At 65.8% G+C, this 57671-nt stretch carries 49 protein-coding genes and 1 pseudogene (2 of these 50 only partly in view); 24 read left to right on the forward strand and 26 right to left on the reverse strand.

Annotated elements, in window-relative coordinates; genetic code table 11:
- Nucleotides 1-2206: the 3' portion of an efflux RND transporter permease subunit gene (locus ACXYMN_RS02850; RefSeq protein WP_459011900.1), read on the forward strand. It extends 917 nt beyond the left edge of the window; the window shows 2206 of its 3123 coding nt (coding positions 918-3123); the start codon falls outside the window, past its left edge; it ends in the stop codon at nt 2204-2206.
- A 391-nt stretch (nt 2207-2597) separates the two neighbouring features.
- Entirely contained in the window at nt 2598-4724 is a 2127-nt protein-coding gene (locus ACXYMN_RS02855; protein WP_459011901.1) for a Hint domain-containing protein, read from the forward strand.
- Nucleotides 4725-4811: 87 nt separating this feature from the next.
- Here ACXYMN_RS02855 and ACXYMN_RS02860 read toward each other — a convergent pair whose 3' ends face one another.
- A complete protein-coding gene (locus ACXYMN_RS02860; protein WP_459011903.1) occupies nt 4812-5540 on the reverse strand; it encodes a GntR family transcriptional regulator in 729 nt (242 codons plus the stop codon).
- Nucleotides 5541-5715: 175 nt separating this feature from the next.
- Between ACXYMN_RS02860 and ACXYMN_RS02865 the strand changes: the two are divergent.
- Both ACXYMN_RS02865 and ACXYMN_RS02870 read left to right on the forward strand, forming a co-directional pair.
- Nucleotides 5716-7145, forward strand: a pseudogene (locus ACXYMN_RS02865) (NCS1 family nucleobase:cation symporter-1).
- A 305-nt stretch (nt 7146-7450) separates the two neighbouring features.
- Nucleotides 7451-7642 carry a hypothetical protein gene (locus ACXYMN_RS02870; RefSeq protein ID WP_459011904.1) on the forward strand — a complete coding sequence of 64 codons (192 nt, stop codon included), beginning with the start codon at nt 7451-7453 and terminating at the stop codon, nt 7640-7642.
- A gap of 82 nt (nt 7643-7724) precedes the next feature.
- Here the strand turns inward: ACXYMN_RS02870 and ACXYMN_RS02875 are convergent, their stop codons facing one another.
- Nucleotides 7725-8369, reverse strand: a complete 645-nt coding sequence (locus ACXYMN_RS02875) for a L,D-transpeptidase (RefSeq protein ID WP_459011905.1) — start codon at nt 8367-8369, stop codon at nt 7725-7727.
- A 335-nt stretch (nt 8370-8704) separates the two neighbouring features.
- Between ACXYMN_RS02875 and ACXYMN_RS02880 the strand changes: the two genes are divergently transcribed.
- Both ACXYMN_RS02880 and ACXYMN_RS02885 read left to right on the forward strand, forming a co-directional pair.
- Entirely contained in the window at nt 8705-9511 is an 807-nt protein-coding gene (locus ACXYMN_RS02880; RefSeq protein ID WP_459011906.1) for an alpha/beta fold hydrolase, read from the forward strand.
- Between the two features lie 56 nt (nt 9512-9567).
- A complete protein-coding gene (locus ACXYMN_RS02885; RefSeq protein ID WP_459011907.1) occupies nt 9568-10863 on the forward strand; it encodes a PAS domain S-box protein in 1296 nt (431 codons plus the stop codon).
- Between the two features lie 55 nt (nt 10864-10918).
- Here ACXYMN_RS02885 and ACXYMN_RS02890 read toward each other — a convergent pair whose 3' ends face one another.
- The 5 genes from ACXYMN_RS02890 to ACXYMN_RS02910 all read right to left on the reverse strand — a co-directional run bounded on the left by ACXYMN_RS02890 (nt 10919) and on the right by ACXYMN_RS02910 (nt 16000).
- Nucleotides 10919-11317: a VOC family protein gene (locus ACXYMN_RS02890; RefSeq protein WP_459011908.1), complete on the reverse strand. Its 399-nt coding sequence runs from the start codon at nt 11315-11317 to the stop codon at nt 10919-10921.
- A 252-nt stretch (nt 11318-11569) separates the two neighbouring features.
- Nucleotides 11570-12364, reverse strand: coding sequence for an FAD binding domain-containing protein (locus ACXYMN_RS02895; protein ID WP_459011909.1), 795 nt, complete (start codon nt 12362-12364; stop codon nt 11570-11572).
- Nucleotides 12365-12456: 92 nt separating this feature from the next.
- Entirely contained in the window at nt 12457-14829 is a 2373-nt protein-coding gene (locus tag ACXYMN_RS02900) for a xanthine dehydrogenase family protein molybdopterin-binding subunit (protein ID WP_459011911.1), read from the reverse strand.
- A gap of 91 nt (nt 14830-14920) precedes the next feature.
- The gene (locus ACXYMN_RS02905) at nt 14921-15406 is read right to left on the reverse strand and encodes a (2Fe-2S)-binding protein (protein ID WP_459011912.1); all 486 of its coding nucleotides are present in this window, start codon (nt 15404-15406) and stop codon (nt 14921-14923) included.
- A 72-nt stretch (nt 15407-15478) separates the two neighbouring features.
- A complete protein-coding gene (locus tag ACXYMN_RS02910; RefSeq protein WP_459011913.1) occupies nt 15479-16000 on the reverse strand; it encodes a CoxG family protein in 522 nt (173 codons plus the stop codon).
- 165 nt (nt 16001-16165) lie between these two features.
- Between ACXYMN_RS02910 and ACXYMN_RS02915 the strand changes: the two genes are divergently transcribed.
- Nucleotides 16166-16906, forward strand: coding sequence for an ABC transporter ATP-binding protein (locus ACXYMN_RS02915; RefSeq protein WP_459011915.1), 741 nt, complete (start codon nt 16166-16168; stop codon nt 16904-16906).
- The gene (locus ACXYMN_RS02920) at nt 16903-17694 is read left to right on the forward strand and encodes an ABC transporter permease (RefSeq protein ID WP_459011916.1); all 792 of its coding nucleotides are present in this window, start codon (nt 16903-16905) and stop codon (nt 17692-17694) included. The genes ACXYMN_RS02915 and ACXYMN_RS02920 overlap by 4 nt, the downstream gene beginning before the upstream one ends.
- 93 nt (nt 17695-17787) lie before the next feature.
- On the opposite strand, the gene ACXYMN_RS02925 is transcribed toward ACXYMN_RS02920, so the two are convergent.
- From ACXYMN_RS02925 to ACXYMN_RS02935, 3 genes are all read right to left on the reverse strand, one after another.
- Complete coding sequence (locus ACXYMN_RS02925; protein WP_459011917.1) at nt 17788-18912, reverse strand: aminotransferase class V-fold PLP-dependent enzyme; 1125 nt, start codon at nt 18910-18912, stop codon at nt 17788-17790.
- A 78-nt stretch (nt 18913-18990) separates the two neighbouring features.
- Nucleotides 18991-19449 (reverse strand): Lrp/AsnC family transcriptional regulator, encoded by a 459-nt coding sequence (locus ACXYMN_RS02930; protein ID WP_459011918.1) that lies wholly within the window; start codon nt 19447-19449, stop codon nt 18991-18993.
- Between the two features lie 31 nt (nt 19450-19480).
- Nucleotides 19481-19936 carry an Lrp/AsnC family transcriptional regulator gene (locus ACXYMN_RS02935; RefSeq protein ID WP_459011919.1) on the reverse strand — a complete coding sequence of 152 codons (456 nt, stop codon included), beginning with the start codon at nt 19934-19936 and terminating at the stop codon, nt 19481-19483.
- Nucleotides 19937-20067: 131 nt separating this feature from the next.
- On the opposite strand from ACXYMN_RS02935, the gene ilvC reads away from it, so the two are divergent.
- Nucleotides 20068-21090 carry a ketol-acid reductoisomerase gene (gene ilvC / locus ACXYMN_RS02940; protein ID WP_459011920.1) on the forward strand — a complete coding sequence of 341 codons (1023 nt, stop codon included), beginning with the start codon at nt 20068-20070 and terminating at the stop codon, nt 21088-21090.
- 302 nt (nt 21091-21392) lie between these two features.
- Here the strand turns inward: ilvC and ACXYMN_RS02945 are convergent, their stop codons facing one another.
- Nucleotides 21393-23138 (reverse strand): serine protease, encoded by a 1746-nt coding sequence (locus tag ACXYMN_RS02945; RefSeq protein ID WP_459011921.1) that lies wholly within the window; start codon nt 23136-23138, stop codon nt 21393-21395.
- A gap of 200 nt (nt 23139-23338) precedes the next feature.
- Here ACXYMN_RS02945 and ACXYMN_RS02950 point away from each other — a divergent pair, with 200 nt between their 5' ends.
- The 9 genes from ACXYMN_RS02950 to glmM all read left to right on the forward strand — a co-directional run bounded on the left by ACXYMN_RS02950 (nt 23339) and on the right by glmM (nt 34796).
- The gene (locus tag ACXYMN_RS02950; RefSeq protein WP_459011922.1) at nt 23339-24265 is read left to right on the forward strand and encodes a glycine--tRNA ligase subunit alpha; all 927 of its coding nucleotides are present in this window, start codon (nt 23339-23341) and stop codon (nt 24263-24265) included.
- Nucleotides 24266-24320: 55 nt separating this feature from the next.
- Nucleotides 24321-24824, forward strand: a complete 504-nt coding sequence (locus tag ACXYMN_RS02955; protein WP_459011923.1) for a DUF6446 family protein — start codon at nt 24321-24323, stop codon at nt 24822-24824.
- Between the two features lie 67 nt (nt 24825-24891).
- A complete protein-coding gene (locus tag ACXYMN_RS02960; protein ID WP_459011924.1) occupies nt 24892-25746 on the forward strand; it encodes a DUF1206 domain-containing protein in 855 nt (284 codons plus the stop codon).
- A 71-nt stretch (nt 25747-25817) separates the two neighbouring features.
- Entirely contained in the window at nt 25818-27905 is a 2088-nt protein-coding gene (gene glyS / locus ACXYMN_RS02965; RefSeq protein WP_459011925.1) for a glycine--tRNA ligase subunit beta, read from the forward strand.
- Between the two features lie 47 nt (nt 27906-27952).
- Nucleotides 27953-30562: a putative PEP-binding protein gene (locus ACXYMN_RS02970; protein ID WP_459011927.1), complete on the forward strand. Its 2610-nt coding sequence runs from the start codon at nt 27953-27955 to the stop codon at nt 30560-30562.
- A gap of 188 nt (nt 30563-30750) precedes the next feature.
- Nucleotides 30751-31365, forward strand: a complete 615-nt coding sequence (locus ACXYMN_RS02975; protein ID WP_459012351.1) for a cell wall hydrolase — start codon at nt 30751-30753, stop codon at nt 31363-31365.
- A 110-nt stretch (nt 31366-31475) separates the two neighbouring features.
- Nucleotides 31476-32402: a dihydroneopterin aldolase gene (locus ACXYMN_RS02980; protein WP_459011928.1), complete on the forward strand. Its 927-nt coding sequence runs from the start codon at nt 31476-31478 to the stop codon at nt 32400-32402.
- 25 nt (nt 32403-32427) lie between these two features.
- Nucleotides 32428-33456 carry a dihydropteroate synthase gene (gene folP, locus ACXYMN_RS02985; RefSeq protein WP_459011929.1) on the forward strand — a complete coding sequence of 343 codons (1029 nt, stop codon included), beginning with the start codon at nt 32428-32430 and terminating at the stop codon, nt 33454-33456.
- Entirely contained in the window at nt 33453-34796 is a 1344-nt protein-coding gene (gene glmM / locus ACXYMN_RS02990; RefSeq protein WP_459011930.1) for a phosphoglucosamine mutase, read from the forward strand. Before folP ends, glmM begins: the two co-directional genes overlap by 4 nt.
- 316 nt (nt 34797-35112) lie before the next feature.
- Here the strand turns inward: glmM and proS are convergent, their stop codons facing one another.
- On the reverse strand, nt 35113-36453 hold the full coding sequence (gene proS / locus ACXYMN_RS02995; protein ID WP_459011931.1) for a proline--tRNA ligase: 1341 nt from the start codon (nt 36451-36453) through the stop codon (nt 35113-35115).
- A 300-nt stretch (nt 36454-36753) separates the two neighbouring features.
- On the opposite strand from proS, the gene ACXYMN_RS03000 reads away from it, so the two are divergent.
- The 5 genes from ACXYMN_RS03000 to ACXYMN_RS03020 all read left to right on the forward strand — a co-directional run bounded on the left by ACXYMN_RS03000 (nt 36754) and on the right by ACXYMN_RS03020 (nt 43291).
- Nucleotides 36754-37830: an AI-2E family transporter gene (locus tag ACXYMN_RS03000; protein WP_459011932.1), complete on the forward strand. Its 1077-nt coding sequence runs from the start codon at nt 36754-36756 to the stop codon at nt 37828-37830.
- A 3-nt stretch (nt 37831-37833) separates the two neighbouring features.
- Nucleotides 37834-38574: a P-loop NTPase family protein gene (locus tag ACXYMN_RS03005; RefSeq protein WP_459011933.1), complete on the forward strand. Its 741-nt coding sequence runs from the start codon at nt 37834-37836 to the stop codon at nt 38572-38574.
- Nucleotides 38571-40739, forward strand: coding sequence for an RNA degradosome polyphosphate kinase (locus tag ACXYMN_RS03010; RefSeq protein WP_459011934.1), 2169 nt, complete (start codon nt 38571-38573; stop codon nt 40737-40739). The genes ACXYMN_RS03005 and ACXYMN_RS03010 overlap by 4 nt, the downstream gene beginning before the upstream one ends.
- A 217-nt stretch (nt 40740-40956) precedes the next feature.
- On the forward strand, nt 40957-41292 hold the full coding sequence (locus ACXYMN_RS03015) for a carboxymuconolactone decarboxylase family protein (RefSeq protein WP_459011935.1): 336 nt from the start codon (nt 40957-40959) through the stop codon (nt 41290-41292).
- Between the two features lie 445 nt (nt 41293-41737).
- Nucleotides 41738-43291 carry a Ppx/GppA family phosphatase gene (locus tag ACXYMN_RS03020; protein ID WP_459011936.1) on the forward strand — a complete coding sequence of 518 codons (1554 nt, stop codon included), beginning with the start codon at nt 41738-41740 and terminating at the stop codon, nt 43289-43291.
- Nucleotides 43292-43375: 84 nt separating this feature from the next.
- Here ACXYMN_RS03020 and ACXYMN_RS03025 read toward each other — a convergent pair whose 3' ends face one another.
- The 5 genes from ACXYMN_RS03025 to ACXYMN_RS03045 all read right to left on the reverse strand — a co-directional run bounded on the left by ACXYMN_RS03025 (nt 43376) and on the right by ACXYMN_RS03045 (nt 47767).
- Entirely contained in the window at nt 43376-43741 is a 366-nt protein-coding gene (locus tag ACXYMN_RS03025) for a hypothetical protein (protein ID WP_459011937.1), read from the reverse strand.
- A 37-nt stretch (nt 43742-43778) separates the two neighbouring features.
- Nucleotides 43779-44780, reverse strand: coding sequence for an endonuclease/exonuclease/phosphatase family protein (locus ACXYMN_RS03030; protein ID WP_459011938.1), 1002 nt, complete (start codon nt 44778-44780; stop codon nt 43779-43781).
- Nucleotides 44781-44800: 20 nt separating this feature from the next.
- Entirely contained in the window at nt 44801-45484 is a 684-nt protein-coding gene (locus ACXYMN_RS03035) for a TerB family tellurite resistance protein (protein WP_459011939.1), read from the reverse strand.
- A 118-nt stretch (nt 45485-45602) separates the two neighbouring features.
- Nucleotides 45603-46214, reverse strand: a complete 612-nt coding sequence (locus tag ACXYMN_RS03040; protein WP_459011940.1) for a VOC family protein — start codon at nt 46212-46214, stop codon at nt 45603-45605.
- The gene (locus ACXYMN_RS03045) at nt 46214-47767 is read right to left on the reverse strand and encodes a helicase HerA-like domain-containing protein (RefSeq protein WP_459011941.1); all 1554 of its coding nucleotides are present in this window, start codon (nt 47765-47767) and stop codon (nt 46214-46216) included. The genes ACXYMN_RS03040 and ACXYMN_RS03045 overlap by 1 nt, the downstream gene beginning before the upstream one ends.
- A 447-nt stretch (nt 47768-48214) precedes the next feature.
- Here ACXYMN_RS03045 and ACXYMN_RS03050 point away from each other — a divergent pair, with 447 nt between their 5' ends.
- Nucleotides 48215-48895, forward strand: a complete 681-nt coding sequence (locus ACXYMN_RS03050) for an invasion associated locus B family protein (protein ID WP_459011942.1) — start codon at nt 48215-48217, stop codon at nt 48893-48895.
- A 66-nt stretch (nt 48896-48961) separates the two neighbouring features.
- Here ACXYMN_RS03050 and lpxB read toward each other — a convergent pair whose 3' ends face one another.
- The 9 genes from lpxB to dxr form a co-directional block, all read right to left on the reverse strand.
- Nucleotides 48962-50131 carry a lipid-A-disaccharide synthase gene (gene lpxB / locus ACXYMN_RS03055; RefSeq protein ID WP_459011943.1) on the reverse strand — a complete coding sequence of 390 codons (1170 nt, stop codon included), beginning with the start codon at nt 50129-50131 and terminating at the stop codon, nt 48962-48964.
- Entirely contained in the window at nt 50131-51000 is an 870-nt protein-coding gene (locus ACXYMN_RS03060; protein ID WP_459011944.1) for an LpxI family protein, read from the reverse strand. Before ACXYMN_RS03060 ends, lpxB begins: the two co-directional genes overlap by 1 nt.
- 6 nt (nt 51001-51006) lie before the next feature.
- On the reverse strand, nt 51007-51801 hold the full coding sequence (gene lpxA, locus ACXYMN_RS03065) for an acyl-ACP--UDP-N-acetylglucosamine O-acyltransferase (protein WP_459011945.1): 795 nt from the start codon (nt 51799-51801) through the stop codon (nt 51007-51009).
- Nucleotides 51798-52259 (reverse strand): 3-hydroxyacyl-ACP dehydratase FabZ, encoded by a 462-nt coding sequence (gene fabZ / locus ACXYMN_RS03070; RefSeq protein WP_459011946.1) that lies wholly within the window; start codon nt 52257-52259, stop codon nt 51798-51800. The genes lpxA and fabZ overlap by 4 nt, the downstream gene beginning before the upstream one ends.
- 74 nt (nt 52260-52333) lie before the next feature.
- Nucleotides 52334-53038 carry an OmpH/Skp family outer membrane protein gene (locus tag ACXYMN_RS03075; protein ID WP_459011947.1) on the reverse strand — a complete coding sequence of 235 codons (705 nt, stop codon included), beginning with the start codon at nt 53036-53038 and terminating at the stop codon, nt 52334-52336.
- Complete coding sequence (bamA, locus tag ACXYMN_RS03080; RefSeq protein ID WP_459011948.1) at nt 53038-55392, reverse strand: outer membrane protein assembly factor BamA; 2355 nt, start codon at nt 55390-55392, stop codon at nt 53038-53040. Before bamA ends, ACXYMN_RS03075 begins: the two co-directional genes overlap by 1 nt.
- Nucleotides 55393-55483: 91 nt before the next feature.
- Nucleotides 55484-55609: a hypothetical protein gene (locus tag ACXYMN_RS03085; protein ID WP_459011949.1), complete on the reverse strand. Its 126-nt coding sequence runs from the start codon at nt 55607-55609 to the stop codon at nt 55484-55486.
- A gap of 203 nt (nt 55610-55812) precedes the next feature.
- A complete protein-coding gene (gene rseP, locus ACXYMN_RS03090) occupies nt 55813-57156 on the reverse strand; it encodes an RIP metalloprotease RseP (RefSeq protein ID WP_459011950.1) in 1344 nt (447 codons plus the stop codon).
- A gap of 12 nt (nt 57157-57168) precedes the next feature.
- A protein-coding gene (gene dxr, locus ACXYMN_RS03095) for a 1-deoxy-D-xylulose-5-phosphate reductoisomerase (RefSeq protein WP_459011951.1) crosses the window boundary here: on the reverse strand, nt 57169-57671 show its final stretch. The gene runs 670 nt beyond the window's last position; the window shows 503 of its 1173 coding nt (coding positions 671-1173); its start codon lies off the right edge, out of view — the gene reads right to left on this strand; it ends in the stop codon at nt 57169-57171.

Below are 57671 nucleotides of genomic sequence, written 5' to 3' on the forward strand. Positions count from 1 at the left end.
GGCCGCGGTCGACGACTTGCGCGCCGATCTGCCCGACGGGGTGGACCTGATCATCGCCTCCGACGACGGCATCTTCATCGAGGGGTCCATCGACGAGGTGGTCAAGTCCATCGGTCTGGCCGCGATGATCGTGATCGCGGTGATCTTCATCTTCCTGCGCTCGCCCCGCGCGACGATCATCCCCGCCGTCACCATCCCCGTGGCGCTGGTCGGCACCGTCGCGGCCATCTGGCTGACCGGCTTTTCGGTCAACACCATCAGCCTTCTGGCGCTCGTCCTGGCCACGGGCATGGTCGTCGACGACGCGATCGTGGTGATCGAGAACATCATGCGCAAGCGCAGGCAGGGGCTGGGTGCCTTCGCCGCAGCCGCCGCGGGCACGAACGAGGTGTTCTTCGCTGTCATCTCGACCACGGCAACGCTGGCTGCCGTGTTCATCCCGATCTCGTTCCTGCCCGGTCAGGCGGGCGGTGTCTTCGCGGAATTCGGCTTCGTGCTGGCCTTCGCGGTGATGATCTCGTCGGTCACGGCGTTGACGCTGGTGCCGGTCATGGCGGCTTTCCTCGATCCGGGCAAACCCAGCGGGCAAGACGCCGCGCCGGTCGCACCCGGGCGCGTTGCACGGGCCTTCGACACCGTCATGGACCGCGCGATCCGCGCCCCGCTGATCGTGATCGCCATCGCGGGCGGGTTCGCCATCGTCGCCGCCGGAGCGGCAGGCACCCTGTCGTCAAGCATCACGCCGGAAGAGGACCGCGGCTTTTTCATGATCCAGGCGCGCGGCGCATCTGACACCACAATCGACTACCTCGACAGCCAGGTCGCGATGATCGAGGACATCCTGACGCCCTACCGCGAAGGGGGCGACATCACCGTGGTGCAAAGCATCATCGGCGTCGGCGGCGGCACCAGCGCCTTCATCGTGGTGCAGCTGCGCGACTGGACCGAACGCGACCGCTCTCAGGCCGAGATCATCGCGGGCATCCGCGGCCAGCTTGCCACGGTACCTGGTGTCCAGGTCAGCGCGCGGTCCAGCAACAGCCTGAACATCCGCGGCGCGGGCAACGGGTTGAGCTTTGCCGTGACCGGCACCGACATTTCCGCGATGACCGCCGCCGCCGAGGCGCTGGTGGCCGAAATGGCGACCGACGCCAGCTTCGCCAACCCGCAGCTGTCGGGCGATGCGGTGCAGGTCCAGCTCGATGTGCGTGTCGATCCCGACATGGCCAGCGTGTTCGGCCTGACCCAGGCCGAGATCACGCGCACCATCAGCGCAATGGTGCAAGGCACAACCGCCGTCACGGTGTTCGAGAACGACAGCGAAACGGACGTGAACGTCGTGCCGGGCGGCCCGCCCATCGACGACCCGTCCGACCTTGAATCGATCTATCTGCGGCTGCCCGGTGGCGGCATGGTTCCGCTGTCCTCTGCCGCGACGCTGGAGCAGGTCGTGAGCCAGTCCGAGATCGAACGCCAGGGCGGATCGCTGGCCGTCTCGGTGCAGGCCAACCTGGGCGACGGCGTCAGTCTGGGCGCGGCCATGGACCGGCTGTCGATCATCGCGGCGGACACGCTGCCGGACGGCATGGGCATCGCCTTCACCGGAGAGGCGGCCAGCCTGTCGGAAAGCCAGCTTGGCATGATCATCGTGTTCGGCGTGGCCTTTGCCGTCGTGCTTCTGGTGCTTGCCGCCCAGTTCGAGAGTTTTGCCAGCGCCGTGGTCATCATGCTGACCGTGCCGTTCGGACTGGCCGCGGCACTCATGGCGATTTCCCTGACCGGCGGTTCGCTGAACTACTACAGCGAAATCGGGCTGGTGATGCTGATCGGCATCATGGCCAAGAACGGCATCCTCATCGTGGAGTTTGCCAATCAGCTGCGCGCGGCGGGCCAGGACATCGACAGCGCCATCCGCAACGCGCTGCGTCTGCGGATCAGGCCCGTGATGATGACGATGGTCTCGACGGTCTTCGGCGGGCTGCCGCTGGTCCTGACTTTCGGCGCGGGCGCGGAGGCACGCATCGCCGTGGGCTGGGTCATTGTCGGCGGGCTTGGCTTTGCCACCGTTTTCACGCTGTTCCTGACGCCGGTCTTTTATCGCTGGATCGCGGTCTGGGGGGCGGAACCCGGTCTCGCGTCCAGGCGGCTGACCCGGGAAAACGCGGCGGTCGACACCGCGGCGGCGGCCAGCACCGAGCCCGTCTAGACCGTCATGCGGCGTGACGCAGACCCCCCGCCCTTGCGCGGCAAGCCACGGCATCGGCGACCGGGACGCGTCGAGGGGTCGCCCCCTGACCCTGACCCTGCCCCTACCCCCGCCCTGCGCGAAGGCCCGATCCGCAGCCTGTCATCGGTCGTTAACCACATTTGCGTCGCATTGTTTCCCGATGGTCAACAAGGTTGGCCGTCATCCTGTCGGTCGACCAGATTTGTCCGAAGGCAGGATCGAGGCGGCGTCGATGACAATTCCGAGCAAGGCCCATATGGCTGCGGACCCGCGCGCCGCGTCTGCGCGGGTCATGACGCGCCGGGTTGCCTTCCGCGCGGGCTTCGCGGGTGCCCCGGGCGCGCGCGCATCCCGAATGCGGAGACGCTAGATGGCCACGCGGTCCTTTTATGCCATCGACAGCGAATCGCTGACGGTCACGTTTTCGACGACGCAGACCGTCGGCGACTCGATCATCAACAACTCGGATTCGCCGAACGGGACGCAGTATGTCTTCGGCGCGGGGTATTCGACCGCCCAGATCACCGTCGACGATACCGGCGGCAGCGTCGATACGCTGGAAGACGACGCCCAGGCCACGCATGTCATCACCGACGGTGCCGGTCTGGTGGCGAACGGCAACGGGGTCGAGGCGGAATCGATCATCCAGTTGCAGGAGCTGGACGCGTTCGGGGCGCCGACCGGACCGGTGATCACGCTTGTCGTCTTCTCGCAGAACGGCACCACGGGCGATGTCTGGGGCTATGCCTCGGACACCCCGCTGGTTCCCGGCGTCGAATATGAAAAGGTCGGCGGCGGCAATATCGGCGCGGCGGACTATGCCGACTATGCGACATCCTGGATGACCTCTGTCGACGGGACGGCGGGCGCGGATTCCATGGGGTCGGGCTACGCGGATGCCCAGGGCGACCTGATCGACGGCGCCGATGGCGACGACGAATATATCTTCGGCAATGGCGGCGCCGACTCGATCGATGGCGGTGTCGGCGACGACGTCATCGATGGTGGCGCGGACGCGGACACCTTCTTTCAGAGTGACAATTTCGGCTCTGACACGATCATCGGTGGCGAAACCGGCACCGACAACGACGTCGTGGACTTCTCGAATGTCTCGGGGGCGGTCAGCGTCCTTCTGTCGTCCACCGAAGACGGCACCGCGACGATGGGCGCGAACAGCCTCGACTTCTCGCAGATCGAAGGGTTCGTCCTGTCCAACCAGAACGACATCTTCGACGGTCGGGCGGCGACGGCGGGTCTGAGCGTCGATGCCGGCGACGGTGCCGACCGGGTCATCGGCGGCACCGGCGCGGATACCCTGACCGGCGGTGCGGGCAACGACCGGCTTGTCGGCGGGACCGGTGCCGATGTTCTCGATGGTGGCACCGGCGCGGATACGCTGAACGGCAATGGCGGCACCGACTCGATCACCGGCGGCGATGGGGCCGACGTGCTGAATGGCGGCGGCGGGAGCGACACGCTCGACGGTGGCGCGGGTGCGGATGCGCTGAATGGCGGCGGCGGCAGTGACGTCCTTGTCGGTGGCGCCGGGTCGGATACGCTGAATGGCGGCAACGGCAACGACTCCCTGACCGGCGGAGACGGAGATGACGTCTTCACCATCTCGGCCGGGAACGACACCATAAGCGACTTCAACGTCGGTAATACCGGCACGTCCGGCGACGGCGATGCCAGCAACAACGACTTCATCGACCTCGGCGGCTATTACGACAGCCTCGACGAATTGCGCGCCGACCATGCCGATGACGGCATCCTCAACCAGTCGAACCTTCTCGATGATGAAGGCAACGCGGTCGATTATTCGGACAACACCTTGTTCGGCGCAAATTCGATCACGCTGCAATCGGTCACCGCGGACAGCTTTTTCTACGACAACACCGGCATCGTCTGCTTCACGCAGGGAACGCTGATCCAGACCCCGCGCGGCAGCCTGCCGATCGAAAGCCTCAGGCCCGGCGATCTCGTTTCGACGCTGGACAACGGGCCGCAGCCGATTGCCTGGATCGGTGCGCGGCGCGTGGACACCGATGAACTCGTCGCGGACAGATCGCTGCGCCCGGTGCTGATCCCCGGGGGCGTTCTCGGCGCGGAGCGCGATCTGTGCGTCTCGCGGCAGCACGGAATGATGGTGGGCCCCGATCATCTGGTCCGGGCGATCCATCTGGCCAGAGACATGCCGGGCGTGCGGATTGCCCATGGCAAGCGGCGCGTGTGCTACATCCACCTGCTGTTCGACGCGCATCAGATCGTCCTCGCCGAGGGCATCCCGAGCGAAAGCTTCTACCCGGGGCCCAACGCGCTGCAGATGCTGACCCCGCAAGCGCGCGAATCCCTGCTCGGCGTGCTGCCAGGTCTTGCCACGCGCGACGCGTTTACGGACCGGGCCGTCGTCGAAGCGGTCTATGGCCCCCCCGCGCGCCCCTTCGCCGCCCTGAAGGATCTGCCTGCCGACCCATTGCCAGTCCTGCGCGCCGCGTGACCCCGCGGCGATCGGGTGCGGCTGTCTTGCGCGTCCGCCCCGACAGGACGGCCCTTGGGGTCCCGGTCACCCGGGGCGCGCCGCGTGTCAGACGCCGACCCCCCACCATCGCAACGTGCAGGCCAGATGATCGCGTATCGCCGCCAGGGTCGCGTCCGTGTCGCGCGCCTGCATCGCGGCGATGATCGTCAGGTGTTCGCCCATGGCCGAGGCGATACGTTCCGCAAGAAACGGACGTGTGTTCTGGATGATGGCGATCCGGTCGCGGTTTTCCGCGTATAGCCGCATCGCAAGCTGCGACCCCAGCCCCGCCGACAGCGCATCGTGCAACGACAGATCGGTCTCGATGGCGCGGCGTGGCAAGTCCGGGTTCGTCCTGTCCTGCGCCGCCGCCAACATGGCCTCATGCGCGTGCTTCAACGTCTCCAGCGGAATGCCTTGCCCGCTTTCGATCAGACGTCGCGCGCCTTCGCAGTCGAAGATGGCCCGCAATTCGAGGCAGGCGCGTGTGGTTTCGGGACCGGCATCCATGACCTTGACGCCCCGCTTCGGCAACACCGTGACCAGCCCGGTTGCCTCGGCGCGCTTGACCGCATCGCGCACGGCTGAAATCGGCACCGCGAGCCGCTCGACCAGCATCGGCATCGACAGGAACTCGCCGCTTGCAAGGTGACCGTCGCGGAATTGTCTGATCAGCGACCTGTAGGCGTGCTCGGCCAGAAGCTCTGGCCCGGTCCCGGCGGCGTCAGCCCCCGCGCCCGCCCCAGCCCCTGCCCCTGCCCCGGATGCCCCGGTCATCGGCTTACAGGCCGCCACGACGGGCCGCCATTATCTTGCTTATCAGGAAGGTCCATTCCAATTCCCCGGCATATCCCGAACTAAGATAGCTGCTAATATGTTAGTTGCAATAGCAGAAGAATCATCCGCGTCGAAATCGGGGTTCGTCGCAGGGCCCAGCAGGGACGCCGGGCCGATCACAGGGAGGAACACCATGCAATGCACAACACTCCAAGGAGATTTCGCACAGGAGGACGGCGACACGCTGAACCCCGTCACCAAGGACGAAAAGACATGGGGATGGTTCGCCATCTTCAACGTCTGGGCCAATGACATCCAGTCGCTGTTCGGCTATTCGCTGGTCGCCTCGCTGTTCATATCCTACGGGGTCAGCGGCTGGACCGCCTTCGCGGCGCTTATCGTGGCGGCGCTGATGGTGATGTTCCTCGTCATCCTGTCCGGCGCCGCGGGCGAGCGCTACGGCATCCCCTACCCGGTCTTCGCCCGCGCAAGCATGGGCACCACCGGCGCCAAGCTGCCTGCAGTCCTGCGCGCGACGGTGGCGGTGTTCTGGTACGGCGTGCAGGTCTACTTTGCCTCGACGGCTTTGGCGTTGCTCATCCATTCGTTGTTCGGCGCGGCCGAGGGCGCGGAGTTCCTGGGGCTGAACGCGGTCGACTGGCTGTCCTTCGTCATCGTATGGGCTTTCCACATCCTGATCTTCTGGCACGGCATGGACTGGGTCGAGACCTTCCTGACATCGCCGGACCGTTCGTTTACGCGGTGATGATCGGCCTGGTGATCGTGCTCTGGGTGAAGTCGGACGGGCAGCTGCTGTCGCAGGCGCAGACGATTTTCGCCAGCCCCGACGCGACCTGGGGAACCGAGATCAAGGGCTTCATCGCGATCATCGGCACCATGGTGGCCTACTTCGCCGCCGTGATGATCAATTTCAGCGACTTCTCACGCTATGCCAAGGACAAGAAGGCGATGGTGCAAGGCAATCTTGCCGGTCTGCCCTTCAACATGATCCTGTTCTCGGCACTGGCGCTGCTGACCACGGCGGGTGCGGCGGTTGTCTATGGCGACAAGATCATCAACCCGACCGAGATTATCGAACGCACCGACAGTGTCATCCTGAGCGTCGTCGCCGCCATCACCTTTTTCGCGGCGACCGTCGGCATCAACCTCGTGGCGAACTTCATTCCGGCGGTAAACGGCATCGCCAACCTGGCACCGTCCAGGATCAGTTTCCGGAAGGCCGGGCTGATCACCTCCCTGTTCGCGCTGGTGATCGGCGGGCTGTGGACAAGCTTCATCAGCGAGTTCGGGATCGGCGGCTTCGTCAATACGCTCGGTGCGACGCTGGCACCGCTCTACGGTATCATGATGGTCGACTACTACGTGCTGCGGAAGCAGGCGCTGAAGCGCGACGACCTCTACAACATGCAAGGCGGCACCTACCACTACAGGAACGGCTGGAACGACAACGCGTTGTTCGCCTTCGGCATCGCGGCGGTCTTCTCTGTCGCGACGGTGTGGGTTCCGTTCCTGGCGCAGCTTGCGGGCTATGCATGGATCATCGGCGCGATCCTTGGCGGGTCGATCTTCTACGTCCGCTGCAAGTCGTCGCACGTTGTCTAGGCAACCCACCGCCCCAGCCCGATCACCTCGACGGATCGGGCCGGATGCGGTTTGAACCCTGCGTCGCATGGCGTGTATCGACGGGTTTCGCGGCACGGTAAGGCCGGCGGACCTTGGCAGAGCCGCCGCATCAGCGCGATCCCGGCCCCAGGGCTTGCGGCCCCGGGCTTGGGATGCGACCGTGTCGACCGCAAATCAGATCGTGCTGGAGCGCCAAATTGATCAATTCCAAGTCTCTCGTCGCAGTTGTCCTGATCCCGCTTGGCCTTTCAGCCTGTGCGCCGTTGCCCGCCGGAGACGGGCCAATGCCCGGCGGCACAGTCACGGTGCCGGAATCGGTGTCCTCGATCGCGGCATCGTATCAGGATCTGACAACGGCCCGGATTCGCGCCAGCGACGGCTGTTACTGGTACACCCATCGCGGACCGGTCGAGACCACGGAACTGCCGCTGCGCACCGACAACGGCAACCCGATCTGCACCGCGCAGGCAAGCTAGCCACGGGCCAGAGGTACGCGGGCCAGAAAATCATGGGCCAGAAAATCACGGGCCAGCAAGCCCGACCCCGACGCGCCTTGCGCTACAGCAAGCCGCCGTCGGTCGGGTAAAGATAGGCCGTGACGCCCGTATCGACCCGTTCGTACAGCGTGTTGATATGCGGCATTACCATGCGCACGCACCCGGAACTCGCCCGCGTCCCGATAGAACGCGGCGCGGGCGTGCCGTGGATACGCAGGTAGGTGTCGCGATTGCCGACAAACAGGTACAGCGCCCGCGACCCCAGGGCATTGTCCGGTCCGGGGGGCATGCCCTCTTCCCAGCGGGCATAGTTCTGCGGCTCTCGCGCGATCATCGCGGCAGTGGGGGTCCACATCGGCCATTTTGCCTTGCGCTTGATGGTGTAGACGCCCGGCTCATAAAGCCCGTCGCGCCCGATGGCGACGCCATAGCGCATCGCCGTGCCGTCGTCCTGGATATGGTAGAGATAGCGCGCGACCGCATCCACGTGCACATCGCCCGGCGTCAGCCCCGGATTGGCCGACACCCGCTGCGGCAGGAACCGCGGATGCAGGCCCCAGGGATTGGTGGTTTCAAGGTTGAAATCCGGCGGCGTCACCTGCGCGTCCCAGCTGTCCCAATCATCGGTCGCGGCAAAAGCGGGTCGGACAAGCGCCGGCGCGGCAAGCGCGGCCAGAGAAGCGATCATGTGACGTCGTGTGAGCATGGGATACCTTACAAACCTGTGGGGCCGAAACGCAAGGCTGCCCCCTTAGTCGCCCCGCGCGTCGCATTCAACGATCAAAACCGCCAAACCATTGCCGGGGTTCCCGGGCGATCTGCCATTGCCACGGATTTGGTTCTGCCCGGGGTCTGGATAAGGTCTGTTCGCGGTGCCGTTGCCCGCGTTCCGGCCCGGTCACGGAACAGAACCGGAAAGCCCCGATGGATGCAGGATGCGCGGGCCGACACGGTGGTTCCCGACAGATGCTGCGCCCTTGGCGTGTCAGTTCTTTTATTCTAAGGATAATCCGAGGGTGCATGAGCCGGATGGAGGGCACAATGTCAGCAGTCGCGCGTTGCGCAGTCAATGTCGGCGGGTCCGGCGATGCCGTGATCATATTCCTGCATGGATATGGCTGCGACAGTGGGATGTGGCGAAAGGTATTGCCCGCCTTCGAAAAGGATTTCCGCGTCATCACCTATGACCTCATGGGATACGGCAAATCCTCGGCCAGTGACTACGACCCCGCCCGCTATTCTTCCCTGCACGCGCATGCGGACGACCTGATCGACATCCTTGACGAACTGGAACTGACGGACGTGATCGCGGTCGGCCATTCGGTCAGCGCGATGACCATCGGTCTGGCTGCCCAGCGCCGCCCCGACCTGATCGACAGGCTGGTCATGATCTGCCCCTCGCCCAGCTATGCCAACGACACCCCCTACGTGGGCGGTTTCGAACAAGACGACCTGCTTGGCCTGCTCGATATTCTGGACGTGAATTATCTGGGCTGGGCGCGCGAGATGGCGCCGCAGATCATGGGCGCCTCGGACCAGCCGGAGCTTGGCGACGCATTGACCGAAAGCTTCTGCCGGACCAATCCGGATATCGCCAAACACTTCGCGCGGGTGACGTTTCTCAGCGATCATCGCGACGACGTGAAGGCCATCGCCCAGCCGACGCTGGTGGTGCAATGCAAGGATGACATCCTCGTGCCGCCTTCGGTCTGGGCCTGGATGACCGAGAACATGCAGAATGCTGAACTTGTCGTGCTGGACGCAACGGGCCACTGTCCGCATGTCAGTTATCCCGAAGAAACCGCAGAGGCGCTCGCAGAGTTCGTGCGTCCGCGTAACGCCGCGTGAGCAACGCCCGCGATGGTTGGGTGGACCCTGACCTGTGGCCCTGTGGGCTGGCGGTCATGGACGACTCCGGCCAGATCCGGTCGGCCAATGCCGTGTTGCGGCGCTGGATGGGCATCGAGACGGATGCCGAATGCCACGCCCTGCGCTTTGTCGAAATCCTGTCGCGGGCGGGCCGGATCTATTTCGAGACCCACCTGCGGCCACTGTTACTTGTGCAGGGACAATTCTCGGAAATCTCCATCGAGCTTGAACGTTCCGACGGGTCGCGCGTGTCCGTCTTCATGAATGGCAGCGCGACCCTGTCCGAGGGTCGCATCCTGCATGCCCATTTCAGCATGTTCCAGAACGAGCAACGCCAGGCCTTCGAACGTGAACTGGTGGCCAAGCGGCGGGAAAGCGACGCCTACCGGATCCTTGTCAGATCGTCGCCACATGCGATCATGTCGGTTGACCCGGACCTGCGCATTCACGCCTGGAACCCCGCCGCGGAGGATCTGTTCGGCTATACCGAGGCCGAAGCCATTGGCCAGCGCTTCGATCATCTGCTGGTCCCCCCCGACGATACCTATATCGTCGCCGAGGATCTGCAGCGCATGTTTGCCGGCAAGACGATCCGCGCCGAAACCCAGCGGATGCACAAGGACGGCTCTCGTATCCACGTCGAAAAAAGCATCGCCGCCTTTCACGATGACACCGAGGAAAAATCCGGATTTGTGGCGATCTACGTCGATATCAGCGAACGCAAAGCGGCCGAAGAACAGATCCGGACGCTTCTGGCCGAGGTCAACCACCGGTCCAAGAACCTTCTGGCCGTCGTGCAGGTGATCGCACGGCAGACCGCGCGGATCTATGACGGCAAGGATTTCCTGACGGTTTTTTCGCAACGGCTGGCCAGCCTGACGGCGAACCAGGACATTCTGATCAACAGCAGCGGCGATCACGTCGATCTGGAAACGCTTGCGCGCGCGCAATTTGCACACCTGATCGACCCCGACGACCCCCGGGCAACCCTCGGCGGCCTGCCGGTGCAACTCGGCCCCTCGGGGGCGCAGGCCATCGGCATGGCGCTTTTCGAACTGGTCACCAACGCCGCCAAATACGGCGCGCTGTCGCAGGAAAAAGGCACCGTCACCCTGTCCTGGACGGTTACCGACGCGCCGTCCGCGACCATCGAGATGACCTGGACCGAGGCCAACGGACCGACGGTGACAGAGCCGAAGCGCCAGGGCTTCGGTTTCCAGGTGACGGGCCCGATCCTCGAGTCCATCTCGACAGGCCAGACAACCCGGGCCTACGACGCCTCGGGTTTCCGCTGGTCGCTGACGGCCCCCATGGACCGGTTGACCGAATAGCGATCGACGGGCCGATACGCGGCGACACGACCGACGCAGCCGACACGCGGCGATGTCAGCTCTCCGGCATCGGCGCGGGTGTCATCAGGCCTACCATCGCCCCCGTGGGATCGATGACAACCGCAACCCGTCCGGTCTCTGGCACATCGAAGGGCGCGCGCTGCACAGACCCACCGGCATCGATGGTCGTTGCGACGGCGGCATCCACATCGTCGACCGCCAGATAGCTCAACCAGTAGGGATCTTTCCCGCTGTCGTCGGGATCGGCCGTCATGTCCACCAGCCCGGCCACCGGGGCGCCGCCTCTCATCCCGAGAATATAGTCCGGCGCGTCCGGGCCCATCGGCACCGCGGTGAACGACCAGCCGCAGATCTCGGTGTAATACCGCTGCGCGCCCGCGATATCGCGGGTCATCAACTCCGACCAGATGACCGTGCCATGCGTGTCCTGCATTCCGGTGTCCTCCTGTTGTCGTCCTGCGGCGGGTCTGCCCGCGCGCGCAGTATGACCCGGTTTGACGAAAAACAGAACTGCCCTGCACCGGACGCGAAGATCCCCCGCGCCGTGCCGCAGCCTCGCGCTGGCCCCGGACTGCCGACCCCAGGCCGCCCAATCCGCCGCGCGGGGCAGTCGCCGCGCGGCGCAGGCACGCAAACGCCCCCGGAAGCATCCGTTCCGGGGGCGCGTTCTTGCGTGTGCAATGGATCAGCTTGCGGCTGCAACCGCCCGTTTCGTCATGACTTTCACAAGATGCGCGCGGTAGTCGCCGGTCCCGTGCAAGTCCGAGATCATGTCCGCGCCATCCGGGGCTGTCAGACCGTCCACGGCCTCTGCCGAGAAGTTGGACGACAGCGCCGCCTCAGCCTCGGACCAGCGAAAAACGCCATCGTTCGAGGCGCCGGTGACCGCAACCCGCACGCCGTCGGCATATTTCGCCACGAACACCCCGACCAGCGCAAAGCGCGACGCCGGCTGCTCGAACTTCTGGTAGTTCGATGCCTGCGGGATCGGCAGCCGCACCTCGGTGATGATCTCTCCCTCTTCCAGCGCGGTTGCGAACATGCCCTGGAAATAGTCGTCCGCCGCGATCTCGCGCGCATTGGTCTTGATCGTGGCACCTGTGGCCAGCGCCGCCGCCGGGTAACAGGCCGACGGGTCGTTGTTCGCCAGGCTGCCGCCGATGGTGCCGCGATTGCGCACCGCCGGATCGCCGATATTCGCGGCAAGCGCCGCAAGCCCGGGAAAATCGGCCGCGGCGTCGCGGGCGACGGTTGCATGAACGGTACCGCCACCGATGGCCAGCGCGCCGTCATCGGTCTTGCAGACACCCTTGATGTCGGCGATGCCGCTCAGACTGACCAGCACCGACGGCTGCGCGAGGCGCTGCTTGAGCGTCGGGATCAGGGTCTGGCCACCGCCGAGGGGCTGCGCCTCTTCCTGTTTCAGCGCCGCAACCGCATCCGCGACCGAACTCGGTCGCACCATCTCGAAATTGTACATCCTTGTCTCCTCCCGGTCCGTCGCCTCTGTTCACGATCGGACCCAAAATACTCCGGGGGGTCTGGGGGGCAGCGCCCCCCAGCCTTGGTCATTCAACCCCGCATCGCGGCCCCGACACGTCCGGGCGACGCGGGCATGTCGATGTGATCGACCTTGAAGCCACCCGATTGCAGCGCGTCCACCACCGCGTTGATCACCGTCGGCGGCGACCCGATCGCCCCGGCCTCGCCACAGCCCTTCACCCCGAGCGGGTTATGCGTGCAGGGCGTCTGGCAGGAATGGTCGACGACGTAATCGGCCATATGCGGCAGATTGTCGGCGCGCGGCATGGCATAGTCCATGTAGGACGCGCTCAGAAGCTGGCCGTTGGCGTCATAGACGCAATTCTCCAGCAAGGCCTGACCGATGCCCTGAGCGATACCGCCATGGACCTGGCCTTCGACGATCATCGGGTTGACGACGTTGCCGAAGTCATCCGCCGACACGAACTTCTCGATGGTCACGGCCCCGGTCTCGGGATCAAGCTCGATCTCGCAGGCATAGGCGCCGGCGGGATAGGTGAAGTTCGACGGGTCGTAGAATGCCGTCTCCTCAAGACCCGGCTCGATATCCTCGAGCGGATAGTTGTGGGGCACATAAGCCGCCAGCGTCACATCCCCCCAGGCGACCGACTTGTCGGTGCCCGCGACGGTGAACTGGCCGTCCTTCAGCTCGATATCGGCCTCGGACGCCTCCAGAAGGTGCGACGCGATCTTCTTGGCCTTGTTGATGATCTTCTCGGTCGCGCGGACCATGGCAGAGCCACCGACCGCCAGCGACCGCGACCCGTAGGTGCCCATGCCCATCGGCGTGCGGGCGGTGTCGCCGTGCACGATGTCGATCTGGTCCTCAGGAATGCCCAGCATCTCGGACACCACCTGCGGGAAGGCCGTCTCGTGGCCCTGCCCGTGGCTGTGCGACCCGGTCATCACCGAGATCGAGCCCGTGGCATTGACCCGCACTGTGGCGGATTCATAAAGACCCGCCCGCGCGCCCAGCTGACCCACCAGGTTCGACGGCGCGATGCCGCAGGCCTCGATGAAGCAGTTGATGCCCAGCCCGCGCAGCTTGCCCCGGGATTCGGTGTCCTTGCGGCGCGCCTCGAAGCCCGGAAGGTCCATCAGCTCTTCCATCTTGTCCATCGTCGCGTTGTAGTCGCCGGTATCGTATTCCACCGCCACAGGCGTCGCATAGGGGAACTCGGTGACGAAGTTCTGACGGCGCAGCTTGATCGGATCGACGCCAAGCTCGCGCGCGGCCTTGTCGATCACCCGCTCCAGCTGGAAGGTCGCCTCGGGGCGGCCGGCTCCGCGATAGGCATCGACCGGCACGGTGTTGGTGAAGACCGCCTTGACGTTCACATAGACCAGCGGCGTCTTGTAGTTGCCGGCCATCAGCGTGCCGTGCAGCCAGGTCGGCACCGACGGTGCGAAGGTCGACAGATACGCCCCCATGTTGGCATAGGTGTCGGTGCGCAGAGCGGTGAAGTTGTTGTCCGCATCGAGCGCCAGCTGGATCTTGGTGACGTGATCGCGGCCATGGGCGTCCGACATGAACGCCTCGGAGCGCGACGAGGTCCACTTCACGGCGCGGCGCAGCTGCCGGGCGGCGAAGGTGCAGAAGGCCTCTTCGGCATAGTGGAAGATCTTGGTGCCGAAACCGCCGCCCACGTCGGGCGCGATGACGCGCAGCTTGTGCTCGGGGATGCCAAGCACGAAGGCCCCCATCAGAAGCCGGATCACATGCGGGTTCTGCGACGTGGTGTAGAGCGTGGATTCGTCGTTGGCGTTGGAATAGTCGCCCACGGCCACGCGCGGTTCCATCGGGTTGGCGACCATGCGCTGGTTCACCAGCTCGAGTGTGGTCACATGCGCGGCGGACTCGAAGGCCGCGTCGGTGGCGGCCTTGTTCTCTTCGACAAAACCCCAGTCGTAGCAGAGGTTGTCGTCGAGATCGTCATGCACCTTGGTGGCGCCGGGCTGCACCGCGGCCTTCATGTCGACGACGGCGGGCAGTTCTTCAATGTCGAGCTCGATGGCCTCGGCGGCATCGCGCGCCTGTTCGAGGCTGTCGGCGACGATCGCGGCGATCGGGTCGCCCACGTGGCGCACCTTGCCCTGGGCCAGAACCGGGTGGGCCGGTTCCTTCATCGGCTGGCCGTGCTTGTCGGTGATCTGCCAGCCGCAGGGGATGGTTCCGACGCCTTCGAAATCGGCCCCGGTAAAGATGCGCACGACACCCGGCATGCCGGCAGCGGCACTGGTGTCGATGTTGTTGATGCGTCCATGCGCCACGTCAGAGCGCAGGAAATGGACATAGGCCTGTCCGTGAATGTTGATATCGTCGGTGTAATTCCCGACGCCGGTCAGAAAGCGCAGGTCTTCGCGGCGCTTCGAGCTGGCTCCGATGCCATGATCCTTCGGCATGTTCTTTAATCCTCCCTTGGTGGTGGAATTTTCCCCACCCTAGATGTCCTTCGGGCGCGCGAACCGGCGCGCGCAGCACTTGTATTCGGGCCTACTCCGCGGCGACCGCGGGCACGTCCTGACCGGACGCCGCCATGATCGCACGAACGATGTTGTGATAGCCGGTGCAGCGGCAGATATTGCCTTCGAGATAGTCGCGTACCTCGGCCTCGGACGGCTTGGGGTTCTCTTTCAGCAGCGCTGTCGCCGACATCACCATGCCCGGTGTGCAGAAACCGCATTGCAGGCCGTGATAGTCCTGGAACGCTTGCTGCAGGGTGTTCAGCGACCCATCCGCGTTGGCGATGCCCTCGATGGTGGTGACCTCGGCGCCATCGGCTTCGGCGGCGAAGATGGTACAGGATTTCACCGCCTCACCGTTCACATGCACGACGCAGGCGCCGCACTGGCTGGTGTCGCAGCCCACATGGGTGCCGGTCAGGTGCTGGTCGTCGCGCAGAAAGTTGACCAGCAGCGTGCGGCCCTCGACCTCGCCCGAGACGGTCTTGCCGTTCACGGTCATGGATACATTGGTCATCAAATCCTCCCTTGGATATGCCTTGTCTCTGTTGGCCCGGACACGCTTGGACCGGGCAGATCCTTGCCGCGTTCAGGTCGTCAGACGCTTGAACCAGCCCTTTTTCTTGTCGCCCGGCGTGGCCTCTGTCTCGGGGGCCGCGTCGGGATCGGCGGGGCCTTCGATCGCCTCTTGCAGGCGGGTGAAGAACTGGTCGGCCATCTTCTTGGCGAAACCGTCGATGATACGCGAGCCAAGCTGCGCCAGCTTGCCCCCCACATTGGCGTCCACATCGTAATGCAGCAACGTCTTTTCACCGGCTTCCTCAAGCGTGACGACGGCGCTGCCCTTGGCAAAGCCCGCCGCTCCGCCCTTGCCCTCGCCCGACAGCTTGAGCTTGTTCGGCTCGTCGCGCTCGGAAACCGTGACATGGCCCTTGAAGGTCGCCTTCACCGGGCCGACCTTCTGGACCACGGTGGCCTCGAACCCGTCATCGGCATTGCCGCTCATCTCGGTACAGCCCGGGACGCATTCCTTGAGTACGTCGGGATTCAGCACTGCCGCCCAGACCACGTCGCGCGGTGCGGCCACTTCGCGGGAATCGCTCATCTTCATCGCAGACCATCCTTTTGATTTGAACGTGAGGTTAGGCAGACCGGTCGCGCCCGGATATAAGACCTTTTGCCGACACGGGCCGCGACGGGTCGTGCTTTCGCCGCTCCGGCGCACTGGGTAGGCTCTGGCGGAACTGGGCGGGGCGGGGCGGAGACGGGATGGACCATGACAGGCGGGCTTGAGGTCAAGGGCATCAGCTACCGCTTCGGCGGCAAGGTGGCGCTGTCGGAGGTGTCGTTCAGCGTCGCCCCGGGGCGGTTCGCGGCGCTTCTCGGCCCCAACGGCGCGGGCAAGTCAACGCTGTTCGCGCTGATGACGCGGCTTTTCACCGCCCCCGAAGGCCAGATCCGCATCGCCGGGCACGACCTTGCGCGCACGCCCCGGGCGGCGCTGGCGCGGATGGGGGTGGTGTTTCAGAGCACGACGCTCGACCTCGACCTGACCATCCGGCAGAACCTTTCATATTTCGCCGCACTGCACGGGCTGTCTGGCCGCGACGCCGCGCTGCGGATCGACGCCGCGCTCGACCGTCTGGGCATTGCCGAGCGCGCCGGGGAAAAGGCCCGCAGCCTCAATGGCGGCCACAAGCGACGGACCGAGATCGCCCGGGCGCTGCTGCACGCGCCGGAGGTCTTGCTGCTGGATGAGCCGACCGTGGGGCTGGACGCCGCCGCGCGCGCCGCGATCACCGATCACGTCCACCGGCTCTGCGCCGAGGACGGGCTGACCGTGCTCTGGGCCACGCATCTGACCGACGAGGTGCGCGACACCGACCGGTTGGTCGTCCTGCACCAGGGCCGCATCCTTGCCGATGGCGCGGCAGGCGCGATCCGCAGCGCGCAATCGCTGAACGCCCGCTTCCTGTCGATTACCGGGGCTGCGCCCACGACCGGTGCCCCCGCATGACCCCCTACCTGATCGCCCTGCGCGCGATCGCCTGGCGCGAAGCGTTGCGCTTCGTGCATCAGCGCGAGCGGTTCCTGGCCGCGCTGGTGCGCCCGCTGGTGTGGCTCCTGGTCTTCGCGGCGGGCTTTCGCGCCGCGCTGGGCCTGTCGATCCTGCCGCCCTACCAGACCTATATCACCTACGAGACCTATATCGTGCCCGGCCTCTGCGGCATGATCCTGCTGTTCAACGGCATGCAAAGCGCATTGAGCCTGGTCTACGATCGCGAAACCGGGTCAATGCGCCTGCTGCTGACGGCCCCCTTGCCGCGCGGGTACCTGCTGTTCTGCAAGCTGGTGGGGGCGACAATGATTTCGCTGGTGCAGGTCTATGTCTTTCTCGCGATCGCGGCGCTGTTCGATATCGTGCTGCCGTCCTGGGGCTATTTCGCCGCCCTGCCCGCACTGACGCTGGCGGGGCTGATGCTGGGCGCATTGGGTCTGGCCCTGTCGTCGCTGATCCGGCAGCTGGAGAATTTCGCGGGTGTGATGAACTTCGTGATCTTCCCGATGTTCTTTCTGTCCTCGGCGCTTTATCCGCTGTGGAAGATGGCCGAAAGCTCCGAACTGCTGCACGATATCTGCGCCGTGAACCCCTTTACCCACGCGGTCGAGCTGATCCGCTTCGCATTGTATCTGCAATGGAACGGTGCGGCCCTGCTCTGGACCGTCCTGGCCCTGGTGGGTTTCGGTGCATTGGCGCTCTGGGGTTACGATCCGGCGCGGGGGCTTGTCCGCCGGAAGGGATGACCCCGACCGCGTCCTGTGCGGCACGGTCGGGATTTGCGTATTTGGAAAATGGAAAGGCGGAGGCGGGACGCGGCGATACCCGCGGCGGCGAGATCAGAATACCTTGTCGAGGACCCGGCTTAGTCGCGTCACGGTGCCATCGACGTCGTAGAGCTTGTCGAGCCCGAACAACCCCAGGCGAAAGGTCGAAAAGCCCGCGGGTTCGTCGCATTGCAACGGCACCCCGGCGGCAATCTGCATACCGTGCCTGGCAAAGACCCGGCCCGATTGCACCTCGGGGTCGTCAGTGTAGCTGACCACCACGCCCGGGGCACCGAAGCCGTCGGCGGCAACAGAGCGCACGCCCTTGTCGGCGAGAAGGGCGCGCACGCGACCGCCAAGCTGCAACTGTGCCTGGCGAAGCTTTTCGAACCCGAAATCGCGGCTTTCCCGCATCGTGTCGCGAAAGGCCCGCAGCCCGTCCGTCGGCAAGGTGGCGTGATAGGCGTGACCGCCGCCCTCATAGGCCGCCATGATCGCGCGCCACTTCTTCAGATCGATGGCGAAGCTGTGCGCATCCGTCTCCTCCATCCGGGCCAAGGCCCGTTCCGACAGCATCACCAGCCCCGCCGACGGCGTCGAGGACCAGCCCTTCTGCGGCGCCGAGATCAGCACGTCGACGCCCGTGGCCTTCATGTCGACCCAGGCGCATCCGCTGGCGACGCAGTCCAGAACCATGAGACCGCCGACCTCATGCGCGGCCTCCGCCAGCCCCTTGATGTAGTCGTCGGGCAGAATGATGCCGGCGGAGGTTTCCACATGCGGCGCGAAGACCAGGCCGGGCGCGGTCTCCCGGATCCGCGCCCGCACGGCGTCAAGCTCGGCCGGGGCGAAGGGCGCGTCCACCGCGTTGCCCATGCGCCGCGCTTTCATCACATGGGTCTCGCCGCCGAAGCCGCCCGCCTCGAAGATCTGCGACCAGCGGTAGGAGAACCAGCCATTGCGCACCACCAACGCGTCCGCGCCTTGTCCGAACTGCCGCGCCACGGCTTCCATCGCGAAGCTGCCGCCGCCCGGCACCAGCGCCACCGCATCGGCATTGTAGACCTCGCGCAGCATCTCCGAGATGTCGCGCATGACCTCCTGAAACGCGGCGCTCATGTGATTGAGCGAGCGGTCGGTGAACACGACCGAGAATTCTTCGAGGCCCGATGGATCGACGGTGTCGAGAAGCGCCATGTGTCCTGTCTCCTTTGCTTGTGTCTGTGGGTAGCGCGGCGCGGCGCGGACGGCAAATTCAATCTTGTCGCAAGGGGGCTAGCCGATCGGCCCGGGACGGCGCTCTTCGGACAAGAGCACGTTGGCGTCGAGCGAGGCAACTCCCGGCAGTGTCATGATGCGGCGGCGCAGGACCCGCTCGAAATCCGACAGGTCGCGCGCCACGACACGCAGGCGGTAATCGTACAGCCCAAGCACATGTTCGACCGTCTGTACCTCGGGAATGGCCGATACCGCGCGTTCGAAATCCCCGAGCGACGCCTGCCCCTTGGTTCCCAGCTTCACGCCCAGGAATACGGTCACACCGAAGCCAAGCTTCTGCGCATCGAGATCGAGCCGCGCCCCGCGCAACGCGCCCGCATCCCTGAGCCGCTTGACGCGACGCCAGGCGGCCGGCTGCGACAGTCCCAGCCTGCGACCAAGCGCACCCGCCGACAGGTCCGCCTCTGCGCTCAGCGCGCGCAGGATGTCACGATCCGTGGCGTCAAGCTCGATCATCGCAACGCCCCGTTCCTGCAACCCCACCGCATCACAGAGGCAGGCTTTCGTCGTGTTTCACCCGCGCGATATGCATCAACGCTTCTAGATCCGTGATATGCGGCAACGCCAGCAGCTTCTCGCGGTAGAGGATCTGGTAATGCGCAAGATCCCGCGCGATCACCGACAGGCGGACGTCGACCTGGCCGAGAAATGTCTGGATTTCCAGCACTTCGGGAACCGCCCGCGCGGCTGCCGCAAATTCCTCGAACGCCGTGGCCACCGACTTGTCGAGCGTCACCCGCAACGACACCTCGACCGTGTAGCCAAGGGCGCTCCAGTCGATCACCGCGCGTGCGCCGCGCAGCACCCCTGCTGCCCGCATCTTCTCCAGCCTGCGGGTCAGCGTGGTGGCCGTCACGCCCGCCCGAACCGCAAGCTCCTGGCCGGAAAGTGTCGGCGCGGCCTGGTATTGGCGCAGGATGCGTCTGTCCGTATCGTCAAGCATGAAGTTTCCGCTTTTTGCAAGATGCGCGCATGATGTCTTTCCATTTTCTGAAATACGCCGGAAAAACGCAACCGCTATCGCCGACGGATGGCTAGATTGCACACATCACAACCAGACAAGGAGCGCCAGACATGCGCGTTTATTACGACCGCGATTGCGACATCAACCTGATCAAGGACAAGAAAGTGGCGATCCTGGGCTATGGCTCGCAGGGCCACGCCCATGCGCTGAACTTGCGCGATTCCGGCGCCAAGAACGTCGTCGTGGCGCTGCGTGAAGGCTCGGCCTCGGCGGCCAAGGCCGAAGGCGAGGGCCTCAAGGTCATGGGCATCGCCGAAGCCGCGGCCTGGTGCGACCTGATCATGTTCACCATGCCCGACGAGCTGCAGGCAGAGACCTACAAGAAATACGTCCATGACAACCTGCGCGAAGGCGCGGCGATTGCCTTTGCCCATGGTCTCAACGTGCATTTCGGCCTGATCGAGCCCAAGGCGGGCGTCGACGTGATCATGATGGCCCCCAAGGGTCCCGGCCACACCGTGCGCGGCGAATATTCCAAGGGCGGCGGCGTGCCCTGCCTGGTGGCGGTCCACCAGGACGCCACGGGTCGCGCGCTGGAACTGGGCCTGAGCTATTGTTCGGCGATCGGCGGCGGGCGGTCCGGTATCATCGAGACCAACTTCCGCGAGGAATGCGAAACCGATCTCTTCGGTGAGCAGGCCGTGCTTTGCGGTGGCCTGGTCGAACTGATCCGCATGGGTTTCGAGACCCTGGTCGAGGCAGGCTACGAGCCCGAGATGGCCTATTTCGAATGCCTGCACGAAGTGAAGCTGATCGTGGACCTGATCTACGAAGGCGGCATCGCCAACATGAACTACTCGATCTCCAACACCGCCGAATACGGCGAATATGTCTCGGGTCCGCGCATTCTGCCCTACGACGAAACCAAGAAGCGCATGAAGGACGTGTTGACCGACATCCAGAACGGCCGTTTCGTGCGGGACTTCATGCAGGAAAACACCGTCGGTCAGCCGATGTTCAAGGCCACCCGCCGACTCAACGACGAGCACCAGATCGAACAGGTCGGCGAGCGTCTGCGCGGAATGATGCCCTGGATCTCGGCCGGCAAGATGGTCGACAAGGCCAAGAACTGACCGGCTTCGCGGCGCGACGCGGCGCCAGGACCTGAGACGAAAGACGCCCCCGGAGTGCTTCCGGGGGCGTCATTATGTGGGGCGGAGCGTTTGCGCGGGGCCTGGGCACATGCTGACCCTTCGCAGACGCTCAGGGTGTTCGCCCGGGCGTTCTGACCCTTCGCAGGGGCTCAGGGTGTTCGGCCGGGCGTGCTGACCCTTCGCAGGGGCTCAGGGTGTTCGGCCGGGCGTGCTGACCCTTCGCAGGGGCTCAGGGTGTTCGGCACTGAAAACGCGCCACCGGCGCGTTTTCCGGGCGTGCCTCACTCCCAGCAGGACACCAGTACGGTCATGGCGCGGGCGACCTGGGTCAGGTCCTCGGGGGCCATGAAGGCGTCGCCACGTCCGGTTTCGACGGTCACCCCTGCCCCGGCGGACATCGCGATCAGGCGCTCTGATGCGGTGGCGAAGCTGACGCCCTCGGGCAGTTGACGCCCCTCGGTGGCCTGCGGCACCAGCATGCCCACCACGGCACCGCCGCCATCGAATACCGGCCCGCCCGCGTCGCCGTCATTGGACGCGACCGCAAGCCGCGCAATCCCGGCCTCGCCGTTCAGACCCTTGAGATCGGCCAGGGTGCCGAAGGCCAGCGTCGGCGCGCCCAGCACGCCGCCATAGGAAAAGCCCGCGATCGCCACTTCGGATTGCAACCGGGGCGCATCGACGCGGAAGACCGCGACTTCGCGCGGCGACAGCGGGGTGTCGGGCTTCAGGATGGCGATGCCGTTGTCGGATGCCACGACCTGCGCCTCGGTCGTCTCGTCGAGGGTGATCCGGCCGCAGCTTTCCACGCCACCCGCGGCGGTCAGCACATGACCGCGCGTATCGACGAAGAACCCCGAGGTCACGGCCTTGGGCTGGCGCACCTGCAGACCGGCCACGAGGTCGATGGATTGGGTATCGCCCGACAGCGTCGCCGGATCGAGCACGATGCCGTCGAGCGGTCTGAAGCTATCCTGCATGATGCCAAGGATGCGCCTGCGACGTTCCTCGTCGCCGGCGGGCCAGATCAGCGTGAAGCCCTTGATCACGCCATCCTCGAGCCGCGCTTCGGTGTGGCTGACGATGCGGGCATTCGCCCCGGTCAGGGTAAAGCTGTCGCGGCGCCGTTCGCGGTCGCCGGTCAGCGGCACGATGTCGAGCGTCTGCATGATCTCGTAAAGACCGTAGAGCGTTTGCCGGTCGCCGGGCTGCGAGATCAGCAGCGCGCGCGCCGCCAGATCGCCGGTGGCGTCGTAATGCACGAAGGGAGCCTCGGCGCGGGCATAGGCGAGCACGCCCATCGGCAGGTCGAGTTCGATCCCGGCGCGGCGGTCCGCGACGCGCTGGATCTGCATGCCGTCGAGCACGGCGTTGTACTGGCGCAGCAATTCGGTGCGCTGGCGCGTCGTCAGGATGCCGGTGGGTGTGAAGCCGTTGGCCTCTTGCCAGCCCGCCATGGAGCCACGGGTGCCGCGCCCGAAGGCGGCATCGATGCGGCCTTCGTAGAAGCCCGCCCATTGCAGCGCGACCTGCAGACCGGCGCGTTCGTCGCGGGTCAGCCGCGCCTCGGAGCGGCGCGCCTCGGCCACCGTTTCGCCCGGGTCTTCCGGCGTGGGTGCGGGCGTCTCGGCGACCACCTCCTCGCCCCCTTGCGGTGGCTCATCGGCCTCGACCGGGGCGGTTGCCGGTGACTGGATCGCACCGGCCCCCACCGGGAAGAACCGTTGGGCGTATTCCTCGGCTTCTTCGATATAGCTGTCCGACGGGATCAGGCCCTGACGGCGCAGATCGCGGCGCAAGCGGTCGGCCTGCGCTTCGTTATAGGGACCAAGCGCGATGCCGTACCAGCCCGCCCCGAGCGAAAACCCGTTCACATCGGGCAATCGGGACGCGAACAGACGCGCGCGCCCCTCGGCGGTACTGAGGGCGGGATGCGCCTCGATCTGAATGAAATAGGCCTCTTGCGCCGCGGCTGCCCCGGTCAATATCCAGAGCGCGCTGCCCGCCATCAGAACGGAGCGTATCATGTGTCAAGCAATCCCTTGGTCTGTTTGGTCTATCGGTGGCCTTGGCCATTTGCAGGTCCGGCTTGCGTCATCTCTAGCAAATCGCAGGCCTTGCGCACCTCAATTATTGGTCAGGGTTGCAATAATTATTGGTCGGAGCTGCAATTGACCCCCGAGTTGTGGCGTCCTAATCAAGCGCCAGCCACACAAGCGGGGATCACATGGACGCAAGCGACAAGCCCAAGAGCTTTCAGGAGATCATCCTGCGGCTTCAGACCTACTGGGCGACGCAGGGCTGCGCCGTTCTGCAACCCTATGACATGGAAGTGGGCGCCGGCACCTTCCACCCGGCAACGACCCTGCGCGCGCTTGGCACCAAAAGCTGGGCCGCGGCCTATGTGCAGCCGTCGCGCAGGCCCACCGATGGCCGCTACGGCGAAAACCCCAACCGGCTGCAGCATTACTACCAGTTCCAGGTCATCATCAAACCCTCGCCACCGGACCTGCAGGCGCTCTACCTGGGCTCGCTCGCGGCGATCGGGATCGACCTGGCCCTGCACGACGTCCGTTTCGTCGAGGACGACTGGGAAAGCCCGACCCTGGGGGCCTGGGGCCTCGGATGGGAGGTCTGGTGCGACGGCATGGAAGTGTCGCAATTCACCTATTTTCAGCAGGTCGGCGGGCATGACTGCCACCCCGTCTCGGGCGAGCTGACCTACGGGCTCGAACGTCTGGCGATGTACGTCCTCGGCGTCGATCACGTCATGGACATGCCGTTCAACGCCCCCGACGCGCCGATCCCGCTGCGCTACGGCGACATCTTTCGCCAGACCGAGCAGGAATACAGCCGCCACAACTTCGATCACGCATCGACCGAGATGCTGCTGCGCCACTTCGAGGATGCGGAGGCCGAATGCCAGCGCCTGCTGGACGCCCCCGAGGACGATCCCAAGACCGGGCGGCGCATCGTCATGGCGCATCCCGCCTATGACCAGTGCATCAAGGCGTCGCACCTGTTCAACCTGCTCGATGCGCGCGGGGTCATTTCCGTGACCGAGCGGCAGGCCTATATCGGAAGGGTCCGGGCCCTGGCGAAGATGTGCGCCGATGCCTTCGTGACGACCGAAGCGGGCGGTGCCGCGGCCTGAGCCCGTCACCCCGGGCGCCGCGCCCGGCCCCCCGCATTGCAGAACAGGACAGCGCGTGACCGGAAAAATACTGACGATCCTCATCTTTGTCTCGGCGCTCATTGCCGGTGCCGCGATGTATTACCTGCAGGTCTACGCCTATTACGAGGACGTGGACCCGCGCGATGCGATCACCGTGCTCGGCACCGATGGCGGCCAGATCACCGTGCCCGTGCGCAACTTCGAGGGCATCGACGCCGACAGCTCTCCGATCCGGTTCCGGGCCTGTTTCGATACCGATCTGCGCCCCGGCGACCTGGCGGCACAGCCCTATCCCAACGCCGCACCGCGCAATGCCCCGGGCTGGTTCGACTGCTTCGACGCCGGGGCGATTGCCGCGCTGATGGAGAACGGGCGCGCCGAGGTCTTCACCGTTGCACGCAACATCGAGTTCGGCATCGACCGGGTGGTGGCCCTGACCGAGGACGGGCGCGGCTACATCTGGCAAGAGATCAACGACTGCGGCGAAAAGACCTATGACGGCACGCCGCTCGGGGACGATTGCCCGGCGCGCGACTGATTTAGCGGGAACCGTCTGCCGTTTCGCGCGCTATCCCTGACAGGGAGTGCACGAAAGGGACCGGAACATGCCTGACAACAGAGCCCCGGCCTGGGTCGTGCCGGTCATGCGGGCGGGATATACCGCGCGCGCCGTAACCTACGCCATTGTCGGCGCGCTCGCGCTCAGCGCCGCGATTCGGGGCGGTGCCGCCGAAGGCACCACCGACGCTGTCAGCCACTTGCGCGCGGCCCCCATGGGATTTGTCGTCATCTGGGCGGTGGCATTCGGATTGTTCGCCTATGCCGTTTGGCGCTTCGTGGCCGCGGCACTTGATCTCGAGCGGCGGGGCGACGATCCTTCGGGCCTGTTTGCACGCGGCGGGCTCGTGGTGACCGGCGCGCTGCACGCCTTTCTCGGGGCGTCGGTGCTGGACCTGATCCCGGAAGACGACGAGTCGGGCGGCAGCTGGACGCAGGAGGTGCTCGCCCTGCCCTTTGGACGCTGGCTGCTTCTGGCGCTGGGTATCGCGGTCTTCGCGGTCGGGCTGTATTATATCTACAAGGGCTGGGCCAAGAAATACAAAGAGCATATCCGCGTCACCACATTGACCCGAAGGCTGGCCCCGGTCCTGCGCATCGGGATCATCGCCCAGGGCGCGCTGATCGCGGTGATCGGGGGGCTTCTGGGCCTCGCGGCGCTGACCTATTCACCGGATAACGCGGGTGGCATGGGCGATGCGCTGCGCGAAATCGGTGCCGCCCCCTACGGTCGGGTGATGCTGAGCGTCGCCGGTCTGGGCCTGCTGTGCTTTGCGGTCGAGAACCTGGTCGAGGCGTGGTTCCGCGTGCTGCCCGCCCGCGACGGGCTGGACGTCGAAACGCTGGCCACCCGCGCGATGCAGGAAGCCCGGTCCCAGGCCGACACCGCTGCGGCCCGCTAAGCGCTGGACCTCTGCCGCCCGCCCCGTTATCCCGCGCAAAGCAGCGAGATAACGCCCTAGCGGAGTGGCCGATGCCCGACCTTCTGATTGAACTCTTCTCCGAGGAAATCCCCGCGCGCATGCAGGCCCGGGCTGCGGAAGATCTGAAAAAGCGCGTGACCGACGGGCTGGTCGAGGCCGGTCTGACCTATGCCCACGCGGGCGCTTTCGCCACACCCCGGCGGCTGACACTGGCGCTCGAGGGTCTGCTGGCCCGATCGCCGACCACCCGCGAGGAACGCAAGGGCCCCAAGGTCGACGCCCCCGACAAGGCCATCGAGGGCTTTTTGCGCGGGGCCGGCGTGGCACGCGAAGACCTGCAGGAGCGCGACGACAAGAAAGGCCGGGTGTTCTACGCGGTGATCGAAAAGCCGGGCCGCCCGGCTGCGGACATCGTGGCCGAGGTGCTGGAAGACACCATCCGCACCTTCCCCTGGCCGAAATCCATGCGCTGGGGCGCGGGCAGCCTGCGCTGGGTGCGCCCCCTGCACCGCATCCTGTGCATTCTGACCAATGACGCGGGCGAGGCCGAGATCGTGCCGCTGGACGTCGACGGCATCAAGGCGGGCGACGTGACCGAGGGCCATCGCTTCATGGCGCCGGATGCGTTTTCCGTCGTGTCCTTCGAGGATTACGCGGCAAAGCTCAAGCGCGCTTACGTCGTTCTCGATGCCGCCGAGAGGGCCGAGGCAATCTGGAACGACGCCACCAACGCGGCCTTCGCCGCTGGCATGGAGGTGGTCGAGGACAAGGGTCTTCTGGCGGAAGTGGCGGGGCTTGTGGAATGGCCGGTGGTGCTGATGGGCGAGATTGGCGCGGACTTCCTCGACCTGCCGCCCGAGGTGCTGATGACGTCGATGAAGGAGCACCAGAAGTTCTTCTCGGTGCGCAATCCCAGGACCAGGCGGATCGAGCGGTTCGTCACCGTGGCCAACCGCGAAACCGCGGATCACGGGCGCACGATCCTGGCGGGCAACCAGAAGGTGCTGGCGGCCCGGCTGTCGGACGCGAAGTTCTTCTGGGAAAACGACCTGCGGATCGCAACGGATGCCAGAATGCAGCCCTGGCTGGATCAGTTGGAAAACGTCACCTTCCACAACAAGCTGGGCAGCCAGAAGGCGCGGATCGACCGGATCGCGGCACTGGCGCGCGAAATTGCGCCCGCCATGGGCGCCGATGCCGATCTCGTCGAACAGGCGGCACGCGTGGCCAAGGCCGATCTGTCTTCGGAAATGGTGTATGAATTTCCGGAATTGCAAGGGCTTATGGGCCGCTATTACAGTGACGCTGCAGGCCTGCCCCCCGAGGTCGCCGCCGCCTGCGAGGAACATTATTCGCCGCTCGGCCCCTCCGACGACGTGCCGACAGCGCCCGTCTCGGTCGCCGTGGCGCTGGCCGACAAGCTCGACACGTTGGCGGGATTCTGGGCCATCGACGAAAAGCCCACCGGCTCGAAGGACCCTTTCGCGCTGCGCCGCGCGGCGTTGGGGGTGATCCGGTTGCTGCTGGACGGCGACCACAGGGTGTCACTCGATCACCTGTTCCAGAAGGCGAATGACATCGCGGGCCCCCGCAAGGAAGGCTTTGCCGATATCGACGACCTCCGCGCCTTCTTCCACGACCGCCTCAAGGTCTATCTCAAGGGCGAAGGCATCCGCCATGACGTCATCGACGCCTGCCTTGCAATGGACAACGCCGACGACATCACCCTTCTGGTCAAGCGCGCCCGCGCGTTGCAGGACGTGCTGGGAACCGAGGACGGCGAAAACCTCGTTCAGGGGTTCAAGCGCGCCAACAACATCCTGACCCAGGCCGAGGAAAAGGATGGTGTCGAGTACAGTTTCGGGGCCAACCCGAAACTGGCCGAGACCGACGCCGAACGCGCGTTGTTCGCGGCGCTGACCGCGGCGGATGCAAAAATCGGCCCTGCCATGCAGGCCGAGGACTTTCCCGCCGCAATGGCCGCGATGGCGGCGATCCGGCCCGAGCTTGATGCCTTCTTCGAGGCCGTGCAGGTCAATACCGAGAACGAGATCCTCCGCCGCAACCGGCTCAACCTGCTGTCGCAGATCCGCACCATCTGCCTCAAGGTTGCCGATCTGACAAAACTCGAGGCCTGACGCCTCCTGCGGCATCCTGGCCCGACACCGCGCTTGCCTCACCGGGAATGAGGCGTATCCTGCGGCCAATTCGAAGGATTGCCGCAGTGCAGAAATACCTCAACGAAGCGTCGTTCAAGCTGGACCGGCACATCACGCTGATCACGCCGACCGCGCCCATCCTGCCGGGCACCCATGGCGGGCGGGCCAAGTGCCTGCAGCGGCTGGTGCGGCTCAAGCTGCCGGTGCCGCGCACGGTCGCGCTGTCCTTCGACACCGTCAAGGCCATCGCGCTGGGGCGCATCCCCGACACCGAGTTGCTGCTGTCGGTGTTCGAGCCGGGCGCGCTGGTCTGCGTGCGCCCATCCTCGGAGGACCCGGACTGGGGTGGCCCGACGACGATGCTCAATATAGGGATGAACGACGCGGCCTGTGCGCGGATGTCCGAAACCCTGGGCGAAGACGCGGCGCGGGCCTTGTATCGCCGCTGGGTCCAGACTTATGCGGTGCATGTCGCGCGGCTTGATCCCGACGCCTTCGACGAGATCGCGGCGGACGAGCCCGACGCGCTCGAACGGTCGCTGCGGGCCTACGAGGACGAGGCCGAAGAGCCCTTCCCCCAGGACCCCGCCACCCAGTTGGCCGAAGTGCTGCGGTCCATGGCGCGCAGCTGGGAAAGCGTGTCGGCGCGGCTCTTGCGCGAGGCCAAGGGCGCGCCGATGGATGCCGGGCTTGGCCTTGCGGTGCAGGACATGGCGTTGGGTTTCGGACGCGGCGAGTCGGGATCCGGCGTGCTGCAACTGGTCGATCCCGAAACCGGCCTGCCGCAGGTCACCGGGCGCTACCTGAGCCAGAGCCAGGGCCGCGACGCGCTCGAGGCCGGCAAACGCGCGCTGTATCTCGAGCTGGACCCGCGCGGTCCGTCGCTGCAGGAACGCGCCCCCGAGGCCTTCGCCAAGCTGGTCGAATACGCGGCGCAGATGCGCCAGCGGCTCAGGACCGAGATGCAGGTCGAGTTCACCATCGAGAACGGCGCGCTGTATATCCTCGACGGGGTCGTGGTTCCGGCCAGCCATTCCGCCGCCATCCGCATCGCGGTGCGTCTGTGCGAAGACGGCATCATCACCCCGCAGGAGGCGGTGATGCGGATCGAGCCGCAGGCGCTGTCGGTGCTGTTGCACCCGCAGGTCGACCCCACTGCCCCGCGCGATCCGATCGGGCGCGGCATCGCGGCCAGTCCGGGGGCGGCCACCGGGCGGATCGTGTTTTCCGCCAGCGCCGCACAGGCGTCGGCGGCGCGCGAGGAACCGTGCATCCTGGTGCGGCGCGAAACCTCGCCCGAGGACGTGCGCGGCATGCATGCCTCGGTCGCGGTATTGACCGAGCGCGGCGGCATGACCAGCCACGCCGCGGTGATCGGGCGCGGCATGGGGCGGCCCTGCGTGGTCGGGGCCAGTGCGATGCGTTTTCATCCCCGGCGCAAGCAGATCACCGCGGCGGATGGCCGGGTGTTCCGCGAAGGCGACGTGATCACCGTTGATGGCACGGCGGGCGAAATCCTTGCCGGGGCGCCCAGGATGCTCGGGGCCAAGCTTGACGATGCCTTCCGTACCCTGCTGGACTGGGCCGATGCGGAACGCGACATGCTGATCCGCGTCAACGCCGAGACCCCCGAGGATGCCCAGACCGGGCGCGATTTTGCCGCCGGGGGCATCGGCCTCTGCCGCACAGAGCACATGTTCTTCGACCCCGGTCGCCTGACCGTCATGCAAGAGATGATCTTCGCCGCCACCCCCGAGGACCGCCGCGCGGCGCTGGATCAGTTGCTGCCGATGCAGCGCGCGGATTTCCGGGAACTGTTCTCGATCATGTCGGGCAAGCCCGTGTGCATCCGCCTGTTCGACCCGCCGCTGCACGAATTTCTGCCCACCGACCGCGCCGGGCTGCGCGATCTGGCCGAGGCGCTGAACATGCCCGTGTCGGAAGTGACGCGGCGCGTCGAGTCGATGGGCGAATACAACCCCATGCTGGGCATGCGCGGTGTCCGGCTGGGCATCACCGTCCCCGAGATATACGACATGCAGGCCCGCGCGATCTTCGAGGCGACGCTGGATGCCAGCGGCAAGGACGACCCCGTCGTGCCCGAGATCATGATCCCGCTGGTGTCGGCCCGTCGCGAGGTCGAGATCGTCCGCCAGCGGATCGATGCGGTGGCCAGCGCCGTGCGCACCAAGCGCGGACGGGAGTTTACCTACCGGCTGGGCGTCATGGTCGAAACCCCGCGCGCCTGTCTGATTGCCGGCGACATCGCGCCGCATGTCGACTTCCTCAGCTTCGGGACCAACGATCTGACGCAGATGACCTACGGCCTGTCCCGCGACGATGCCGGGCGGTTCATGTCGGATTATGTCCGGCTGAATGTCTTCGAAGAGGACCCGTTTCACCACCTCGACCGTGAAGGCGTCGGCGAATTGCTGACCATCGGATTCGATCGGGCGCGCGCCGCGAATCCGGAGGTGATCGTCTCGATCTGCGGCGAACACGGCGGGAATCCCGAATCGATTCACTTCTGCCGAAGCCTCGGAATGAACTATGTCAGCTGTTCGCCGTTCCGGGTTCCGGTGGCGCGGCTGGCTGCCGCCCAGGCCGCGATCCGCGATAAAATCGAACGATCCTAGCGATTTGCGCGGGAACCCCCGGTTTGATTCGTGGCAAATGGGCGGATATCGGCCCATCGCACAAGGGCTAAACTAGACGCCTTGACGAAATTTTCATACGACCCGCCGAGGTTTGGACGGAGGTCCGTCCGGTTCGAAATTGTGTAAGAGGTGTCTAAATGGGTCGCATTATGAAACTGGCAGCGGCGATGATCTTGCTTGCCGCCGTGCCTGTGCATGCCGAGCTCAAAGAGACCAACATGGGAAAAGTGCTGAACCAGGAGAGCCGCAATCTGAACGCGGCCGCGTCGGCGCATCTGCAACGTCTGGTCACCCCCGCCCCCGAGGGTGGCGTGAAGGCCATGCAATACAACCGCGGCTGGCTCGATGCCCAGAATTTCCGCACCGGCGGCGCTGAATGGGAGTGCCTGTCCGAAGCGCTGTACTTCGAAGCGCGCGGCGAGACGGTCAAGGGCCAGTTCGCCGTCGCCGAGGTGATCATGAACCGCGTCGACAGCGCAAATTATCCCGGCTCCGTCTGCGGTGTCGTGGGCCAGGGCGCATCGAGCGGCCGGAAATATGCCTGCCAGTTCAGCTATAACTGCGATGGCATCCCGGAAACCATCAACGAAAAGGGCGCCTTCCGCCGCGTCGGCAAGATCGCGCGCCTGATCCTCGAAGGGGCACCGCGCAATCTGACCGAAGGTGCGACGCACTACCACACCACCGCCGTGTCGCCCCGTTGGGCGCGCAAGTTCCCGATGACGGCCCAGATCGGCGTGCATCGTTTCTACAAGGAACCGGTGCGCCTCTCGAGCCGCTGAAACCAGGCCCCCGTGTCGCAACCGGTCCGGCACACGCCGGGTTCCGGTGGCGATCGGGCGCGCCATGGTCTAAGCACGGGCAACCCTGATCGCTGCCCGGAGACTGCCACATGGCCTCTGAAATCCGCCTGGCCTTTTCGCACCCGTCCGAGCGCGCAATCGCCACGGCAGGCGACGATCCCCGCGACCGCATCTCGCTGCGCGACCATGTGCGCGAGGTCGAGATCGGCGCTTTCCAGGCCGAGCGTGGCATCACCCAGCGCATCTGCTTCAACGTCGTGGTCGAGGTGCGCCCCATCGCCCAGCCCATCGACGACGATGTCGACCGCATCCTGTCATATGATCGGGTGACCGAGGCCATCTCGAACGAGCTCGAGGCCGAACGCCTCAACCTCCTCGAGACGCTGGCCGAACGCATCGCCGAGCGTATCCTTCTCGAACCGCAGGCGCTGCGGGTGTTCATCCGCATTGAAAAGCTGGATCGCGGACCGGGCGCGCTTGGCGTCGAGATCGTCCGCTCGCGGCGGGAACTGGGCTCGCGGCTGGACGAACGGGCCGCCTTACGGCCGCATCCCCGGGTCGTATACCTGTCGAACGCCGCCATCGCCGATCCGCGCCTGCCCGACTGGATCGACCAGTGCCGGGCCGACGGCGCGCCGCTGATCTTCTGCGTCGGTCCGCATGACCAGCCGCTGCCGCAGGTGGGCCATCCGCTGGTTCAGCGCCGCATCGATCTTCTGGCGATCGAGCAGAACGGCTGGATCCTTGCCGCACGGGATTCCCGCGCCAAGGTGGTCGCCACACGCACCGAACTGGACTGGGCGATGAAGAACGACCAGGTCTGCGTCTGGGCACCGTCGAAGATCGTGCTCGATGCGACCCAGGGGCCCACCGGCGCGCTGCGCGACGCGGTGGCGCTGGCGGCCTGGTTTGCGGGCCAGATCACCGCGCGCGAGCTTGTCATCGTCGGCCATGACGCCCCCGTGACCTGCCCGGTGCCGATGCGCGCCTGCCCACCTGCCGACCGGCTGGTCTGACGCCCCTTGCCAAGGACGCCACGCTATGGCTAGGGCTCGCGGCATGGACGCCTATTATCGCCCCCTGCTGTCATCCGACCCGGCCCGGCCGGACGCCGCGCTGTCGCTTGCGGGCACCGCGCGCTGGTTCACCCATGTCGAACGACTGGCCCGCGACGCGCCGCCGCTCCGAATGGCCGCGCTGGACGTGCCGCCCGCGCAATTGCAGGCGCTGACCCGTCCGCGCGCCGCCGTGGCGGGCGTGGCCATGGATCGCGCGCAGATCATGGGCATTCTCAACGCCACTCCGGACAGCTTTTCCGACGGCGGTCAGCATGACAGCCGGGACGCCGCCCTTGCCCATGCCCACGCCATGGCGGCCGCGGGCGCGGCCTTCATCGACATCGGCGGCGAATCGACCCGGCCCGGCGCGACGCAGGTTCCCGCCGACATCGAGTCTGCCCGCATCCTGCCGCTGTTTCGCGCCCTGTCCGCAACCTGCGGCGCGGTTCTGTCGGTCGACACCCGCAAGACCGATGTGGCACGGGCCGCGCTCACCGCCGGTGCGATGCTGGTCAACGATGTCTCCGGGCTCGACTTCGATCCGGCGATGGCCGCCCTTGCCGCGCAACGGGGGGTGCCGATCTGCGTCATGCACAGCCAGGGCGCTCCGGAAACGATGCAGGCCAATCCCCGCTACGGCAACGTGACCCTCGACATCTACGATTTCCTCGCGGCCCGGATCGACCGCCTGACGGCGCTTGGCCTGCCCCGCGACCGTATCGTCGTCGATCCCGGCATCGGTTTTGGCAAGACCGTCGCGCACAACCTTGAGTTGTTGCGGAATCTCGCTGTTTTTCACGGGCTTGGCTGCCCGATCTTGCTTGGCGCGTCGCGAAAGGGTTTTATCGGCACATTGTCAAATGAACCGCTCGCGGCACGCCGCGCACCCGGGTCGATTGCGGTTGCCCTGGCCGGTATTGCGCAGGGCGTTCAGATAGTTCGGGTCCATGACGTGGCTGAGACCGCGCAGGCAATGACCCTTTGGTACGAAGTAACGGGACACGGGACATGACACGGAAATTGTTTGGCACGGACGGCGTGCGCGGCACCGCGAACACCTATCCGATGACGGCAGAACTGGCGCTGATGATCGGGGCCGCCGCGGGGCGCTATTTCCGGCGCGAACGCGCGGGCGTGCACCGCGTGGTGATCGGCAAGGATACCCGCCGCTCGGGCTACATGTTCGAAAACGCCCTGACCGCCGGGCTCTGTTCGACCGGCATGAACGTGCTGCTGCTGGGTCCGGTGCCGACCCCTGCGGTGGGCCTGCTGACGCCGTCGATGCGTGCCGATCTCGGCATCATGATCTCGGCCAGCCACAACCCGGCGGAAGACAACGGCATCAAGTTCTTCGGCCCCGACGGCTTCAAGCTGTCCGATGAGGCCGAGCTTGAGATCGAGGCTTTGGTCGAGGCCGGCGTCGCCCCGGCGCAGGCGGGAAATATCGGTCGCGCCAAGCGGATCGACGATGGCCGCTTCCGCTACCAAGAACGGGTCAAGTCCAGCTTTCCGAATGGCATGCGCCTCGACGGCGTGAAGGTGGTCATCGATTGCGCCAATGGCGCCGCGCACCGCGCCGCCCCCGAGATCCTGTGGGAACTGGGCGCGGATGTGATCGCCATGGGCGTGTCGCCCAACGGCTACAACATCAACGACGGCTGCGGCTCGACCAAGCCAGAGGCCGCCGCCGCGCGGGTGCTGGCCGAAGGCGCCGATGTCGGCATCTGCCTCGACGGCGATGCGGACCGTGTGATCCTGATCGACAACAAGGGCAACATCGCCGACGGCGACCAGATCATGGCGCTGATGGCGACCCGCTGGGCCGAGGAAGAGCGGCTGCGCGACGGCACTCTGGTGGCGACGGTCATGTCCAACCTCGGCCTCGAGCGGTTCCTCGAGGGGCGCGGCCTGAAACTGATGCGCACCGGCGTCGGCGACCGCTACGTGGTCGAGGCCATGCGCAAGGGCGGCTGGAACCTCGGCGGCGAACAGTCCGGCCATATCGTGATGACCGACTACGCCACGACCGGCGACGGGCTGATGGCGGGCCTGCAATTCCTGTCCGAAATGGTCCGTTCGGGCCGCCCCGCGAACGAATTGATCCAGATGTTCGACAAGGTTCCGCAACTGCTGAAAAACGTGCGCTACGCACCGGGGGCCGCGCCGCTCGACCTGCCGAAGGTCAAGTCCTGCATCCTGGAGGCCGAAGCCACGCTCGGCACCAAAGGCCGGCTGCTGATCCGCAAATCCGGGACCGAACCGCTGATCCGCGTGATGGCGGAATGCGAGGACGAAGGCCTGCTGAGCAAGGTGGTGAACGACGTCGTGCAGGAAATCGAGAACGCCGCCTGACACCCCGCGGCTTCAACCGGAAGCGCGCCAAAGGCCCGCCAGCAAAAACCGGTGCACCAAAAGTCCGTGCACCGGGGCGTCCCGGCGGGCGCCGTTTTGCCGCTCCGGTGTTTCGGCATCGGCCACTCCGCGCCGCGGGATTGCACAGTGAACGGACCGGTTCGGCTTCACCTTTCGCAAAAAACGCAATCGACACCCAACATCCGGCACGCCCGCACGCGTTAAGGCACAACCGGTGCCACGGGCCACGCGCGCCGCGTCGGCGCGCGCGGGTCGCCTCGGGCACGGCCCGGGGCGAAACCGTCCGCATGGCGGGTCACATGGCGCGCCCGTAGATCTGCGCGATGCGGGTGATTGCCTGCTCCGGCGGCATCTCTTCGCTGATCCCGGTCCGGCGCGAGGTCAGTTCGACCACGCCGTTCTTCAGCCCGCGCGGACCGACCGTGATGCGCCAGGGCAGCCCGATCAGGTCCATGGTGGCGAACTTGGCACCCGCCCTTTCGTTGCGATCGTCGTAAAGCGGCTCCAGACCCAGCGTCACCAGCGAATCGTAGAGCGCCTGGCAGGCTGCATCCGCCTCGGCGTCGCCCTGCTTGAGGTTCACGATCCCCGCGTGGAAGGGCGTCACACCCTCGGGCCAGATGATGCCCTTGTCGTCATGGCTGGCCTCGATGATGGCCCCCACGAGGCGCGACACGCCGATCCCGTGGCTGCCCATGTGCACCGGCACGCGATTGCCGTCCTGGTCGACCACGCGGGCCCCCATGGCATCGGAATACTTGGTGCCGAAATAGAAGATCTGCCCGACCTCGATGCCGCGTGCCTGCCGGCGGCGCGCCTCGGGCACCCCGTCGAAAACGGCGGCATCGTGCGTTTCGTCGGTACGGGCATAGCGCGAGGTGAATTCCTCAAGCACCGCCTGGCATTGCGCGACATTGTCATAGTCGATGTCGCGGTCGCCGAATTTCAGATCGGTGATCTCGCTGTCATAGAAGACCTCGGATTCGCCGGTCTCGGCCAGCACCAGGAATTCATGCGTGTCGTCGCCTCCGATGGGTCCCGAATCGGCGCGCATCGGGATCGCCTGCAGCCCCATGCGTTCGTAGGTGCGCAGATAGCTGACCAGGTGGCGGTTATAGGCGTGCAGCGCATCGTCCTTGCTGAGATCGAAATTGTAGCCATCCTTCATCAGGAACTCGCGGCCGCGCATGACACCGAAGCGGGGCCGCACCTCGTCGCGGAACTTCCACTGGATGTGGTAAAGCGTCATCGGCAGGTCTTTGTAGCTCGACACGTGGCTGCGGAAGATGTCGGTGATCATCTCTTCGTTGGTGGGACCGTAGAGCATGTCGCGCGCGTGCCGGTCGGTGATCCGCAGCATCTCGGGTCCATAGGCGTCGTAGCGCCCCGATTCCCGCCACAGCTCCGCCGATTGCAGCGTCGGCATCAGCATCGGGATGTGACCCGCGCGGGCCTGTTCCTCGTGCACGATGGTCTCGATGTTCTTCAGCACCTTGTAGCCCAGGGGCAGCCAGGAATAGATCCCCGCCGAGGCCTGCTTGATCATGCCCGCGCGCAGCATCAGCCGGTGCGAGACGATCTGCGCCTCGGCGGGCGTCTCTTTCAGGACCGGCAGGAAATATCGGGTCAGGCGCATGCGCGCGCTCCTTCTCAAGCGTCAATTCGTTGGCCAAGGGTGTAAGTGGGGCGCCTGAGAGGCACAAGGCCTGCGGTTCCCGGTCCGGCAGGCAGAGCCACCGCGCCGATCCTGAAAGACTGCAGGGACGGACGATGCGCCGGGGATATCCGGCGCGGTCTGGCACAGCGCCGCATTGACATTGTGGCCGGTCGATATGACATCCCACTTCTGGGCAACGGGCGGCATCGCCGTCCCTGCCCTTGCGGAAAGCGGCGTTTGCGCCGAAAGTGAAGCGACCCGACAGGCAAGACCCGACATATGAACCTACCGGTAGGAGACCAGCTGAAATACTGGGGGATCACGTTCGTGATCCTGGCGGCCCTGCTGTGGCTTCTGAGCGATGTGTTGTTGCCCTTCATCCTTGGCGCGGCGATCGCCTATTTCCTCGACCCCATCGCCGACCGGCTGGAGGCCGCGGGCACCTCGCGCGGGGTGGCCACGGCGATCATCACGATATTCGCGATCCTGATCTTCGTGATGATGGCGCTGCTGGTGATCCCGACGCTGGTACGCCAGACCGGTCAGCTGATCGAGGTTGCGCCCGAACTGACGCGCAATCTGCTGAGCTTCCTGACCACCCGTTTTCCCGATCTCATGGCAGAGGATGGCGTGGTGCGCGAAACGCTGATCCAGGTCAGCCAGACCGTGCGCGATCGCGGCGGCCAGTTGCTGCAGACCGCGCTCAGTTCCGCCGCATCCCTGCTCAACGTTGTGCTGCTGTTCGTGATCGTGCCGGTGGTGTCGGTCTATCTGCTGCTGGACTGGGATCGGCTGGTGGCGCGGATCGACGAGCTTCTGCCCCGCGACCATGTCCACACGATCCGGCAACTGGGCCGCGACATCGACCATGTCCTGTCGTCCTTCGTGCGCGGCATGGGCACCGTGTCGCTGATCCTCGGGGTCTATTACGCCGCCGCGCTGATGCTGGTCGGCCTGCAGTTCGGGCTGGTGGTGGGGGTCATCGCGGGCATGCTGACCTTCATTCCCTATATCGGGGCCATCTTCGGCGGCATACTGGCCATCGGGCTGGCGCTGTTCCAGTTCTGGGGCGAGTGGGTCTGGATCATCGCGGTCTGGGCGATCTTTCAGTCGGGCCAGTTCATCGAAGGCAATTTCCTGACGCCCAAGCTTGTCGGCAACAGCGTCGGATTGCACCCGGTCTGGTTGCTGCTTGCGATGTCGGTCTTCGGCACGCTGTTCGGCTTTGTCGGGCTTCTGGTCGCGGTCCCCGTCGCGGCAAGCCTGGGGGTCATCGCGCGGTTCCTGGTCACGCGCTACAAGGCCAGCCGCCTGTATCTGGGCGACAAGGTCAGTCAAAGCGGTCGCGACTTCTAGATCATGGCCGAACAATTGCCCCTGATCCTGCCCGCCCGCACGGCACTGGGCCGCGGTGACTTCTTTGTCACCGAGGCCAATGCACTGGCCGTGGCGCAAATCGACAAATGGGCAAGCTGGCCCTCGGGCAAGCTGCTGCTGGTCGGCCCCCCGGGGTCGGGCAAGACCCACCTCGCGCATGTCTGGTCGGCGGAAAGCGGGGCGCGCATCCTGCCCGCCTCGGGCCTGACCCGTGCCGATATCCCGAGCCTGACGCGCATGCCGGTCTGCGTCGAGGATGCCGATCGGATCGCGGGCGATGCCGCCGCCGAAGAGGCGCTGTTCCACCTGCACAACCTGGCCCTGGCCGAGGGCCGCCCGCTGCTGGTCACCGCGTCGCAGCCGCCGTCCCGCTGGGGGCTGACGCTGCCCGATCTTGCCAGCCGGATGGAGGCCACGCCGGTCGCCCGGCTCGACAAGCCGGATGATGTGCTGCTGGCGGGGGTGCTGGCCAAGCTGCTGCACGACCGGCGCATCATGCCGTCGGCCACGGTCATTCCCTATCTCACCCACCACATGCCCCGGTCGTTCGAGATGGCGCGGCACGTGGTCGAGGCGCTGGATGCCCGATCGCTCGGGCTCAGGCGGAAGGTGACGCGAAACCTTGCCATCGAGGTCCTGAACGCGTTGTCTGTGGACGACGAAGACGGCGATCGGAACGGACAAGGGGCAGAGCACAAGAAACCCCAAGCGAGGCATCCATGAGCAACGCAGATTTCCTCAATGCCCCGAGGCCGGCGCCCTGCCGCATCGAAGGCTTCGACCCCGAAAGCCCGCAACGGTTCTTCAACCGCGAACTCAGTTGGGTCGGGTTCAACTGGCGCGTGCTGGAAGAGGCCGAGAACCCAAGGGTGCCGCTGCTCGAGAGGGTGCGTTTCCTGTCGATCTCGGCGTCCAATCTCGACGAATTCTACACCGTGCGCGTGGCTGGTCTGCGCGAACTGGCCCAGGCCGGCAACACCACGCCCGCCGCCGATGGCCTGACGCCCGCGCAGCAGCTGGTCAAGATCAACGAGGTGGCGCGTGATCTGATGGCGCGCCAGCAGAAGGTGCTGCAGGAACTGCGGCGCATGATGGATGCCGAAGGCATATCGATCCTGTCGGCGCATCAGATCACCAAGGCGGACCGCCGCGCGCTGTCGCAGACCTTTCTCGACACGATCTTTCCGGTGCTGTCGCCGCTGGCCATCGACCCCGCGCATCCGTTTCCGTTTATTGCCAACATGGGCTACTGCCTCGCGATCGAGCTCAAGCGCAACAAGGACGGCAATATCCTCAAGGCGCTGTTGCCGATCCCGTCGCAGATCGACCGGTTCGTGCGGCTGCCCTCGAAACCCGACGCGCATCGGCTGTGCTTTGTCGAGGACGTGCTGCTTTTGCATATCGACAGCCTGTTTCCCGGCTACAGCGTCAAGGACCATTTCGGCTTCCGCGTGCTGCGCGACAGCGACCTCGAGGTCGAGGAAGAGGCCGAAGACCTGGTGCGCGAATTCGAGGTGGCGCTGAAACGTCGCCGCCGGGGCGAAGTGGTGCGGCTGACCGTCTCGACGGGCGCGCCGCGCGGCCTGCGCGACATCGTGATGCGCGAATTGCACGTCAAGGAAGACGAGGTCATCGAGCTTGAGGGCATGATCGGCGTCGCCGACACCAGCGAACTGGTCCTCAGCGAAAGGCCCGACCTGCTCTGGCCGACTTTCACGCCCCGCGTGCCAGAACGTGTGCAGGACCATGACGGCGACATGTTCGCGGCGATCCGCCAGAAGGACATGCTGCTGCACCACCCCTATGAAACCTTCGACATGGTGGTGCGCTTTCTGAACCAGGCGGCGCGCGATCCGAACGTGGTGGCGATCAAGAACACGCTCTACCGGACCTCGAAACGGTCACCCATCGTCGAGGCGCTGTGCGAGGCGGCGGAAGACGGCAAGTCGGTCACCGCCCTGGTCGAGCTGAAGGCGCGCTTCGACGAGGCTGCCAATATCCGCCAGTCGCGCCGTCTGGAACGCGCGGGCGCCCATGTGGTCTACGGGTTCCTCGACTGGAAGACCCACGCCAAGATCGCCACGGTGGTCCGCCGCGAGGGCGACAAACTGGTCACCTATACCCACTGGGGCACCGGCAACTACCACCCCATCACCGCCAAGATCTATACGGATCTGAGCTTTTTCACCTGCGATCCGGCGCTGGGGCGCGATGCGGCCAAGGTGTTCAACTACCTGTCGGGCTATGCCAACCCCGAGGGGCTGGAAAACCTGTCACTGTCGCCGCATTCCCTGAAGCCCAAGTTGCTCGAACTGATCGAGGCCGAGATTGCCCATGCCCGCGCCGGGCGGCCCGCGATGATCTGGGCCAAGATCAATTCGCTGATCGAGGCGGACATGATCGACGCGCTTTACCGCGCCAGCCAGGCCGGGGTGAAGATCGACCTGATCGTGCGCGGCATCTGCGGGCTGCGGCCCGGCGTCGAGGGTCTGTCCGAAAACATCCGCGTCAAAAGCATCGTCGGGCGCTTTCTCGAACACAGCCGGATCGCGTGTTTTGGCAACGGTTACGGCCTGCCGCATGACAAGGCGCGGGTCTTCATGTCGTCGGCGGACTGGATGGGTCGCAACCTGAACCGGCGCGTCGAGACCCTGCTCGAGATCAACAACCGCACCGTAAAGGCGCAGATCGTCAGCCAGATCATCGCAGCGAACCTCGCCGATGTGGCGCAAAGCTGGGTGATGCAGCCCGACGGCCATTTCGAGCGCGCCCAGGTGGCGGAAGGCGCGTTTGCCTTCAGCTGCCACCGCTTCTTCATGGAAAACCCGTCGCTCAGCGGTCGCGGCTCCGCGGGGGCCGGGGATGTGCCGAAGCTGGGGCACGACTGACCGCCAGAGACAGGCTTGATCGTCCGGACCGCAAAGCGCGTTTCGCCCGTCACGGGACCGACGGGGGCGGGCACGGGGTGGCGGCGCGGGCAGCCCCGGGGCAACGCGAAAAAAGGTCACGCCGTGGGCTGTTACGCGCCGTACTTGACTGGGATCAAGGCTTGCGCCAAGCGCACCGCATAGGGAACCCGAAGATGTATCAGGATGAGACCAGATAATGAGTTGGAAAGACAAGATCGGCGAGACCCGCAACGGGCTGCGCAACCTCAACGGCGCGATCTCGGACACCGCGCGGGCCTTCCATGCCTTGGGCAAGACCGTGAAGGAAGGTGGCACGCTGGACTACAAGACCAAGGAATTCGTCGCCCTTGGCATTTCCGTCGCGATCCGGTGCGAGCCCTGCATTTCGCTGCATGTGGAGGCGCTGGTCAATGCCGGGGCCACCCGAAAGGAGGTCAGCGACGTTCTGGCCATGTCGATCCAGATGGGTGGAGGCCCGGCGATGATGTATGCCGCCAAGGCGCTGGAATGCTACGACGAACTGACCGCCTGAACCGGAGCCCCGGGGCCGCCCCGGCGGCCTCGGCCCTGGTCCGGGACATCGTGGCCTGCATGACGGGATGACGGCGACACGCAAATTCGGATGCGCCATCCGGTATTTTTGCGGTCGGTCGGGGAAAGGGCCGAAAAGGGCAAGAATGTTCGCTTTGTGATATGGCTTCCTGGAATTTGCCCGGTATGCCGCCCGATAGCCACCAAGACTATCGCAATTGTGCAACCAAAACTGCGCCACTAAACGTTGATATCCCGGCGGTAGCGCCGCATGTCGCCCGGATTGACCGCGTCTCGCCCGGACCTGCGCAGGCTCTGGTGTCGGCCTTGGTCCGGCAGGGTCGTGGCATGCCGGAAAAACGTGTTGGCCTGCGCAGACAGGTTTGACCTTCGGGTCCGCCTGCGCCACTGTCGCGCGGACGCATAGACAACCGCAAGGCTGCGCAATGGATCGACCCCCCGAGCCCGAACACGCCGACTGGGGGCCGTTCGGACGCCCGCTGTTCGCCGATCCCGATGTGCGGGCGCTGAGCCGCGTGGGGGTCGTCGACATCGGATCGAACTCGGTCCGACTGGTGGTCTTTGACGGCGCGGCCCGATCGCCTGCCTATTTCTACAACGAAAAGGTCATGTGCGCCCTTGGCGCGGGTCTGGGCGAAAGCGGGCGGCTCAATCCGCAAGGCCGGGTGCGCGCGCTGAACGCGATCCGGCGGTTCCAGCTTCTGGCGCGCGGCATGGGCACGGAACTGTCGGCGGTGGCCACGGCGGCGGTGCGCTCGGCCGAGGATGGGCCCGAATTCTGCGCGGATGTGAAACGCGAGACCGGGCTGAAGATCTTCGTCATCGACGGCGAGGAAGAGGCGCGGCTTTCGGCGCAGGGCGTGCTTCTGGGCTGGCCCGGATCCTATGGTCTGGTCTGCGACATCGGCGGCTCCTCGATGGAACTGGCAGAGATATCCGGCGGACAGGTTGGACGCCGCGTCACCTCCGACCTCGGTCCGCTGAAGCTGATCGACGTCAAGGGCGGGAAAAAGGGCCGCGACGCGGTCATCAAGGACACCATGGCCCGGCTCGAGGCCAAAATGGGCACGCAGCGCGATCGCCTGTTCCTTGTCGGCGGATCGTGGCGGGCCATCGCGCGCGTCGATATGGAACGGCGCGGCTATCCGCTGCACGTTCTGCACGAATACCGCATGGATTCCGCGGCGGTCCGCGAGACCCTGAAATACATCGCCCGCCACGACATCGAGGAATTGCGCCAGCGGGTCGGCATCTCGAATGCGCGCATGTCGCTGGTGCCCTACGCCGCCGAGGTGCTCAAGCGGCTGGTGCAGACCTTCAAGCCCAAGGATATCGCGATTTCGTCCTACGGCATCCGCGAGGGCATGCTGTTCGAGCAGATGCCGCAAAAGCTGCGCGACCGCGATCCGCTGATCGAAAGCTGCCATTACGCCGAAATCAAGGATGCCCGCCTGCCCGGCTACGGTCGGCGGCTGTTCGACTTCGTCGAGCCGCTGTTTTCCGGCGCTCGGCCCGCCAAACTGCGCATCGTCAAGGCCGCCTGCCTGCTGCACGACGTCAGCTGGCGCGCGCATCCCGACTACCGCGCCGAAACGGTGTTCGACAACGCTACGCGGGCGAACCTTGGCGGGCTGAAGCACGAAGAGCGCGTGTTTTTGGGCCTGGCCCTATTGCACCGCTATCGCAACAAGCGCGAAGGGACCCGCTTCGAGGCGATGGCCTCGATCATCGCCGAGCGCGACATCCAGGAGGCCGAGATCCTCGGCAAGGCCCTGAGATTCGGCGCGATGCTGTGGATGTCCGAGCAGGAGCGCGGCGCGTGGATGCAATGGCAGCCGCGCAAGAAGCACCTGACGCTGAAGCTGTCGCAAGATGCCGCCCCGCTGTTCGGCGAGGTCGCCGAGGCGCGGTTCCTGAACCTGTCCAAAGCGCTTGGCGCGGAGACCAGCGTGGTGATCGTGCCCTCGAAACGGCGCTGATCGCAGGGGCGGTGCGGCGTCGGGTGTGACAGCGCCCGGGCGCGCTGAGGCCTTATCGGCCCACCCGCGCGACGGACATCCGGATCAAAGCTCGATGCCGTCGGGCGTATCCTCGGGCCGGGGCAGCTCGTCCGGTGTCTTGCGGCGGATGATGATATCGCCGTTCTCCAACATCTCGGGCGGGTGATAGACCGACCAATCCTCGACCTCGGCCAGCAGGTCGCGCAACGCCGGGCCCATCTCGGAGGCGAAGTCCTGCAACGCGGGCTCAAGCTCGTCCATCAGGCGTTGCAATTCGGTCAGGGCGGGCTCTGCCTCTTTCATCAAGCCGTCGAAGAACAGCGACAGGCCGCGTTCCATGAGCGACGAGCCGCGCTCCTCCTCGGCATCCTGTGCCTGGGCGGGCGACAGGGCAAGGCAAAGCGCAACGGTCAGGGCAATACGGTTCATGGCCTGAATATAGGGGCTTGGCACCGCGATCCCAAGCCTAGAGATCGAGGTCGAGCGTGACGGGGAAGTGGTCGGAGGCCAGCAACAGCGACTCGCGCATCATCTCGTCATTCCAGCATTCAGGGTCGTCGAAAGGATGCCAGATGCGCCATCCCTGCGCCTTGTCGCGCAGGTCCGGCGACACCAGGATATAGTCGAGCAGCGCCTGCAAATAGCGCTTTTCCGGGGCGATGTAGAACCGGGCCGTCGCCGGTTGCGCGGCGATCTTCTGCGACAGGGCCTGCACCGCATGGGGGTCGAACAGCGCATCCCTGCCCTTGCCCATGACGATCTCGAGCGACGAGCGCCCGAACAGCGCCTCGAATTCATCGAGGCCGGGACCATCGTTGAGATCGCCCAGAACGATCACCGGTTGGTCCGCGGCCTGATGGCCAACCACCCGTCGATGCAGCCAGATCGCCTGGGCCAGCTGCTTGCGCCGCGCCGAGATCGACAGGCGCATCATTTCGTCGCGGTTGCGCGCGCCGTGCGGGGCCTTGGACTTCAGGTGCGCGCCGATCAATCGCACATCGACCCGGTCGCGATAGCGCAGCGCGACCTCGAACGGTGGCTTCGAGAACACGACCGCGTCGCGCGTTTCGTCAATATCGAGATCGATGTCGAATACCCGGTCGAATCGCGGCGCGTCGGGCGTATCGACCGGCGCATGCACCGCCGCGATCACTTCCGGGTCGAACAGCAGCGCGATTTCCTGCTGGGTGGCGTTGGGAAACCCGATCCGCGCGTGGGTGGTGCGCAGATCGCAGGCCGCCGCGAAGGTCTGCAATGCCGACACGGTGCTGCGCCGCTTGTTGTGGTCCGGGGCCTCGATCACCATGATCGCGTCGGCGTCGATGCGGCGAAACACATGGGCCAGCGCGGCGATCTGTTCGGCGCGGGTCACCTCGCGGCGCCCTGACCATGCCCCGTCGTCAAGCAGTCGGCCCTTGTCGTCGAACAGCGCGTCGAACCATTCGACATTGTAGGTCGCGATGCGCATCAGGCCCCCCTTTCGCGGGTTCAGGCCGCGTGTTTGCCTGAAATGTCCTCCCAGGCGCGGTTGATGGCGATCAGCCGCTTCTCACTCATCTTGACCGCCTCTTCGGGAAGGCCGCGCGCGATCATGCGGTCGGGATGACCATCGCGCACGAGGGCCCGCCAGGCCTTGCGGATGTCGTCCAGCGGCATGTCCGGATCAACCCCCAGAACCGCATACGGGTCGGGTGCCGCGTCCGGGGCATAGCGGGTGCGCAGGGCGCGGAACCGGGTCGCCGAAAGCTCGAATATCTCGGCCACCCGGGTCAGGAACGCGTCTTCCTTGGGGTGGTAGGTGCCGTCGGCCAGCGCGATGTGGAACAACCCCTCCATCAGGTCCGACAGGACCATCGCGTCGCCCTTGAACATCGACGCGATCCGGGCGGCGTATTCCTCGAACCCGGCCACATCCTGCCGCGCGAGGTTGAAGACGCGCGCCGCCCCCGGTTCGTCCTCGGGGGCGATGTGGAACACCTCGCGGAAGGCCGCCACCTCGGAGCGCGACACCTGCCCGTCGGCCTTGGCCATCTTCGCCGCCAGCGCGATCACCGCAATGGTGAACGCGACCGAGCGTTCGGGCGGCGCGCGCAGCTGCTCGAACACAGACGACAGGCTGTCGCCCTGAGCGAGCGCGGAAAGGGCTTGGGAAATGCGGGACCAGATTGACATGTCGGGACTCTAGGGCGTTTTGCGGGGCAAGTCAGGTCAGGCAATCCCGCATTCGCGAAATTTTGCGCGCAGGCTTGCAGTTACGCACAGATCCGCGGCGGATGACGGGTCCGGGCGATCAACGCAAGCAGATCTCGCGCCCCTGCCCGGTCAGGGTTGCCCGCAGGCCGCATGGGCCGTCTTCGAAGCGGACGCGCGGCGCATCGAGATGGGGCGCAAGCCGGTCTGACAGCCTGGTCGCCTCGGGATGCCAGATCGTCAGCGTCTGCAACGACCAGCCCGAGGATGGCAGCAGGTCCCCGGCGGGCTTCGGGTTTTTCCATTCGATCAGCGCCGGAAACAGCCCGTCGAACGGCGTCAGCCCCGAGGCTGGCACCGCCATGACCCAGGACAGACCGCCGCGCTGCAAGGCGACAGGCGCGCCCGCCTCGGGCAAAACCGCCAGCGCCTGCGCCATGTCGGGCACCCGGGCAATCCAGCGGGCCAGACGCGGCGGGCCGGAAAATGCGTCCAGACCGAACCAGCGGGCGCGATCCGGTTTCGGCGCATCCGGGTCAATGGCAATCGCCTCGACGTAGAGGCCGTCGGCAAGACCCAACAGCCGGTTGTGGGTGGCGAAAACCGCGTGCTGACCGCCGGGACCAAGGGGCGCGCCGAACGCTGCCGCGCAATGGTCGGCGGCGTCCTTTAGCGTGGTGCCCAGGACGGCGATGTGATCGAGCCGCAGCATCAGCGGCCCTTGAACAGCCCGCCGAGGATGCCGCGCACGATCCGGCGGCCCGTGGTGCCCTTGAGTTCCTTCATCACCACCCCGGCGATGACGTCGCCGAAGCTGTCATCCCTGGAAGCGCGGCGGCGCACCGGTTTCGAGGTCGAGCGTCCGACACGACTGCCGGAATAGCGGCGTCCGGCCTTGTAGTCGCGCTCGTGTGCCTCTGCCTCCTGCTCGCGGGCCTCTTCCGCTTCGGCGGCTTTCGCGGCAGCGGCGGCCCGGTCGCGCAGCATCTCGTAGGCCGAGGCGCGGTCCAGGGTCTTGCGGTATTTCAGGTCCAGATCGCTGGTGTCGATGATCGCCCTGCGCGCGGCCCTGTCCAGCGGCCCCAGCTGCGACGATGGCGGGCGAATGAGGGTGCGTTCGGCAATGCCGGGCACGCCCTTGCGCTGCAACATCGAGGTCACAGCCTCGCCGACCCCCACTTCGCGGATGGCTTGTTCGATGTCAAAGCGCGGGTTTTCGCGATAGGTCTCGGCGGCCATGCGCAGCGCCTTGCGATCGCGCGCGGTAAAGGCGCGCAGGGCGTGCTGCACCCGGTTGCCAAGCTGGCCCAGGATATCCTCGGGCACGTCATCGGGGTTCTGGGTGATGAAATAGACCCCGACCCCCTTGGACCGGATCAGCCGCGCCACCTGTTCGACCTTGTCGATCAGCGCTTTCGGGGCATCGTCGAACAGCAGGTGCGCCTCGTCGAAAAAGAACACCAGCCGGGGCTTTTCGGGGTCGCCCACCTCGGGCAATTCCTCGAACAGTTCGGACAGCAGCCACAGCAGGAAGGTCGCGTACAGCCGTGGCGCGGACATCAGCGCATCCGCGGCCAGGATGTTGATCTGGCCACGCCCGTTGTCGCGCAGGCGCATGATGTCCGCCAGATCGAGCGCGGGTTCGCCGAACAGCTGCGTGCCGCCCTGGTTGTCCAGCACCAGAAGCCGCCGCTGGATCGCGCCCACCGATTGCACCGCGATATTGCCATAGCGCAGCGACAGGGCCTCGCGGTTCTCGCCGACCCAGACCAGCAGGGCTTGCAGGTCCTTGAGGTCCAGCAGCGGCAGACCCTGTTCGTCGGCGACGCGGAACGCGATGTTGAGGATGCCTTCCTGCGCCTCGCTCAGGTCCAGCAGGCGCGATATCAGCAACGGCCCCATCTCGGCGACGGTGGTGCGGATCGGGTGGCCCTGTTCGCCGAAAAGGTCCCAGAAGGTGACCGGGAAGGCTTGGTAGGCATAGTCGTCAAAGCCGATGGTCGCGGCGCGCTCGGTAAAGGCGCCGTGCAACTTGAAATCGGCGCGGCCCGCCGCCGCCAAACCCGACAGGTCGCCTTTGACGTCCGACAGGAACACCGGCACGCCCGCGTTGGCAAAGCCCTCCGCCAGGATTTGCAGCGTCACGGTCTTGCCGGTGCCGGTCGCCCCCGCGATCAACCCGTGGCGGTTGGCGTAGCCCAGATCGAGCCACTGCGCGTCGCCGTAGGCGTCACCGCCGCCACCGACAAAGATTCCGTTCTCCATGCGTCCTGCCCCGTTCCTGTCCTGTCCGCTGGGGAACATACTTACTTAACCATTTGCTGTCAGTGTGTATTTTGCCCGGCCCATTCGTCCTCTTTGGGTTCGGGCGGACTTCCTCCCTGTCAGACTGGCCGCGTCCTCGGACGCGGTCTTTTTTTGCACACATTACAACTGCGCCGCCCGGCCCCGGCGGATCATATTGGCTGTTGACGGATGTCCTTTCCCGCAATAGCGTTCGGTCAATAATAAAGTCGGCCAGTCCGGCAGGGAGAGACTGGAAAAGGGGGCCGCTTGGCTCTCTTTTCTTTTTTCGACGTATTTCAAGAGCTTGGTGGGGTATTTTTCTGCACGCCGAGCCCCGGATCAGGGCGCAATCCCCCCTGACACCGCGCCCTGCCCGTGCTAAAGCACGCTCCGACAGAGATTTCGATGCCTGGAGGAGCTCCGGATATGAAGACCACCCTGACACACCTTTCCCTGATCGCGCTGCTGGCGGCGACGCCTGCGCTGGCCCAGGAAACCGAGGACAGCACCGCAACCGACGCGGAGACCACGGCCCCCGCGACCGATGCGCCCGCCGCCGACGCGCCCGCGGCGGATGCCCCTGCCGCGACCACACCGCTCTTCGATACCGGCGAGGCCGTGCCTGCCGAGGGCGAAGCCGCCCCCGCCGGCAGCCCGGACAGCGCAAGCTACGTGCGCGAGAAGATCGGCGACTGGGATATCCAGTGCCTGCGCAACCCGAATGGCGACGATCCCTGCCAGCTTTACCAGCTTCTGAACGACGCCGAGGGCAATTCGGTCGCGGAAGTGAGCCTGTTCAAGGTTTCGGGTCAGGGCCAGGCCATCGCCGGGGCCAACTTCATCGTGCCGCTCGAGACGCTCCTGACGCAGAAGCTGACCATGTCGGTCGATGGCGGACAGGCCAAGCGCTATGAATTCGCCTTCTGCGCCCAGCTGGGCTGCGTGGCGCGCGTCGGGTTCACCGATGCCGACATCAACGCGTTCAAGCGCGGCAACGCGGCAACCATGACCATCGTGCCCGCCGCGGCACCGGATCAGAAGGTCAGCGTCCAGATGTCGCTCAAGGGCTTCACCGACAGCTTCGCCGCGGTCGAGCCGACGCAGTAGGCCGGTCCGGATCATCACGTTGCCGCACCATCAAGCGCCCGGGGCACCTGCACCCCGGGCGTTTTTTCATTGGTACGCCTTGCCGAGCCCGTCCAGCACCGCACGCGCCGCCCGTTCGCCCGGCGCCGGGCCACCGAGACCCAGCCGGTCCATGGTCAACGTCATGGCGCGGGCCTGCGCCTCGGGGGCGGCCAGCACCGACAGTACGGCCTCGGCGATGCGGTCGGGTTTGCAGTTCTTGCCGATGAACTCAGGCACCACCCGCGTTTCGGACACCAGATTGACCAGCGTCACCGTGTCGGTGCGCAGCATGCGCCCGATGATCTGCCGCGACAGCCAGTTCATGTCATAGGCAATGACCATCGGCGTCGACGCCGCCGCAAGTTCCAGCGACACGGTGCCTGAGGCCGCGAGCGCCACGTCGGCGGCCCCGAAGGCGGCGCGCTTGGCAGTCTCGATATCGAGCCGGGCGGGATCGCGGGGGTCGAGCACGATCGGATCGCCGGGCCAGGTCTGCACCGCAGCCTGCACCGCCCCCGCCACCGCCTGCGCGGCCGGCACCACAAAGCGGATGTCGGGACGCGACCTGTGCAACCGGCGCACCACATCGCCGAAAATCGGGGCAAGGCGCGCCACTTCCGAGCGGCGCGAGCCCGGCAGGATAAGGCAGAGCGGCGCTTCGCCGAGCCCGTAGGTCAGGCGGAAGGTCGCCATCTCGGCGGAACTGGCCTGCGGATCCGTTACCACCGGATGGCCGACGAAGTCGCAGCGCATCCCGGCGGCCTCCATATAGGGCGGCTCGAATGGGAAAAGCGCCAGCACCTGATCCACATGCGCGGCCATCTTCGCCGCGCGCCCTGGCCGCCAGGCCCAGACCGTCGGGGCCACGTAATGGACGACGCGGATGTCGCTTTTGGCTTTCACCAGCTCGGCCACGCGCAGGCAGAACTCGGGCAGGTCGATGGTGACAAGGACGTCCGGTTTCGCGGCGATGATGGCCTCGGCGGTCTGGCGGATCCGGCGTTTCAGGGCACGGTATTCGCGCAGGATCTCGGAAATGCCCATGATCGAGATCTCGTCCATGGGAAACAGGCTTTCGAGCCCCTCATCGATCATGCGGGGGCCGCCGATGCCTTCGATGTCGACCTTTTCCAACGCGGTGCGGCGCAGCCCCCGCATGAGCGCCGCCCCGAGCCGGTCGCCCGATGCCTCTCCCGCGATCAGGAACACGCGCATCAGTCGGGCCTCCGACGGGACCAGAGATAGAGGCCCGCCTCCTCCGCTCGGGCGAGCGTCGTCGGCTGATCCAGGACCAGCACGCCACCGGCTTCGATGACGATGCCGGACAGGCCAGCGGCGGCGACGCGGCGCACCGTCTCGGGGCCGATGGCGGGCAGATCGGCGCGGCGGTCCTGACCGGGCTTGGGGCCCTTGAACAGGCATCCCGCGCCGCTGACCGGCCGGTCCGCGGGCCAATCGGCAGAGCGGCTTATCGCTGCGGTGCGCGCCACGCTCTGCGCCGCTTTGGCAGCCGGGTTCCGCGCCAGGTCGGCGAGCATCGCGTCGGTGCCGCGCGCGTCTTCGCGGGCCAGAACCTCGGTGCCGCGAATGACGCAGGCCTGGCCCTGGTCGGCGGCCCCCAATTCTGCCAGCACCCGGTCGCCGATCAGCGCTTCGGCGGCGGCGATGTCGGGCGGATGGGTGGTGGTCGGCACCCCGCGCGGCATCAGCAGGTCCGGCGCCGCCTCATGCGCCGCGAGAATGGCAAATCCGTGCGCCTCGAACAGCGCGATCACCACCCGCAACGCGCCATCGTCGCCCTGCCCCAGCGCCTCGGTAATGCGCGGTACCAGCGGCCGCGTTGCGGCATCGATGGCGGATGGATCGATTTGCGGGCGGGTGATGCCGCCGCAGAGGCAAAGCTCGGTCACGCCGCGGCTGCGAAGCGCGGCGATGAAGCTGCCCAGCGTTTCAAGCCGGAAAGTCAGGTCGGGCACCAGCGTATCGGGCATGTTGCCCGCAAGCGCGCAGACAAGCGGCGGGGCATCGCGGGTCGCGGCGACCGCGCTTGGCAATGCCCCCCGACCGGCGATCAGCGCGAGCATCGCGGCTCAGCCCGGTGTCAGGAAGTGGCGGTCGGTGGCGCCGGTCACGAAATCCACGATCTCGCGCACATAGGCGCTTTCCGTGTCCTCGCCCAGACGCCGCGCCCGGTCCTGGAACGCGCCCTCCCCCTGGGCCAGCATCTGGAACGCCGCCCGGAGCGCGGTGATATCCTTGCGCGCCACGCCGCGCCGCTTGAGCCCGACAAGGTTCAATCCGTCGAGCACCCCGCGCGGTGCCTGCACGAGACCGTAGGGAATGACGTCGTTCGTGACCATGGTGACCGCGCCGATGATCGCGCCGCGACCGATGCGCACGAATTGATGCACCCCGGACAGGCCGCCGACGATGACGTCGTCGTCGATGATGCAATGGCCGGCCAAAGCCGAATTGTTCACCAGGATCACGTTGTTGCCCATCTGTACGTCATGGGCCACATGGGCCCCGGCCATGATCAGGCAATCATCGCCGATGCGGGTCAGGCCGCCACCGCCCTCGGTGCCCGCGTTCACGGTGACATGTTCGCGGATGCGGTTGCGGTGGCCGATCTCGAGGCGGGTCTTTTCACCCTTGAACTTCTTGTCCTGCGGGATCTCTCCGATCACGGCGAAGGAAAAAATGGTGTTGCCGTCGCCGATGGCGGTGTCGCCGGTGACGACCACATGGCTGCGCAACAGGTTGTTCGCGCCAAGGACCACGTCGGGGCCGATGTGGCAAAACGCGCCGATTTCGCAGCCGGGGCCGATCTGGGCACCGTCTTCGACAAAGGCGCTGGGATGGATGCGGGGGGCGGCGTCGCTCACTTGGGCATGTCCATCATGGCGGTGAATTCGGCCTCGGCGGCCATCTCGCCATCGACCGTGGCGGTGCCCTTGAACTTCCAGACCTTGCCGCCCGGCTTGCCGCGCAGCGTCTCGAGCCGCATCGTCAGCTGGTCGCCCGGGATCACCTTGCGGCGGAACTTGCAGCCGTCGATGCCCATGAAATAGATCAGCATGTTCTTGTCGGCCAGATCGAGCGCCACGCCCACCATGACGCCCGCGGTCTGGGCCATCGCCTCGACGATGGTGACGCCGGGCATGATCGGGGTGCCGGGGAAATGACCCTGGAAATGCGGCTCGTTCATGGTGACGTTCTTGATCCCCACAGCCGAGGACGTGCCGTCGATCTGTTCGACCCTGTCGACCAGCAGGAACGGGTAGCGATGCGGCAGGATACGCTGGATCAGCTGGATATCGGCGCGTTTGAGTTCGTCAGACATGGCATTCCCCTGGTGCGGCTCTGGTGGCAGCGGTTCGGGTTGGGTAGCAATCGCGGGCGCATGGCGCAAGCGCGTCAGGGGTCTTCCTGCGCGCCGGTTTCGGGAATGCCCATATCGAGGAGCGAGGTACCGCCCTCGGTCGGTCGGGTTGCATCCGGTGCGGGCGGCGTGTCCGCGGCACCGTTCTCCGGCGCGTCATCCGCTGCGTCTTCGGGCATCGCCAGCCCCTCGCCGTCGCCGATCCTGGCATCGACGCGGGTGATGGCAAGATCGGTGATATCGGTGGCATTTGCACTCAGTAGGACCGTCGACCGCTCGAGGATGAGCGCGGCACCGGCTTCGCGCAGGATTTCGCCCAGCACCGGCTGGACCGCACCGAAGAACACCCGGCGGGCGGCATCGTCGCGACTGGCAAGCGTGCGCGCCTTGGCGTCCTGTTGCTGGCGCAGGGCCTGGACCCGGGCATCGAAGGCATCGGCAAGGGCACGGAATTCCGCCGCTTCCGCCTCGGCGCGCATGTCGGTCAGGCGGCGTTCCTCTGCGGTCAACTCGGCCTCGATTGCCCGGTTTTCGGCCGCGAGCGCCTTGCCCTCGGCCTCGATCGCGGCAACCACGCGCTGCCCGAAGGCGCTGTCCATGAACAACCGTTCGGATTCGAGCGTCAGGATCGGAGAGCGCACCACCGCGCGCGGCGCGTCGGATTGCTGCGCTGTCACCGGTGCAGACAGAACCAGCATCGCCGCCGCGATCCCGGTCCTTATCCAGCGCAAGACAGGCATCAGAACTCGGTCGAGATGGTCAGCTCGAAGTTCTGTTCGCGGTCTTCCTTCTCTTTCTGAAGCGCTTCCGAGAAGTTGAACCGCAATGGCCCGAGCGGCGTGTCCCAGAACAGCGAGACGCCGATCACCTGCCGCAGCGACCCATCCTCGTAAAGCACCTGGCCTGTCGCGGCGTCTTCGTTGCTCAGCCCCCAAAGCGTGCCGACATCGTAGAACACGCCACCGGCAACGCCGTATTCCTCGGGCAGACCCAGCGGAAATTCCGCCTCGAAGCGGGCGACGGCGAAGTAGTTGCCGCCAAGCGCATCGTCATAGCCCGCCCCCTGTTCGCGCGGACCGATGCCACCGGGCTCGAACCCGCGCATCAGGCTGGAACCCAGAAAGAAGCGGTCGGTGACGCGGCTGTTTTCGCCATCGGCATAGTGCAGCGCACCGCCTTCGAAGGTGGCGCGAAGAGTGACTTCCTCGGAAAAGGCCAGACGCTGCGCCACGGCACGGACATTGGTCTTCACGAAGGTCGAATCGCCGCCGAGACCGCCGAAATCCTGACCGAATTCCAGCAGCACACCGGCATTGGGATCAAGACCCGTGCGCCGCGTGTCATAGCTGAAGCGGTAGCCGAGCGAACTTTGGTACAGCGCACCCTGCGCCGCTTCGGACGTGATGATGCCGCCCACGGTCGAGTCCGACGGGATGGTCAGGTCGGTGTAGTCCAGCCGGTAGCGCAGTTGCAGGCGGCCATTGTCGGAAATCGGAAAGCTGAGCGAGGGCGAGAAGGTGCCCGCCTCGGTGTTGTAATCCGAGTTTTCCTGTTCGGTGTTCGAATAGCTGAGACCGATGCCGAAGGTCAGATCGCGCCCCAGAAGGGCCGGTTCGAGAAAGCTGAACGAATAGCGGTTGCTGTCGGCGCTCGACGTCACCCCGAGGCCAAGCTGCTGACCACGACCGAGAAAGTTCTGCTCGGCGAAGGACAGGTTCACACCGACCCCCGACGAGGTCGAGTAGCTGCCCCCGATCGAGATCGATCCGGTGGGCTGCTCGATGACATCGACGTCGACGATCACCTGCTGCGGGGTTGATCCTTCGCGCGCGTTGACTTCGGCATCCTCGAAGAACCCGAGCGCGCGGATGCGCTCCGCGGCGTTGCGGATCTCGCGCGGGTTGAACGGGTCGCCCTCGACGACCTCGAACTGCCGCCGCACGACCCGGTCGAGCGTGGTGGTATTGCCTTCGATGTCGATGCGCTCGACGAAGATGCGCGGACCGCGCGTGACGACGTATTCGACATCCAGCGTCAGGTCGCGATCGTTGCGGGTGATGCGCGGTTCCACACGGATGAAATCGAGCCCTTCCTCGACGCCGCGCCGTTCCAGCCGCTCGATATCGCGGTCAACCAGTTGCGGGGCGTAGATCTTGCCGCTCTTGACCTTGGTCGCGCGCATGAAGGCGTCGATGTCGACCTCGGCCAGATCCGACGTGACCGACACGGTGCCGACGGTGAACTGCTGCCCCTCCTCGACGTTGAAGGTGACGAAATATCCGTCGCGCTCGTCCGACAGTTCGGCGTTGGTACCGGTGATACGGAAATCGACATAGCCGCGCGAGGCATAGAAGTCCTGCAGCAGCTGCTTGTCGAACTCGACGCGGTCGGCGATGAACGTGTCGCGCTGGATAATGGCGCGCAGCAACCCGGCCTGCTTGGTGTCGAGCACGCGGCGCAGGCGACGGTCGGAATAGTTCTGGTTGCCGACAAAGCCGATGCGCTCGACCTCGACGACGCCGCCCTCGAACACTTCGAACACCAGATCGACGCGGTTGTCCGACCGGCGGATGATACGGGGCTGCACCCGGGCGGCCAGGCGGCCCTGCTGGGTATAGGCTTCGGCGATGGCGTTGGCGTCGGCCTCGGCGGTGGCGGGGCTGTAGACGCGGCGCGGTTGCGATTGCAGGACCGTCTGAAGGTCCTCGTCCTCGATGCGGCGATTGCCCTCGATGGAGATGCGGTTGATCGTCGGGTACTCGACCACGCGGATGATCAGGGTGTTGCCCTGGGGCACGATCTCGACGCTTTCGAAAAGGCCCGAGCCCTGGATATTCTGGTATGCGTCGTTCAGTTGCGACGCCGATACCGGCTGGCCGCGCGCGATGCCCGCGTAACTCAGGACCGTGCCCGGCTCGATCCGCTGGGTGCCCTCGATCTGGACATTGGTGAAAACGAAGGTCTGCGCCGACACGGGTGCCGGATATGCGACCAGCGATGTTGTCAGTGTCAGTGAAAAGGCAGCAATGGCCGCGCGTTTTGCTAGTCCGGTGAGCGCCCCGCAACGCGGGCCCGCATGAGCCGCTTTCGACATACCGCCAATTCCTTCAGACATCCCTCAGGGGAAGTCACTATCGGGATTGGCAGGCCTTGTCAAAAGCCGGAAACGACCATTTTCGACGACCTCAGAGCGAGCCGAGGAACGCCCCGAAAAACAGCGCGAAAACGATCGTGCAAACATAGAGGATCCGGTCCCAGTTCAGGTTCAGGATCAGGTTCAACCCGCGGTAGCCCTGTTGGATGCTGTGCATGGCGTCCCTCGTTTCGGTTCGGTGTTTCTCGGGAACGAGCAATACGCATCAAATGCGACGGAATTGAGGCAGGCTTGCGGCAAGGTCGCGTCCGGTGCCCGGTGCCGGGCTTGGGCGGTCGGCTGCCCTGCCCCGTGGTCAGTGGCGGTCCTTCGCGGCTGTGGCTCCGCGCCGGGGCGTGTCACGGACAGGGTCGGCGTCTGTCAGGGACAGAACAGGTCGTTGGTCAAACCCAGCACCATGATCGACAGGATCACCACCAGTCCGACCGACATCAGGACCCGCAGGGCGCGGTCGCTGGGCGGTTTTCCGCGAACCGCCTCGTAGGCGTAAAAGCACAGGTGCCCGCCATCGAGGACCGGAATCGGGAACAGGTTGAGCAGGCCTACGGCGGTCGACAACACCGCGATGAACCAGATGAAATTCGTGGTGCCCTGGCTGGCCATCGCCCCCGAGGTTTCGGCAATGCCGATGGGCCCCGACAGGTTGCAGGTCGAAATGGCCCCGGTGATCATGTGCCACAGCCCCGAGATCGAGCCGCGGATGATCGCCCCGGTCTGGCCGATGCCCGAGGTGAACGCCTCCCAGACGCCGGGTGTTTCGGTCGCGGGTTCGAAGAACAGCCCGCCGACGATGCCGATGCGGTAGACAGTGCGGAAGGAATTGTCGGGCTGCGGCTCGTCGGTGCGGCGCGGCGTCAGGGTCGTCTCGACGATGTCGCCGTCGCGCCAGAGGGTCAGAGCCAGCGGTTCCCCGTCAGAGCCTTCGACCCGCGTGCGCAACTGGTCGAAGGCGAATATCTCGGTACCGTCGATGGTGCGGATCACATCGCCGGGTCGAAAACCTGCATCGTCCGCGGCAGAGCGCGGCACCACCTGGGTGGCCATGGGCGGATAGACATAAGGCCCGGCCACAACCGTTTCAGAGCCGTCGCGCAGCACCGTGTAGTCAAGGATTTCCTGCTGCGGCAATGCCTTGAGGAAGGCGTCGAACTCGTCAGCCTCGTCAAAGCTGGGCGGCGCGGTGCCCTCGATGGCGACGATCTCATCGCCGATGCGCAATTCCTGCACCGAAGGCAGATCGCGCAGGTCGCCGACGGTGATCGGCTCTGACACGATGCCCCGCGCCATGAAGATCGCGGTGAACACGATGATCGACAGGATGAAGTTGAACACCGGCCCCGCCGCGACGGTCGCGGTGCGCGCCCAAAGCGGCGCGCCGTTCATGGTGCGCCGCCGCTCGGCCTCGCTCAGCGCGTTCATGGCGTCGTCATCCTTGCCGCCCGACGCGTTGCTGTCGCCCTGGAACTTGACATAGCCGCCCAGTGGAAACAGCGCGATCTGCCAGCGGGTGCCGCGCTTGTCGTGCCGCGAATACAGCACCGGGCCGAAGCCCAGCGAGAACACATCTGCATGGATGCCCGACCAGCGGCCCACGATGTAATGGCCATATTCATGGATCGCGACGATGACCGACAGGGCGACGACAAAAGCCAGAAGGGTCCAGAGAAGCCCTCCGAACTGCGGAATCAGCGAAACGAAATCCAAGTGAACTGCCCTTTATTCTGCGATCACATCGTCAGCGACCCTACGTGCGAGATGGTCTGCCGCAAGGACGGTATCAAGCGTAATCGCGTCGATATTGTGGATTGATTGGGCCGAAAGGCGGTCGAGCACCGCGTCGACCACCCGCGCCATGTCGAGAAATCCGATACGGCCGTCGATAAAGGCATCGAGGCTGCGCTCCTTGGCGGCGTTGAACACCGCGCCCCACATCCCGCCCGCCTGCATGACCTCGCGCGCGAGGCGCAGGGCGGGCCAGCGCACCTCGTCGGCGGCGCGGAAACTGAGATTGCCCAAGGCCACCAGATCGAGCCGTTCGACCGGCAGCGGGCGGCGATGGGGATAATGCAGCGCAAAGCCGATGGCGTGGCGCATATCCGCCGGGCCCACATGCGCCATCAGCGCGCCGTCGCAAAATCCCACCAGCGCGTGGATCATGGATTCAGGATGCACGACGGCTTCGATCCTGGACGGGTCGAGGCCGAAGAACTCTTTGGTTT

The organism is Roseivivax sp. CAU 1753 (genome assembly GCF_054482575.1).

Excerpts from the sequence above, each read along its gene's own strand:
- ACXYMN_RS02915 (WP_459011915.1), top strand. The coding sequence starts at position 16,166 with ATGACAGGCGGGCTTGAGGTCAAGGGCATCAGCTACCGCTTCGGCGGC.
- ACXYMN_RS03045 (WP_459011941.1), bottom strand. The coding sequence starts at position 47,767 with ATGGAGAACGGAATCTTTGTCGGTGGCGGCGGTGACGCCTACGGCGAC.
- ACXYMN_RS02895 (WP_459011909.1), bottom strand. The coding sequence starts at position 12,364 with ATGTACAATTTCGAGATGGTGCGACCGAGTTCGGTCGCGGATGCGGTT.
- ACXYMN_RS02935 (WP_459011919.1), bottom strand. The coding sequence starts at position 19,936 with ATGCTTGACGATACGGACAGACGCATCCTGCGCCAATACCAGGCCGCG.
- folP (WP_459011929.1), top strand. The coding sequence starts at position 32,428 with ATGGCTAGGGCTCGCGGCATGGACGCCTATTATCGCCCCCTGCTGTCA.
- ilvC (WP_459011920.1), top strand. The coding sequence starts at position 20,068 with ATGCGCGTTTATTACGACCGCGATTGCGACATCAACCTGATCAAGGAC.
- ACXYMN_RS03000 (WP_459011932.1), top strand. The coding sequence starts at position 36,754 with ATGAACCTACCGGTAGGAGACCAGCTGAAATACTGGGGGATCACGTTC.
- ACXYMN_RS03085 (WP_459011949.1), bottom strand. The coding sequence starts at position 55,609 with ATGCACAGCATCCAACAGGGCTACCGCGGGTTGAACCTGATCCTGAAC.
- fabZ (WP_459011946.1), bottom strand. The coding sequence starts at position 52,259 with ATGTCTGACGAACTCAAACGCGCCGATATCCAGCTGATCCAGCGTATC.
- ACXYMN_RS03060 (WP_459011944.1), bottom strand. The coding sequence starts at position 51,000 with ATGCTCGCGCTGATCGCCGGTCGGGGGGCATTGCCAAGCGCGGTCGCC.
- ACXYMN_RS02925 (WP_459011917.1), bottom strand. The coding sequence starts at position 18,912 with ATGGCGCTTCTCGACACCGTCGATCCATCGGGCCTCGAAGAATTCTCG.
- ACXYMN_RS03015 (WP_459011935.1), top strand. The coding sequence starts at position 40,957 with ATGAGTTGGAAAGACAAGATCGGCGAGACCCGCAACGGGCTGCGCAAC.
- ACXYMN_RS02870 (WP_459011904.1), top strand. The coding sequence starts at position 7,451 with ATGCCCGGCGGCACAGTCACGGTGCCGGAATCGGTGTCCTCGATCGCG.
- bamA (WP_459011948.1), bottom strand. The coding sequence starts at position 55,392 with ATGTCGAAAGCGGCTCATGCGGGCCCGCGTTGCGGGGCGCTCACCGGA.
- ACXYMN_RS03075 (WP_459011947.1), bottom strand. The coding sequence starts at position 53,038 with ATGCCTGTCTTGCGCTGGATAAGGACCGGGATCGCGGCGGCGATGCTG.
- lpxB (WP_459011943.1), bottom strand. The coding sequence starts at position 50,131 with ATGCGCGTGTTCCTGATCGCGGGAGAGGCATCGGGCGACCGGCTCGGG.
- glyS (WP_459011925.1), top strand. The coding sequence starts at position 25,818 with ATGCCCGACCTTCTGATTGAACTCTTCTCCGAGGAAATCCCCGCGCGC.
- ACXYMN_RS02960 (WP_459011924.1), top strand. The coding sequence starts at position 24,892 with ATGCCTGACAACAGAGCCCCGGCCTGGGTCGTGCCGGTCATGCGGGCG.
- ACXYMN_RS02950 (WP_459011922.1), top strand. The coding sequence starts at position 23,339 with ATGGACGCAAGCGACAAGCCCAAGAGCTTTCAGGAGATCATCCTGCGG.
- ACXYMN_RS02920 (WP_459011916.1), top strand. The coding sequence starts at position 16,903 with ATGACCCCCTACCTGATCGCCCTGCGCGCGATCGCCTGGCGCGAAGCG.
- ACXYMN_RS02900 (WP_459011911.1), bottom strand. The coding sequence starts at position 14,829 with ATGCCGAAGGATCATGGCATCGGAGCCAGCTCGAAGCGCCGCGAAGAC.
- proS (WP_459011931.1), bottom strand. The coding sequence starts at position 36,453 with ATGCGCCTGACCCGATATTTCCTGCCGGTCCTGAAAGAGACGCCCGCC.
- ACXYMN_RS02855 (WP_459011901.1), top strand. The coding sequence starts at position 2,598 with ATGGCCACGCGGTCCTTTTATGCCATCGACAGCGAATCGCTGACGGTC.
- ACXYMN_RS02910 (WP_459011913.1), bottom strand. The coding sequence starts at position 16,000 with ATGAAGATGAGCGATTCCCGCGAAGTGGCCGCACCGCGCGACGTGGTC.
- ACXYMN_RS03035 (WP_459011939.1), bottom strand. The coding sequence starts at position 45,484 with ATGTCAATCTGGTCCCGCATTTCCCAAGCCCTTTCCGCGCTCGCTCAG.
- ACXYMN_RS03040 (WP_459011940.1), bottom strand. The coding sequence starts at position 46,214 with ATGCTGCGGCTCGATCACATCGCCGTCCTGGGCACCACGCTAAAGGAC.
- ACXYMN_RS02890 (WP_459011908.1), bottom strand. The coding sequence starts at position 11,317 with ATGCAGGACACGCATGGCACGGTCATCTGGTCGGAGTTGATGACCCGC.
- ACXYMN_RS02945 (WP_459011921.1), bottom strand. The coding sequence starts at position 23,138 with ATGATACGCTCCGTTCTGATGGCGGGCAGCGCGCTCTGGATATTGACC.
- ACXYMN_RS02885 (WP_459011907.1), top strand. The coding sequence starts at position 9,568 with ATGGACGACTCCGGCCAGATCCGGTCGGCCAATGCCGTGTTGCGGCGC.
- glmM (WP_459011930.1), top strand. The coding sequence starts at position 33,453 with ATGACACGGAAATTGTTTGGCACGGACGGCGTGCGCGGCACCGCGAAC.
- ACXYMN_RS02980 (WP_459011928.1), top strand. The coding sequence starts at position 31,476 with ATGGCCTCTGAAATCCGCCTGGCCTTTTCGCACCCGTCCGAGCGCGCA.
- ACXYMN_RS02930 (WP_459011918.1), bottom strand. The coding sequence starts at position 19,449 with ATGATCGAGCTTGACGCCACGGATCGTGACATCCTGCGCGCGCTGAGC.
- ACXYMN_RS03030 (WP_459011938.1), bottom strand. The coding sequence starts at position 44,780 with ATGCGCATCGCGACCTACAATGTCGAATGGTTCGACGCGCTGTTCGAC.
- ACXYMN_RS02970 (WP_459011927.1), top strand. The coding sequence starts at position 27,953 with ATGAGGCGTATCCTGCGGCCAATTCGAAGGATTGCCGCAGTGCAGAAA.
- ACXYMN_RS03050 (WP_459011942.1), top strand. The coding sequence starts at position 48,215 with ATGAAGACCACCCTGACACACCTTTCCCTGATCGCGCTGCTGGCGGCG.
- ACXYMN_RS02975 (WP_459012351.1), top strand. The coding sequence starts at position 30,751 with ATGATCTTGCTTGCCGCCGTGCCTGTGCATGCCGAGCTCAAAGAGACC.
- ACXYMN_RS03005 (WP_459011933.1), top strand. The coding sequence starts at position 37,834 with ATGGCCGAACAATTGCCCCTGATCCTGCCCGCCCGCACGGCACTGGGC.
- ACXYMN_RS03010 (WP_459011934.1), top strand. The coding sequence starts at position 38,571 with ATGAGCAACGCAGATTTCCTCAATGCCCCGAGGCCGGCGCCCTGCCGC.
- ACXYMN_RS02880 (WP_459011906.1), top strand. The coding sequence starts at position 8,705 with ATGTCAGCAGTCGCGCGTTGCGCAGTCAATGTCGGCGGGTCCGGCGAT.
- ACXYMN_RS02875 (WP_459011905.1), bottom strand. The coding sequence starts at position 8,369 with ATGCTCACACGACGTCACATGATCGCTTCTCTGGCCGCGCTTGCCGCG.
- ACXYMN_RS02905 (WP_459011912.1), bottom strand. The coding sequence starts at position 15,406 with ATGACCAATGTATCCATGACCGTGAACGGCAAGACCGTCTCGGGCGAG.
- ACXYMN_RS03025 (WP_459011937.1), bottom strand. The coding sequence starts at position 43,741 with ATGAACCGTATTGCCCTGACCGTTGCGCTTTGCCTTGCCCTGTCGCCC.
- ACXYMN_RS03020 (WP_459011936.1), top strand. The coding sequence starts at position 41,738 with ATGGATCGACCCCCCGAGCCCGAACACGCCGACTGGGGGCCGTTCGGA.